Source organism: Flavihumibacter profundi (assembly GCF_020076305.1).
Classification (GTDB): Bacteria; Bacteroidota; Bacteroidia; order Chitinophagales; family Chitinophagaceae; genus Flavihumibacter; species Flavihumibacter profundi.
On the sequence record NZ_JAIQXE010000001.1, the window covers coordinates 575,650 to 633,320 of the forward strand.

The following is a 57,671-nucleotide window of genomic DNA, read 5'->3' on the forward strand; positions in this document are numbered from 1 at the left end:
ATCAATCCCGTTTTTATATTGAAATGTCTGATGTATCCTGCATCAGGCATTTTTTTATATAACTATTTGATCAATTACTTGTTACATTTAAAAAAAGGGTTTGAAAAGTTACCGTCTTATCATATTGCTTGCTATATCGGCCATCATATTCCCTGGCTGTGAAAAGACAGTACATTTTACCATTGATGAACAGGCGCCAAAATTAGTGGTAGAAGGGACTATCGAAACGGGTAAAGCACCTGTTTTTATCCTTTCCAATAGTCTCGATTATTTCAGTGAAATCACTCCCCAGTTACTGGATTCTTCTTTTGTAAGGAACGCTGATATCAGGATTTCAAATGGAACCCTTACTCACCGGTTAAAAGAATACGCTGTATCTAACCAGGTGGCTACACTTTATTATTATTCTGTAGATTCCAGTGACCTGGCAACCGCATTCGTTGGTGAGATGGGTAAAACATATTCAGCCGATATACTGGTGGAAGGAAAGCATTACCTGGCTAATACTACCATACCCGTTTTGGCCAAAAAAGTGGATTCCTTGTGGTGGAAGCCTTCCCCTAATAATCCCGATACCACCAAGTCGGTTCTGATGGCCAGGGTAACTGACCCACCCGGATTTGGAAACTATATAAGGTATTTCACTTCTACCAATGGGGGCAGTTTTTTCCCGGGATTAAACTCTGTTTTTGATGACCAGATTGTTGATGGCACTACCTATGATATTGAAGTGGAAAAAGGTGTTGACCGCAATGCAACAATTGACTTCAATGAATATTCGTTTTTTACCCGGGGGGATACTGTAGTCTTAAAATTCACCAACATTGATAAGGTAACTTTTGATTTCTGGCGGACAATGGAATATAATTATGGCAGCATTGGTAGCCCTTTTTCATCACCAACAAAAGTATTGGGAAATATTTCTAATGGCGCTCTAGGCTATTTTGGCGGTTATTCGGCTCAATACAAATCACTGGTTATCCCCAGATAATCCCGATATTAACAACAGGGCGTTGTACGAACCTAAATCTAATTATTTTTGTAAGATGGAAAATAAAGCAGTAGAGCATGTACATTGTTTAATTATTGGCTCTGGTCCGGCAGGTTATACAGCCGCAATTTATGCAGCACGCGCAGCCCTAAAACCGGTTTTGTACCAGGGCATACAACCTGGCGGTCAATTAACGATTACAACCGAAGTGGAAAATTACCCCGGTTATCCGGAGGGAATCCAGGGCCCTGAAATGATGGTGGATTTTGAAAAGCAGGCGGTCCGTATGGGAGCTGATATCCGCTTTGGATTGGCGACAAAAGTAGATTTTTCACAACGACCCTTTAAAGTTTGGATAGATGAAGAAAAAGAAATGTCGGCAGATGCTGTTATCATAGCTACAGGGGCTTCTGCAAAGTGGCTGAACCTGGAAAGTGAGCAAAGGCTGAATGGTTTTGGGGTAAGCGCCTGTGCAGTTTGTGATGGATTCTTTTTCAGGGGAAAAGAAGTGGCTATTGTAGGGGCAGGCGATACCGCCTGCGAAGAAGCTCTTTACCTTTCAAAACTGGCTTCCAATGTACATATGATCGTACGAAAGGGTGAAGACGGTATGAAAGCGTCAAAAGTGATGCAGGACCGTGTAAAAGCAACCCCCAATATAAAAGTTTACTGGAACAGTGAAACTGCTGATATAGCAGGCGAAAATAGAGTTACGGCTGTGCATATACGCAATAACCAATCCGGTACTATCACGGAAATTCCCATCAGTGGTTTTTTTGTGGCTATCGGTCACCAACCAAACTCCGATATTTTCAAAGACTTCCTTACTATGGATGAAGCAGGCTATATCCAGACTATACCCGGCAGTTCACGCACGAATATAGAAGGGGTTTTTGCTGCTGGTGATGTTCAGGATAAAATTTATCGCCAGGCTGTTACAGCTGCCGGAAGCGGTTGCATGGCAGCTTTGGATGCAGAAAGATTCCTTTCAGCATTAGCGCATGCTTAATTGTTTTCCAGGTTTGATTTGGAAAAATTAATAGGCTTATCCCTTATAAATTTATAATTTGGCGGCTCATCCAGCCGCTAAATTTTTTATGCTCACCGTTCATCTGCACAATCTCCACTTCTATGCTTTCCATGGATTATATGAAGGCGAAGAAACTGCCGGAAATAATTTTGAGGTAAACCTGGATGTGACTTACCATGTCAGAAAAGGGGAAATGGATGACCTGAAAAACCTGATCAATTACGAGGACATTTATAAAATAGTCCAGCAGAGAATGAGTTTTGCTACACCACTCCTGGAAGAACTGGCTTCCGGCATATTGTATAAAATAAAACATGAATATGCCCAGGTTTCAGCTATAAGTATCAGTATTTTCAAATTGCAGGCACCAATTGAGAATTTCCAGGGAAAGGTTGGTATCACTTTTTTCAAGAATTTTGAAGTCTGAATGAAGTCTTTTTTCTTTATTATATTGATTTGCCTGCTGGCTCCTTTTGCAAGCTGGTCGCAGGATTTACAGATTCTGCTTAAAGAAGCAGCTGTTGCCGAAGCAAATATGCAGGATGACCTGGCTTACCAGAAATACCAGCAGGTTTTAAAAGTCCAGCCCACCAATATAACGGCTTTATGTAAGTGCAGTGAACTGGCCAGCAAAATAGGTCACCGGCAAGCCTCAAAGGAAAGCCAGGTCCTGTTTTATGAGACCGCCCGTCGGTATGCGGAAATTGGCCTGAAAGTGAATCCTTCCAGTGCTGATGCCAATTTTGCGATGTCATTGGCCATGGGAAGGTTGGCGATGGTCTCTTCGGGCAGGAAACTGGTAGAATCAGTTAAGGGAATAAAATACTATGCCGACAAGACCGTGCAACTAAACCCGGCTGATTTCAGGGGGTTTCATGTTTTGGGAAAATGGTATTATGAAATCAGTAACCTGGGTAGCTTCAAGCGTACTGCTGTTAGTGTATTTTATGGCGCTTTTCCGGATGCTTCTTTTGAAGATTCCAGAAGATGCTACGAAAAAAGCCTGCAACTTAATCCTGCTTTTAACCTCAATTACCTGGAATTGGCCAAAGTTTATGTGAAGCTGGAAAAACCGGCAGAAGCCATTTCCTTATTGAAGAAACTGGATACTTTAGCCTTAAAAATGGAAGATGACCAGCGGATCCGGGAGGAGGGCAGGCACATGCTGGAAGAGCTGAAAAATGATGATTAAATTTCCTTCCCTTTCCATCGCCCGCTTTGCATATACCCAAAGGATAGACTAAATAATATTGCCCAGTACAACCATTCCGACATCCAGCCAATGGCAATAGGTAATTTATAGACTTTCAATACGAAATAGACATAAATGCTATATGCCGAAATTGCAAGCAGTTCTATGGCCAGGTTAACCCTTGAATTCCCTGTTCCTGTTACCGAATTTAACCAAACGGTAGAGAAAGACATCATCAGTAAGGCAAAAGAAACGACACGCATAACAGGAATAGCTAATCGAACAAATTCATCCCCCTGTCCAAATAAGGATAAAATTTGCCCCGGGAAAATATTCAGGAGCAGGCAAATTATGGCTGAAAACCCCATACTTAGCTTTACGATACGGCGGATCAGGGCGGGTACCTGGTCTGAAAAACCCTGGCCAATGATATTACTGACCATGGTGGTACTTGTTGCAGCAAACGCCCAGGTAAACACCCCGAACATGCCCAAAATATTCCGCATTGTATTGGATATAGCCAGGTCACGAGAGCCATTATGTTCTATGAGGATATAGAAGAATTCCCAGCTCATGATGCTGATTACGTACTGGAAAATCAGTGGGGAAGATTGGTCAAGCAGCAACCGGATATCAGTTTTGTTAAAACTCAGGTCTTTGTAAAGCGATAGTTGCCGGCTTATTCCCTTCCATTCGATAACTGCAAAAACGATAAACATTCCCATAAATTCTGCGATAATGGAGGCGAGGGCAGCACCATTAAAGCCCAAGGCAGGAAGGCCGAAATGCCCATAAATCAATCCATAATCCAGCAGGATGTTGGTACAGGTTTCTGCAAGGGTTCCCCAAACCAGCAGTTTGCTTTGGTTAGTGCCTACCAGCAGGGCATTCCTCATCTGGTAGATATAAAGGAAGGGCAACCCCCAGATGCGTATCTGCAGGAATTGAAGTGACTGGTTGCTTATGGCTGTTGAACTTAAAGCCGTTTTCAGCAGGGCAGGTGCCAAAAGATAGGTCACCAGAATACCCAGGGCAGCAAATCCCAGGGATATATATATCCCTTGTGCAAAGAGTTTCCCGATTTCACCCACCCGGTCTTGTCCGGCACGCCTTGAAATCAGGGCCTGGAGGCCATTATTTAAGCCAAACCCAACAACTGCGAAGATCAGGTAATAAACCCCGGTAATACCGGCAGCGGCCAACGATTGCTCCCCTAATTGGCCCAGGAAAATATTATTAGTGATAAAGTTGACCTGGGGTACAAAAATGGAAAAGCTGATCGGCAAAGCAATTGACAGTATCTGCCGGTTGCTGGTAGAAACGTGCAGATCAGTAACTGGACTTGTGGTTGACATAAAGACCGAAAATAGTGTATTATTGCAGCCATCGATATGTCTTATTCAACAAGATTTGACCTGGCCCTGGGCGATTATTCTGACCCGTCTCAGCACCTGTTATTACTGCAGGTATCTGATAATGCCATTCAGTTGCTGGCAACCGACCAGCAAAGACAGCCTTTATTGTATCAACTTGTACAATTCCACGAGGGAACCGGTGAACCCGGAAAGGCACTGGCAGATTGGTTACGTGACCAGGCCATCTGGTTGCAGAAATGGTCGCAGATTATTGTTGTACACCAGTGCATACAGGCTGCAATTGTACCAGCTGCCTTTTTCAATGTTGACAATGGTAAGGAATTGTTGGACCTTCAATTTGGAGATCTTTTCAAGGGTACGCTGCTAACAGAGCAGATAACAAGCCGGCAGGACTATTCTGTGTACCGTATACCAACAGAAGATTACCTGGCTTTGATGGCCGCCCATAGCGATATTCAGCACCGGCATATTTTTTCCTTATGGATAAACTGGCTCGACCGGTTGCCCGTAGATCCTAGCGGACAGGCGTACCTGCTTTTTGAAACGAACAGGGTTTTGATGGCAATCAGGCAGGATGACTGGTTATTAATACACCAGTATGAATACCAGGCTCCTGAGGATATCAGCTATTACCTGCTGGCTGCTTGTAAACAATACAATCTTTCGCCTGAATCTTTACGGCTATCCCTGGATGGCTGGATTGATACCCATTCATCCATGTACCTTGAGTTATCAAAATATTTCCGGTACCCCGAAATTGTTTCATTGCCCAAGGGCATAAAATTAGATACTTCTTTATTGCAGGATCAGCCTGTACATTTTTTCACACCTTTAATACAAATGGCGCAATGCGTATAATAAGCGGAAAAATGGGAGGTAGAAAAGTGCATCCGCCTGCAAAAATGCCCCATACACGTCCAACAACTGATATTGCCAAGGAAGGGTTATTCAATATTTTACAGAATAACCTTGATTTCGAAAGCCTTAAAACGCTTGACCTTTTTGGTGGTACAGGTAGTATTAGTTATGAACTGGCTTCCCGCGGGGCAACCGATCAAACCATAGTGGAAAAGGACCCGGCCATGTTTGCATTCATTCAGAAGACAGTTGAATCTTTTGGATTGCAACATGTAAAAGTGATTAAGATGGATGTTTTTAAATACCTGGAATCCTGCCAGGATAAGTTTGATTTTATATTTGCCGGTCCACCATACGCACTAGAAACTATTGATGAATTACCCCGTATAATTATTGAAAGGGGCCTTTTAAAACCCGGCGGCATGTTTGTGCTGGAACACACGCCGCGAAATAATTACGAAGGGTTTGAGAAATTTGTTTCGGAAAGGAATTATGGTACAACCTTGTTCTCTTTTTTTATAAACCGCTGATTCCTTCTCATGCCTGCACCTATTTTTATAACTGGAATCGGTACCGGAATAGGAAAGACACTGGTTGCGGCCATTGTAACCGAAGCTCTCCAGGCAGATTATTGGAAGCCTGTACAGGCGGGCTTTGCAGAGGGTACCGACAGTGAATGGGTAAAGGAAAAAATATCCAACAAGTATACAATAGTACACCCGGAATTGTATCGGTTAAAACTGCCTGCTTCCCCGCATATTGCTGCCCGTGAGGAAGGGATTGAAATAAACGTGAGCCATATTGCAGCTGCAATTCCATCTGCTTCCAGGCAACTGGTGATTGAAGGTGCTGGTGGTTTAATGGTTCCTTTAAACAAACAGGAATTCGTGGCTGACCTTATCAGGGAAATGGGTGCAAAGGTTGTCTTAGTGAGCAGGAACTACCTTGGAAGTATCAACCATTCCTTATTAACCGCTGCAGTCTGTAACAGCATGGGGCTTAATGTTGCCGGTTGGGTGTTTAATGACAATTACGGTAGTTATCAAGAGGAGATAGCGCACTGGACCAACCTGCCTGTACTTGGATCCATTCCTTTTTCAGCATCTTGTGACCGAACATTCGTGGAACAACAGGCAATGCTTTTGGGTCCTAACCTAAAAAAGTGGATATGAACAAAACTGAACTCCGGGAATATTCACTGGAAAAGCGGCTGGCAATCACCGATAGCCAGAGAAGCCGGCTTGATGATTTATTACTGATCCGGTTTCAGCAATGGGTTATTCCGGATATTGTAGAAACAATATTGTCTTACTGGCCAATGAAAGAAAAGGGGGAAGTAAATACTTTTTTAATTACCGATTTTATGGCTTTCAGGATTCCCGGAATGCAATTGGCTTATCCTGTATGTGATTTTAAAAGTAATTCTTTAATTGCTGTTGGTGTTACCAATGAAACAGCTTTCCGGCAAAACAAATTTGGTATTGGTGAACCGGTTGACGGCGTTCTGTTTCCGGCAGAATATATTGACCTTGTTATTGTTCCCCTTTTGGCATTTGACTATAAGGGATACCGGCTGGGTTATGGCAAGGGATTTTATGACCGCTATTTATCAGGTTGCAGGCCGGATACCATAAAACTTGGATTTAGTTATTTCGGGCCTGTGGATCAGCTGCCGGGCCTAGACCAATATGACATACCTTTAACAGCATGCATAACCCCAGAAAGGATTTATGAATTTTAATATCCCATTACTTAAGCCTATCAGGATAATTCTCTTTCCCTTTTCTCTTATTTATTATGCTGTCATTTATATTCGAAACCGGCTTTTCGATAATAAAATATTATCGACATCATCGTTTGGGCTTCCGATCATTTGTGTGGGCAATATTGCGGTCGGTGGTACAGGTAAATCGCCCATGGTAGAATTCCTTTTACGTAACCTGGGCAACAAATATAACCTGGCTACACTGAGCCGGGGATATAAAAGAAAAACCAAGGGCTATGTATTGGCCGATGCCAATACCAACGCTTTAGACATTGGAGATGAACCAATGCAATTTCACCTTAAGTTTCCAGGTGTAGCTGTTGCAGTAGGGGAAGAAAGGATTCTTGCCATACCTCAGTTGTTGCATGACCGGAAAGACACACGGGCCATTATTTTGGACGACGCTTTTCAACACAGGGCAATACAGGCAGGTTATAATATCCTATTAACTGAATATGCTAACCTTTATACACGCGACTGGTACCTGCCAACCGGCGATTTGCGTGATGAGAAATCAAGCGTAAAAAGGGCCGACCTTATAATTGTTACAAAATGTCCTGCTGACTTGTCTCAGTCAGAAGCGGAAGCTATCCGGAAAGAGTTAAATCCATTACCTGAACAGCAAGTGTTTTTTGCAGGAATCCGTTATGGTAATTTATACCATATCATTCACCACCTGCCTTACCAGGTAACAGGGGATATTGAAGTTTTACTGGTAAGCGGAATTGCCAATCCAAGGCCCCTGAAGAAATTATTGGCTGATCAAAGCCAAACATATGAGGAGATGGCGTACAGCGATCACCATATTTTTACCATTGATGACATGAAAGAAATTTCCAGGCGATTTGAACAGATGACCGGTAAATTGAAGATCATTCTGACTACAGAAAAAGATGCTGTAAGGCTAGTGAAATTTGAGCAGGAGCTAAAAGATATTCCTCTTTATGTTATCCCTATTGAAATGGAGTTTTTGTTTGGCGATACTGATCGCTTTTGCCGTTTAATCGGTACATTTATTGAGCAGTTTTCAGCAGCTGCAAAACCCACAGATGAGTAAGAAAAATACTGGTAAAAAGAAAGCAAAAAACAAATCCGATTCTGGTAATACTTTAAAGGGGCGCCTTGAAATTACCAGAAGTGGAATGGGATTTGTTATAATAGAAAAGCAGGAGCAGGATGTACTTGTGCGGCCAAATGATTTCAATACGGCAATGCATGGTGATACAGTCAATGTTCGCGTTACCAAAGATGCCGGCCGCAGCGGACGTATGCAGGGCGTAATAACCGAAGTGCTGGAAAGGAAGCAAAAAGTTTTCATGGGCAAGGTGGAAATCAGCAGGAATTTTGCATTCTTCATATCCGATGGGGATAAGCCCATGCCCGATATTTATATTCCCTTAAACAATCTGAATGGCGCCGAAAATGGCGCCAGGGTTGTAGCCAGGATTTTAGAATGGGAATCCGGGAAGAAGCCTGTTGGAGAAGTGGTGGAAGTTCTTGAATCGCATGCAGAAAATGATTTGGCCATGAAGGAAATCATTTTGCAAAGTGGGTTTTCAATGACGTTTTCAGAAGATGTGATTGAAGAAACTGTCCGTATTCCCGAAATTCTTCCGGCCAGGGAAGTTGAAAAAAGGCGCGATTGCAGGGAAATACTTACGTTCACTATTGACCCGGCTGATGCGAAAGATTTTGATGATGCATTATCAATCAGGAAAACAAAAAACGGGTTTGAGATTGGTGTTCATATCGCCGATGTGAGTTATTATGTGGAGCCCGGGACCGAGCTCGATAAAGAAGCTTACCATCGTGGTACTTCAGTCTATTTGCCAGACCGTGTAAATCCGATGTTGCCGGAAAGAATTTCCAATGAATTATGTTCCCTGCGGCCCCTTGAAGATAAATTCACTTTCTCTGCTATTTTTCAGTTGTCTTCAAAAGGGGATGTTAAGGATTACTGGCTTGGCAGGACAGTGATTAATTCCAATCACCGGTTTACTTATGAAGAGGTTCAGGAAATTATTGAAAATGAAGACGGCTTATACAAGGATGAAATTTTATTGTTGAATAGTTTTGCGCAAAGGTTCAGGAAGCAAAGGTTTAAAAAGGGGGCGATCAATTTTTCCTCACAGGAAGTGAGGTTTAAACTTGATGAAAACCGCAAGCCGATTGGCATCATGATCAAGCAAAGTAAGGATGCACACAAACTGATAGAGGAATTCATGCTGCTGGCTAACCGTACTGTTGCTGAACATATTTTTAAAATTGAGGTCGATAAAAAGAAACTGCCTTTTCCTTACCGAGTGCATGATCAGCCGGATGAAGAAAAATTAACACCATTTGCTGCTTTTGCCAGGAAATTCGGGCATAGTTTTGATACAAAATCACCCGAACGTATAGCCGAATCGTTTAACCAGTTGCTGCAAGATGTACAGGGTTTACCCGAGCAGCATGTACTTGAACAACTGGGCATCAGGACCATGGCTAAAGCAGTGTATACCACAAAGAATATCGGCCATTACGGATTAGGTTTTGAACACTATTGTCATTTCACATCGCCTATTCGGCGGTATCCCGACGTATTAGTACACAGGGTGCTGCAGGAAGTCCTGGATGGCAAATTCCTTTTTGACAAAAAGATGGAAGAGAAGTGCAAGCACAGCAGCGAAAGGGAACGAGCTGCCATGGAAGCGGAAAGGGCTGGTAACAAATACAAACAGGTGGAATACCTGATGAACTTTTTGGGAGAGGAATTTGACGGGGTTATCAGCGGCGTTTCTTCATTTGGATTCTGGGCTGAAACTGTTGAGCATAAATGTGAGGGATTGGTCAATATTTCAAGCCTGGCAGAATATGATGATTTCAGGCATGTTGAAGCTGATTACATGCTGGCAGGCCGCAGGAGCGGCAGAACCTTCAGGATGGGCGATAAGGTCAGGATCAGGGTCGTTGCGGCAAACCTTGAAAAGCGCCAGCTAGATTATGAATGGGTTATTACTGCTGCTTTAAAAGAAGATGCGGGTGATGGGGCGGGACGGCAACGAATAGCCAGGAAGTCGAGGAAGAAAAAATAAGCAACCGGCAGGATGCCGGTATCTTTGCATATGGACCAGTCTACAAGTTTAAATAAATTCATTAGCGATACCGGTTATTGTTCCCGCAGGGAGGCTGATGCGCTGATCAAAGCAGGGAGGGTATTACTAAATAACAAGGTTGCCCAATTGGGTAATCGCTATAGCAAGGGTGACCAGGTAGAAGTAGACGGCAGCCTTGTAACAATGGATAATAAGGAAAAACCTGTCTATTTGGCCTTTAACAAACCCATTGGCATTACTACAACTACTGAAGAGGGTGTTAAAGCAAATATTATCAGCTTTATCAATTTCCCGAAAAGGATTTTCCCTATCGGGCGCCTTGATAAAGATTCAGAGGGCCTGATATTTTTGACCAATGATGGCGATATTGTTAACAAACTTCTCAGGGCAGGTAATGAGCATGAGAAGGAATATGTGGTAAGGGTCAATAAACCACTGGCGCCTGGATTTGCTGAAAAAATGGCTGGGGGTATCCCTATACTTGGCACAGTTACGCTGCCTTGCAAGGTTAATATAACCGGCAGGCAAACATTTTCCATCATACTAACGCAGGGGCTAAACCGACAAATCAGGAGGATGTGTGAATACCTTGGGTATTCTGTAATAGGATTGCAGCGGGTTAGGATTATGAAAGTGAAATTAGACAAACTGGCTTCGGGAAAATGGCGCTACCTGAGTGATGCAGAAGTGCACCAATTGAAAGAATCAGTAAAGGACTCTTCCGGGACTGCTCCTAAAAGCCGGAAGCCTCCACTGAAAAAGGAAACCGCCCCAAGGGATAAATATGATCCTGAAACAAAGCCAAAACGATATTCTTCTTCCACGAGCCGGTCATCTGCCAGGCAGCCGGTAAAAGGTGAAAAAAGATTGGGGAATAAAAAAGCGGAAAAAGCACTGGCTCATAAAAAAGCTGCTTCAGCGCCTGTTAAAAAAGCAAGGCCGTCCACTCCCAAGAAATCAGCCGCGAAAGAGCAAAAAGTTGTGGGAAAATACAAAGCATTCCGCGATAAAGGTCGCAACCGGGGGTGAGTATTTTACAATAAACTAGTTTAGAGGAATGAAGGAATATTCATTTTATCCTGTTTTTTCTGCGATTCAGCAATAAAAAACTGAAAAATGCATACCGAAAGCTTTTTTTTGTCAAAAATCAGGCAATGGCTGGGCAAAAACTCAATGATAAATGGTTTCGGTTTCTTGGGATTCCATTTTTTGCACTGATGGGTCATATCATATTTTACAACCGAAATGATACCGGGGAGGAACGGTTTGGTTTTTGGGGCATTTACCTTTTATCGTTAATTGAGACGATGATTTTATGGGAGGCTAACCGTTTTGCAATTCTATACTTTCGAAGGAAATACCCTGCACTTGATCAAACAACAAAGCGGATGCTGATGATTCTGCTGGCTTGCACAGTTATTACCATTTTCCTAAGGACTTTGAATATTTATGTTTATGATAAGACGCTTTTCTGGGGTTACCAATTTCCCCTGGAAGGTTACCTGCACAGTATATTTGTGTCTTTATTGTTTGTAATCATACTTGGCTGCATTTATGAGGCGATTTATTATTTCAGGAAATGGAAGGACCTTGCAGTAGAATCCGAAACATTAAAGAAAGAAAACCTGCAAACCCAACTGGATTCTTTGAAAAGGCAATTAAGTCCGCATTTTTTATTTAATAGCCTGGGTTCACTTTCCTCTTTAATTGAAGAAGATCCCCGGAAAGCACAGGAATTTGTAAATGAAATGTCTTGTGTTTACAGGTATCTGCTGCAAAGCAATGAATCCAACCTTACGACCCTGAGAACAGAGATGGAATTTATCAGGGCTTACAGCAATATGCTGCAAACGAGGTTCCCCGACGGCTTGCAATTGCAAACTGACATAAAAGAAATATACCTGGACTACCATATTCCTCCGTTAACAGTTCAGATTTTGCTTGAAAATGCTGTTAAACATAATGCTGTATTACCGGGTAATCCGTTGATCGTAAAAATTTATACAGATGGTTCCGATAACCTTATTGTAGTGAATAATCTGCATAGGAAGACTTCTGCTGTTCCAAGTAATAAAATGGGGCTCAGCAATATCATGTCAAAATATAAATTATTAAATCAGCGCGAAATACAGATAACTGAAACCGAAAATGATTTCCTGGTGAAAGTACCACTTATTAAAAATATTGGCTATGCAGGTATTGATAGTTGAGGACGAATTATTGCTTGCAAAACAGTTAAAAAAATTACTTTCAGCATCAGAACCAGCGGCTGATGTTGTTGCAATTACCAATAGCGTTCTGGAAACTGTTTCATGGCTGCAGAATAATCCTGCACCGGATCTGGTTTTAATGGATATTGAGCTGGCAGACGGGCAGAGTTTTGATATCTTTCAAAAGGTTTCGATCCCTTCACCAATAATATTCACCACCGCATATGATGAATATGCTTTAAGGGCATTTAAAGTGAATAGTATTGATTATCTCCTAAAACCCATTAAAGAGGAGGAATTAAAGGCTGCTTTGCAGAAATTCAGAAATGCTGTTAAACCTCAACCTGGTAAGGAACACCTCGAAGCATTACTTACTGAAATGCAGAAATTGCAACAGTCTTCGGAATATCGTACCCGCTTTTTAGTTAAGCAGGGACAGAAAATGATCAGTATTGATATCAAAGACATTGCATATATTTTTTCGCAGAACAAGTTTAGTTATTTGCGGACTTTTAATAACCAGAAGTATATTCTTGATTATGCTTTGGACGAACTGGAACAATCGCTTTCTCCAAAGCTTTTTTTCAGAGTCAACAGGCAATATATTCTTAATTCCGGTTCTGTTGCAGCAATTCATTCCTGGTTTAACCAGAAATTAAAAGTGGAAGTTGAACCTGCCACTGATGAGCATATTGTTATCAGCAGGGATAAGGCCAATGCATTTAAAGCATGGATGGGAGAATAATGCTGCGATTGAGTTTGTAAATTCTACTATTCGGAATTGTTCAGATTGCCGGAGCAACTGGTTTATTGCAACTTCATTTTTTAAAAAATGAAGTATGAAAATTAAACCTTTCCTTATCCTGATTCCGCTTCTCGTAGTGTGGGGAAGCAAAGCGCAAAACAATAAATTCCAGGTTGGTATTGGATACCAGCGAACCTGGTTACTGGATAACCAGGCATCTCCATTAAAGTACCAAAGTAGTGAAAAGACCTTTTTACTGGGGTATACACACACAGGGAATACCGGAAAATTTGATGCCCGTTTAAATGGTGCGTGGGGTAATTTTTTTCCAACTGGATTTTATAACCGTAAAATGTATGATCCTGGTTATAATCCTGATGGTACACCGAAGTCAGATTCCGGATTGATTTTGGGTACATTGTACAATGCCAGGATTGATATAGGTTATGCCTGGAAAGTCAATTCCGGGTATTCTGTAATTGACAACAAAAAACTTGAAAGCAGGAATTATGCAGGCGCATCATTAAGTAACCAGTTGTTTTATTCCGACAATATAGTCAGGAATGCCTGGATGAATTCAAGTTCTCTTAATGCAGAATTCCAGCATGATGCTCAATATAATGCACGGCATACCATTAATATCAAAATCTCGATCCCGATTTTCGCCCGCAATACAAGATTGCCTTATCATAATTCTGTCAGTTCACCGGATGGCAGCAGTCATATCCAAACTATTTTTAAGCAAGGTTCCCGAATGGCCTGGTTTGGCAATTTTCAGAGCATCCGGCTGGAAGCAGGTTACGATTATGCAGTCAACAAAATGTTCGGAATTGGCATTCACTATTTCGGTCAATGGCTGCACTATAACTACGAAAAACCAATCAGCTTATTCCAGAATAATATAGGAATAACAGCCTCTATAAAGTAAGAAAATCATCATCTAAAAAATGACTCCATGAAAAGAAGTATAACACTTCTGGCATTATTGGCGATATTGGCACAGCCATTTTTTTCCTGCCAGAAATTATTAATTGGCAATACAGTTAAAAATACTCCTACTGCTAATTTTGACGAAATGTGGAAAGGGTATCATCAATGGTATGGAATGTTTTCTGTAAGGCAGGTGAATTGGGATTCCTTGTATATTGTTTACCGGCCGATGGTAAATGACCAGATGAGTAATACGGAATTGTACGGCATTTTGTGCAGGTTGATTACTCCTTTAAATGATATCCATGCATTTCTTCAGCCTACCAGCGACGGTCTTCCACGCTTTGAAAGCAGTGATTTTTTCCGTATCAATAGAATACAACGCGATTTCTCAATAGACCTGGTCAGGAGTAAATATATCCCTTCTTTAGTGACGGTGGACAGCAGCTTTCATTATGGTATTACACCGGATAATATCGGGTATATCCATTTTGGGGAATTTGGGTTACCGCTGTCGTTTTATAAGCAGCAACTCAACGTGATAATGGAAAGTTTAAAAGATACGAAGGGAATTATCATTGACATTCGTAATCATGCCGGGGGGGATGATGAAGTCAGCCGGTATATTGCGGGTCTGTTTGCTGTAGAAGAAAAACTTTATATGACAGTCAGGAAGCGCAATGGTGTTGATCCGGGATGTTTTACATCACCTGAGAGCTGGTTTGTTAAACCTTCAGGAAACAGCTCATATGTTAAACCGGTGGTTTTACTGACCACCCGGTGGACCTCTAGTGCCGGGGAAACATTTACCTGGGCTATGAATACGCAAAGCCAGGTTACACAAATGGGTGATACTACTGCCGGCGGATTTACTGATGTCATTTCGAGGGAGTTACCAAATGGGTGGTTATATTTTGTTGGAGTGGGTGATTATAGGAATGCCCTGGGTAATAGCGAAGAAGGCATTGGCGTTTCGCCAAAAAAATACATTATCAATACCCGGGAAGATATTGAGGAAGGAAACGATAAAGTACTGGAAGCGGCTATGGCAAGTTTCTGATGTTGAAATCTGCAATTTTCAGCAACATCTTAAGTACCGGATAGGACTGGTTTTCCAGTATCATATCCGGTATTTTTTCTTCAGAAAAGATAAATCCTATCTTTTTATACAGGCTAATGGCACTTTGGTTTTCTTCCAGGACAAACAGGCAGATATTATCAATCTGGTTAAGCCGTACACATTCTGCAATAAGTTCCCGGATAAATTTTTCTCCGATTCCCTTGCCTCTTAAAGCAGGATCGCCAACCAATAACCTGCCTAGCCTGGGTGAGTGGGGTTCATCTGTAATTATTTCCCCGATGGCTATTGGATCACCCAGGTCGTTTAACCCAATGTATAATTGTTTATTGGGAAACTTTTCCTGGTGCGCTGCAACCTGTTGCTGAGTAATCGGAAAACTCCAGGAAGGGCCTGCGAAAGTGAATAACAATTTTGGATCCTGTACCCATTTTTCCAGGATATGAAAATCGTCAGGTTGATATTTCCGGATCATGTTTTATTTTTTTTCCGGGAGATCCATTTTACTATTTCAAACCATATAACCGAAAGGAAGCCAATCGCAAGGCTAAAGAACAAATCTTTGAACGGTAATTGACTGAACTTAAAAAAAACGGTGAGGAATGGGATCAACAAAAGGCAGGCCACAAGGCTGATGGTTATCCCAATGATTAAACGAACCAGGTAGTTTGCATATCCAGCGGTGGTGAAAACAGAATAATAAAAAGACCGGTTAACCAGGGTAAGAAAAATATTTGCGGATATCAAAACCAGAAAAACCATTGTACGGGTGGTATTTTCATCTTTTCCATAGATAACCGCATATTGATAGGTGAGGAGAGCTGCCGCTGTAATCACGAGGCCTTGCAGAATACTTACAGAAATTTCATGCCAGTTAAAAAATGTAGTGCTCATGGGTCTTGGCGGTTGTTGCATTACATTGCTTTCCATAGGGTCATTTTCATAAATAATGGAACAGGTTGGGCCCATGATTAGTTCCAGGAATATGATGTGGACAGGTGTGAATATATTCGGATAGACCCAACCTAAAGCCAATGGTATAAAAACCGTAAGTATGATTGGAATATGAATGGAAATAATATACCGGATAGCTTTTTTCAGGTTGGTATAAATTCTTCTGCCCATGGCAATTGCAGTTGCCATTTTTTCCAGGTCGTCATCAGTGAGAACCAGGGAAGCAGCGCGTTTGGCTATTTCTGATCCTTTGTCTCCCATGGCAATGCCAATATGGGCAGCTTTCAGGGCCGGTCCATCATTTACACCATCACCAGTCATGGCAACGATTTTCCCGATTTCTTTCAAAGCGTTTACGATGGTTAGTTTCGCCTCAGGGAACATCCTGGTGAAAATGTTTGTAGCAGCTATCGTTTTATTTAATTCCCGGGGTGGTATATTCATCAGCGCAACTCCATCAAGAGATTTATCCGCGCCCCTGAAGCCAATCTGCCTGGCAATTGTGGCAGTAGTTAAGGCATTATCGCCGGTAATAATTTTTACATCTATGCCTGCTTCATAAAATGATTGCAGCACCCTGCTAAAGTTTTTCCTGGGCGGGTCATAAAAAGCGATGAGCCCTTGTAGCCCGAATTTGAATTCCTGCTGTGTGGCAGGAAACTGGTCACCTTCATATACAGCAGTGGCAACAGCCAGTACCCTGTATCCTTTTTGAGACAGGGCATTCAGGGCAGCACTTGCTTTTAAATGTTCTTCAGCAGACAGTACACAAACCTCCATAATTGCTTCGGGTGCACCTTTTGCTGCCAAAATTCGTTTTCCTTCCCCATTTTCAAATATATGTGTCATCATGGGCGGCACGCCACTTAGAGGGTATTCATGCACCATTTTAAATGAAGGCCGTTCGTCAACCTCGGTAATTTTTCCGTATGATTCATGGAGCGCGAGTTCCATCGGATCGAAAGGAATAGGTTCACTGGCCCACATGCCGGTTTTAATGATATGTTTCATGTTGGCGGATAAATCCTGCTCAGTATGGGTCAATTGATCATTATCCAGGCTATAGATTTCTGCCAGGCTCATCCTGTTTTCGGTTATGGTCCCTGTTTTATCAATGCAAATTACTGAAGCTGATCCCAGGGTCTCCACAGTGGTCGTTTGCTTAACAATGATGCCCATTTTCATGAGTCGCCAGGCACCTAAAGCCATAAAGGTGGTAAACGCCACTGGGATTTCTTCAGGTAAGATACTCATGGCCAGAGTAAGCGCTTTTAAAAGGCTGTCCAGGATATTTCGGGACGAACTATAATTTAAAGCCCAAACAATGAAGAATACGATAATCCCGATAGCAGCCATTTTTTTAACAAAATTGCTAATCTGCTGCTGTAGTGGTGTTTTTTCCACTTTTATGGTTTCCATTTGCTTACCAATCTGCGCCAATTTGGTCATATTGCCAATGGCCTGCACCCGGGCAAGCGCAAGTCCGCCGCTTACGGTGGTGCCTTGGAAGACCAGGTTATTACCTGCAGTTTCATTTTTTATTACCGGGAAGGATTCGCCTGTCAATATTGATTCGTTTACAGCAAAATCATTGGATTGGATGATGGTTCCATCTGCAGGTATAGAGCTCCCTTCTTCCACAATCATGATATCTCCCATTACAATATCTTCTAATGGAATGCCCATTTTTTCTCCTTCCCTGATAACATAAGCATTGGGTTTGGTTAGTTTTTTCAGGGCATCAAGTGCATTCCGGCTCCTGGCATCCTGGTAAATCGAAATTGTTGCAACCAGTACAATGGAAATTCCCATGAAAATTCCTTCCGGGGCCTGCCCACTTATAAAATAAATAATTGCGGCAGCCAGCAATAGCAAAAACATCGGTTCCTTACCGAGGTCGCGGATAATCCTGAAAAAGGCATTCTCCTTTTTCTGTGCAATCCTGTTTTGGCCGTATTTCAGCCGTGCTGATAAGACTTCCTGAGGGTTTAATCCATTAATTTTTTCCATTTATTCAATACTGTGTTTAAAAGCAGGCATTGGCCTTTTCCCGAATGCCTGTTCGAAGGAATAAGCAAGACTGATTAATTGTGGCTCAGTGTATGCACCTGAGAAAAAAGATAAACCTACCGGCAGGTCATATACCAATCCGCAGGGTACAGTAATATGCGGGTATCCGGAGGTTGCCGCTGGTGTTGTAAGTGATACATCCCCCCAGCGGTCCCCATACCATAAATCAATACTGCAAGCCGGGCCCATTGTTAACCCGCTAATGGCATCTAATTGATGTTTTTTGATTACCTCGTCAATGATATTACGTGAACCTATATGCGATTTTGCCAGCGACTGGAGATACTCTTTTGTTTCCAATCCGCTTAGCTTATCGGAACTTTCCAGGATGTCCTGTGTGAAATAGGGCATGGCCTTTTCTGCATTAGCATTGTTATAGGCTATAACTTCATGAAGGGATTTTATTTTGGCACCGGATGAAGCGAGGTATTTATTAAGTCCGTGCTTAAATTCATATTTCAACACTATCAGCTCATTTTGGGCCAGTGCATTTATTTTGTCGAGGTATTCAATTTCTATAATTTCAGCACCTTGTTTAATCAGCAGGGCTTTGGCTTTATTCCAGCATTCTATCATATGCAGATTGTCGCCCTGGAATTTTTTTTCAACACCAATCCTTTTCCCTTTTAGCGCGTTGGCATCCAGGAATTTGGTATAGTCTGAGGGGATTTTGCCTGCATTTTCTGCAGTTTTTTCATCTGTCGGATCGGCACCTGCCAAAACTCCCAATAATATGGCTGCATCCTTAACGGTTCTTGCCATCGGGCCTGCTGTATCCTGGGTATGTGAAATTGGAATAATGCCCGACCTGCTGAGCAAGCCTACTGTTGGTTTTAGTCCCACAATACCATTTACGGAAGACGGACAAGTTATCGAGCCATCTGTTTCAGTACCTACAGCAACAGTGCAAAGGTTGGCTGCTGTAGCTACTCCAGAACCTGCACTTGATCCACAAGGATTGTGGGTAAGCAGGTAAGGATTCCTTGTTTGCCCACCCCGGCTACTCCATCCGGAAGATGAATGCGAACTGCGGAAATTCGCCCATTCCGATAAATTAGTTTTGCCCAGCAGGACTGCACCTGCCTGCCTGAGTTGTCTGACAATGAATGCATCTTTAGGTGCAATATGCCCTGCCAGTGCCAGGGAGCCTGCAGTAGTCTGCATTTTATCATTGGTACCTATATTATCCTTAATAAGCACTGGTATGCCATGAAGTTGTCCCCGGACTTTTCCATTTTTTCTTTCTGCATCCATTGCTGCAGCAATGGAAAGGGCATCTGGATTTACTTCAATTACAGAATTAAGTTTTGGTCCTGCTGCATCAATTGCTTTAATTCGGTCAAGGTATAATTGGGTAATGGTTACAGCGGTTAAAGCACCGGAACCCATCATCTGTTGCAGTTCGCTGATGCTGGCTTCTTCCAGTTTAAAATTTTCAATTTGGGAACCTGCCTGGCCCGCTTCATTTTTTACTTCCGGCCCGCTTTTACACATTGACAGGGTGGCCAGTGAAAGTCCGGCTAAAGATCCGTTCCTGAGAAAATTACGTCTGTTCATAATAATTATATTAAACTAGCAGCCTTCTTTTTCTATGTAATTATGTAAACCCTGCATAGCATTCTTCTGTACTTTATTTTGGAGGAAGCGTGTCCATCCCCATAGCCAGCCCGGCAAGCCTAAAGCCTGCCGGCTCCATAAATAAAAATCAAATTGGTCATTATGGGCGATGATTTTTCCATCGCTGAAACGGAACTTCGACTGTATATGGTTTTCTACCTGCCTTCCGCTTGCTGAAAAGGTATACTTAGCTATCCACTTTGCTGAGCCTTCAAGGTCATTCGCCTTAACATTGCTGAATTTAAGGCGAAGGTCTTTGCCTCTCTTCAACAACATTTCCCACATGGCGCATACTTCGGAAGCATCCAGGTTTTTGAAGACGGGGTCATTAAAGACAGCATTCCCTGCATAGCATTCCTGCATGCCTTTATAATCCTTATTTTGGAAGCAGGTATAAAATTTAATGAGCAATTCTTCATTGGGATGTATTTGCCTGCCACTAAGAAAATTGCCCATGATCATGCAGTTATTTTTTAAGAAATTCAATTTCGCTAAGGGTAATTACAATTTAAGGTATTTATAAATTAAATAAAAAAGCCCCCAGCAGTAAGGCTGAGGGCTTTCTGTAAAAATAAATCTTAGAAATATTTAGTAACTCCCGGTACGGCAATAGGGTAAAATCCATCGCTATTGGGCACAATTGGTGGAGTGGCATCCCATGCATATACTTTCGGGTGGATATCGAGGCCGCTATTGATCGCTTTATCCCATTCAATGATCTGGCCACTATATGTTGCTAATCTTCCAAGGATGGAAGTCATAGTACTTCTTGCGCCATTTTCCGCGTCAGCAAATTTATATTCCCCTTTTGCAATTGCAGCAAAAAGTTCTTCATGCTCTGTCTGGTAAGGGTTATTCTCTTTTGTTGAATCGAATTTGTATAATGAATTTCCTTTTAAATCAACAATGCTTCCCGCACCGCATAGGATTTTTCCTTTTGTGCCGACTAAAAGTTCATCAACCCGGCTCATAGTACCTGGTATATGGCGGCACTGGCTATTCAGGATTGAGCCGTCGGCATAAGTAAATTCAACATAATGGTGATCAAAAATTTCACCATGGTCTTTGCCTTTCCGGACCTGGCGGCCTCCCATGCCCTGGGCCTTAACAGGATGGGCATTCTTGAACCAGTTGATCACATCAATATTGTGAATATGCTGTTCATTGATATGGTCACCACAAAGCCAGTTAAAATAATACCAGTTGCGCATCTGGTATTCCATTTCTGTTTGTCCCGCTTGCCTTGGCCTCACCCAAACACCATCATTGTTCCACCAGGCCTGTGCGGACGTGATGTCGCCAATTAAGTCTTTTCGCTTGAACAATTCGCGGTAGGAATTCTGGTAGTGCCTTTGCAAGCCAACCACAACGTTCAATTTCTTTTGCTTGGCAATAGCTGCTGCAGCAATTACACGCTGGATGCCTGCAGGATCAGTTGCAACAGGCTTTTCCATGAAAATTTGCTTACCCTGTTTTACAGCTTCCTCAAAATGGATGGGTCGGAATCCCGGAGGCGTGGTCAGGAGTACAACATCGGCTAAAGCAATTGCTTTCTGGTAGGCATCAAAGCCTACAAACTTCCTTTCTTCCGGTACATCAACCTGGGCTTTAAGATTCTTTACTGTAGAAGAATAATCTGAAATATCATCGGCGGTAAGGGTTTTATAACAATCGTCCAGGCGGTCACGGAATGCGTCTGCCATGGCAACCAGTTTAACCTTCTGCTTGGATAATAAGGCCTGCAAAGCAGCACCGGTTCCCCGGCCTCCACAGCCAATCAGGGCTATTTTAATGGTATCATCAGAACCTGAAAAAAAGTTAGCCTTGGACATCAGTGGCGCAGCGATCAATCCACCGGCAAGGATGCCTGTTTGTTTAACAAATACCCGGCGGGTAGCGGCATTTTTTGAAGAATCTTCGTTAGTCATATTTATTTTTTGGGTTTTCTAAATTATTTCATTTAAAGGGAAATAGGGTTACTGATTTTTCACCATTACTTACCTAAATATTGCTCAAAGAATTTTTTTGCGGCTTCCGGGCCAGGTTGCTGGAGGGGACGAACAACCCTGAAACCCACACCAGCTGCCTCTGTCAGCCACCATTTACTTTTTGGGTTTTGGGGGTCCCGGCGGTTCCAGCTTGGGTCAGATTTAATACGGTTGGCGCTGCGTAAAGCCTGTGGCTCATCATTAAAAGCACCGCCACGCAGGGTTTTGGGGTATCGGGAAGCATTAAATGGGGCTACTGGGTCGGTACTTTTATCTGCCAGATCTTTTAAGGCATCGGCGTTATAGTGATCAAGTGTCCACTCTGTTACATTACCAATAATGTCATATAATCCCCATGGATTGGGTTTTTTCTGGCCCGACCGCTGGTATTTGTTACTGCTGTTTTTCTTGTACCAGGCATACTGGTCCAATAGCTTTTCATCATTACCGAAGAAATAAGCTGTTTTAGTTCCAGCCCGGCACGCATATTCCCATTCCGCTTCGGTGGGAAGCCGGTAAAAAATACCGGTTTTATCATAAAGCCACCTGCAATACATTAATGCAGCATATTGTGAAAGGCTGTTTACCGGGAACCCGCCTTCCTTGCCCATTCCCCAGGTAAGGTCAACATACTGCGGACTAGGCCTGGTAATGGCATCTACAGCTGAGTTCTGGGAAGTATTTTCATCGTGGTAAAACACATCAAAAGCATCGCGGCTGACTTCCAGGGAAGCCATCCAGAAAGCAGATATATTTACAGTACGCTGTGGGCCTTCATCCTCTTTCCGGTTTTTTTCATTGCTGTTACTGCCCATTACAAATTGACCAGCCGGAATAGGTACCATCGAAAAACTGATAGCTGAGCCCGGAATAGACTGATTATAAGTCTTGAAATTGTCTCCTTGCGACTGGGCCGAAAGCCTGGAAAAAGAAGTCACTAAAAAAAAGATGCCAAAAATTCTGGTCACTGTTAAGTTTATTTTATAGTTATCTAAAATAGGTGATTATTGCACGTTATATCATTTTATTGGCTGTTGCTCCAATAGGTATTGAAATATTTACTTTTCTGTAATACCAATTTCCCGTTTTTTATAGTTGCAATTATGAACTCAGCCTGTAACTGCCGGGCGAGTTTTTTTGCTTTTCTTACGGGTAGCAGGCTACAGGCTTTCGTGAGCCAGTCTGCGGTTGTTCCGTCATTGGCAATTACAGTAACATTTTTCTGGCTTGTAATACCGTAGCCGGTCCTGGGGTCAATTACATGCGAATATTTTTTTCCGTCATGAAAAATAAACTGATAGGCATCGCCGGAAGTGGTAACTGCCTTATTGCTAATTAGCAAATATTGCGGTAATAATTCATCCGTTTGTTCCGGGATATTTACCCCGATTTTCCAGCCTTTAGAACCAGGTGGGGCACCTATCGCAACTATATCGCCACTAACATCAACCAGGGCAGTACTGATTCCCTTCGATTGTATACGATCCATTACCCGCTGGGCAATATAACCCTGGGCAATGCCGCCCAGATCAAGTTGCATGCCCGTTTTTTGCAGGGTTACAGTATGGCTCATTGAATCCAGGCTGACCTTATCAAAACCTGTCAGGGCGAGTTTCTCAGCAACGGATTCCTGCGTAGGCCAGGATTTTTCTTTCCTTGCTTTTCGCCAAAGCCTTGTAACCGGCCCAAGTGTGATATCAAAATTGCCATTACTTTTTTCATAAGCGATTTTGGATATCCATAAAATTTCGAACAGGGCAGGGGAAGCATAAAATGGCTTTTTGCCTGGTCCTCCTTGCGCACACAAGCGGTTCAATTCACTGCTGTCGATATAATCACTGTAAATATTAACCAGACTATCTACCAGTTGAAAGCAATTGCTGGCCAGCATTTCAGCCTGCAGGCTATCATGGGCATATATCTGGATATTAAATGGTGATCCCATTTTATTTTGGGTGAATACCCATTTCTTCGGTTGAGCATAACTGTTAACTAAAAAAAACAGGAGGCAACAAAAACAGCAAAGGGCTTTCAAATCATTTAGTTTGCGATGTATTGCCGAAATTATGCGAATATTCACGCAACATGCCACCAGAACAGCCTGTATATTAATATTGAATAAGATTAGGGTAAAATTAGACCAGAAATAGATATTTCTTTATTGGCGGAAGACTGTAATTTTAAAGGATAACATTATAATTGCCATGCAAAGAAGAGATTTTGTTCAACAATCCGTATTAGCGGGCGGCGCCCTGCTTACTTCAGCAATTGCCTCAGCCCAAAAATCAAAATCACCTGAATTAACTCCTGCCGAGAAGCCCTTTAACCTGAATTATGCTTTTCACGACGGGACCTTTGAAAATCTGGCCGGGAAAGATTTTATTGAACAAATCAAATATGGCCACAGTATGGGTTTCAGGGCAATTGAAGATAATGGTATGATGGGTCGCCCGGTTGCGGAGCAAAAGAAAATAGGTGAGACCCTTGCTAAATTGGGCATGTCGATGGGCGTTTTTGTAGTAAGCTCGAACGGTTGGCATTGGAAAACCTCGCTGACAACAGGAAAGCAGGAATATATTGACCTTATGATCAAGGATTGCAAGGAAGCTGTTGAGGTTGCTAAGCGATGTGGTGCAAAATGGATGACAGTTGTTCCGGGTAACTATGAAAGAAGCCTTTCACAGGAATTCCAGACAGCCAATGTGATCAATGCTTTGCGCAAGGGCGCAGATATTCTTGCACCGCATGGATTGGTGATGGTACTGGAAGCCCTGAGTGATAACCCAGATCTTTTCCTGCGCCATACAGACCAGGCTTATATGATCTGCCAGGCAGTCGGCAGCCCTGCCTGCAAATTCCTCTTTGACATGTACCATATGCAAAGGAATGAGGGAGATATTATAAGTAATATCGATTTGGTATGGAACGAAACCGGTTATTTCCAGATAGGTGATAACCCGGGTCGGAATGAACCAGGAACCGGGGAAATGAATTATAAAAATATTTTCAAGCATATTAAGAGTAAGGGATATAAAGGTATCCTTGGCATGGAGCACGGTAATAGTATTGATGGAAAAGATGGTGAAATTGCCCTTATTAAAGCCTACAGGGAAGCAGACAGTTTCATGTAGAGTATTATTTGTAAATTGTTAATGCAGTACCATATAATTACACCAGCTAATGATACCAGGTAATTTTTTGCACAATCGCCGTATCTGGCTAGTAATAGCTTTACTTGTTTTTGCTACAGGTGGATTTGTATTCCTTACAAGGGATAAGCCTGTAGACTTTAGTGCCGATGTAAAACCCATCCTCAACAAGAAATGCATAACCTGTCATGGTGGCGTAAAAGCCAAGGCTGGTTTTAGCGTATTGTTCCGGGAAGAAGCCATGGCTCCGACAGAATCGGGAAAGCCGGCAATTCTTCCGGGTGATCCCGACCATAGCGAACTGATACGCCGTATTACGAATAAAGACCCTGAAGAAAGAATGCCTTACCAGCATGAACCCCTGAGTAAAGATGAGATTGATATTTTTCGACGGTGGATCAAGCAGGGTGCAAAATGGGGCGATCACTGGGCCTATCTTCCTGTAAAACAAGAGCCTGTTCCCGAATTGCAGGATGCATGGTGTAAAAATGATATTGATAAATACATATTGCGGAAACTGAAGGAACAGGAATTGCAGCCATCTGCCAGGGCAGATAAAGCTACATTGCTAAGAAGGGTCAGCCTTGACCTCATCGGCATGTATCCCAAAGACGAAATCGCCCGGAAGTTTATGAATTCCAACGACAGTAATGCCTATGAGGTGCTGGTAGATTCCTTATTGGCTTCACCACATTACGGCGAGCGTTGGGCCGCGATGTGGCTTGACCTTGCCCGGTATGCAGATACTAAAGGTTATGAGGCGGACGGGGGCAGAACTATCTGGCCTTATCGTGATTGGGTGATTAAAGCTTATAATGAAGACAAGCCTTATGACCAGTTTATAAAGGAACAAATTGCTGGCGACCTTTTTCCTTATCCGACAGATGACAATTATATCGCCACAGCATTTAGCCGCAACAGCATGACCAATGATGAAGGGGGTACAAACAATGAAGAGTTCAGGACATCAGCGGTTGTAGACCGGGTGAATACAACCTGGGAATCTATGATGGGTACCACTTTTGCCTGTGTGCAATGCCATAGCCATCCGTATGATCCGTTTCACCATGATGAGTACTATAAGTTCCTGGCATATTTTAACAATACCCGCGATGAGGATGTGCCAGGTGAATACCCCCTGCTGCGCCAGCTGACCGATTCGATGAAAAATGAAGTTGTCAGGGTGATTAATTGGGTTAAGAAAAATGCAGGTGACGAAGAAGCAAAGCGGGTGGATCTTTTCCTTCGCACTTACCAGCCCGCAATCAATTCAACTACAGCCGACTCAATAGAAAAAGCCACCATATATGGCAACAATAGTGACCTGGGACTGATGAAGAATGGCAGCGCAAGGCTTAGAAATGTAAACCTTCAAAATTCAAACCAGTTGGTTTGGCACTATCATTCCAGTAAAAAGGGCGGGGTTGTGAAATTCAGGCTGGATGGCCGGCAGGGACCAGTATTTGCAACAACCAACATATTGCCAGGCGATCATTCCACCTTCGGCGCTGTATCCTATCCTTTGCAATCAGGAACACATGATATTTATATCGAGTACCAAAATCCATCGATCCCGGATAAGTCGCAGGATTTTGCTTTGGATTTTGACTGGATATCCTTTAACCGTGAATTTCCGGGAAAAGGATTACCTGGTTATGAAGAACAGCAAAATCGCTATTGGAGCCTGGTTACAGCTAATGTTGCTGGAATTCCGGTAATGATTGAAAACCCGGCCAGCATGCGCCGGACCACCCATGTTTTTACCCGGGGAAACTGGCGGTCAAAAGGAAAGGAAGTTGAACCTGCAGTTCCGGCTGCATTGGGATTCGCAATGCCCAAAGACGCCCCAAAAAACCGTTTGGGTCTTGCGATGTGGCTAACTGATGAAAGGCATCCCCTTGTTTCGCGTACCATGGTGAACCGCCTCTGGGAACAGGTCTTTGGCACTGGTATCGTTGAAACCCTGGAAGATATGGGTACCCAGGGTATACCTCCAACACACAGGGAATTACTCGATCACCTGGCGTATACTTTTGTCCACGATAAAAAATGGAGTGTCAAAAAAATGCTGAAGGAGATGGTGATGAGTGCAACTTACCAGCAGGATTCAAAACTAACAGAAGAGCTTAAACGAAAAGACTTTTTCAATAAATTTTATGCCAGGGGCCCGAGGGTAAGGTTAAGTTCCGAGCAACTGCGTGACCAGGCGCTTTGCATCAGCGGAGCATTAAGTAACAAGATGTATGGCGAAGGAGTGATGCCCTGGCAGCCGGAAGGTATTTGGCTTTCGCCATACAACGGCGCGAAATGGGTATCCAGTAAAGGGGAGGACCAATACCGCAGGGCGGTTTATACTTACTGGAAACGAACAGCAGCTTATCCTTCATTGATCAGTTTTGATGGTGCCCTGAGAGTAGTTTGCACTGCGAGGCGGATACGCACCAATACACCCTTGCAGGCATTGGTTACACTGAATGATTCAGCCTTTGTAGACCTGGCTGGTCATTTTGCCCGTCGTATGATGCAGGATTCAACACAGGGGCCGGCAATACAAATTGCTAAAGGCTATGAACTGATGCTGTACAAACCAATGCCAAAAGCCAGGTTGCCCATATTCCTGGATTTATATAACAAGGCACTGGAAGAATATAAAGGAAGGAAAGACAGAACATCGGCGGCTATGTTCGTGGTAGCCAACGCGCTCCTGAACCTGGATGAAGTGGTTACAAAAAATTGATCATTCAATGTATTATCCATGACACAAAAAGAACTGCATGATCAGCGATTGTTGAAAGAAGCTGAGGCGGCGATCTTACGAATGCATACCCGGAGGCATTTCCTGAAAGAAAGTGCCATGGGCCTTGGTGCATTGGCAATCGGTTCCCTTTTCGGTAACTGCGGCCTGAATAGCGCTAATACCGCTAAATCGGCATCTACCTCAATTGCTTTTGATCCTGCCCATCCCTTGCTGCCCAAAGCCCCACAGTTTCCGGGTAAGGCAAAAAGTGTCATTTACCTGCATATGGCCGGCGCCCCTTCGCAATTGGAATTATTCGATTATAAACCAGAACTGATGAAGATGAATGGGCAGGATTGTCCGCCTTCTTTACTGGCCGGGAAACAATTTGCATTCATAACCGGGGTCCCTAAAATGCTTGGACCCCAGGCAAAGTTTGCCCAGCATGGGGAAAGTCGTGCATGGATTAGTGATAACCTGCCCCACCTTAGTACAGTGGCTGATGAAATAAGTTTTTTAAAGGCAGTTTCAACAGACCAGTTCAACCATGCACCGGCACAATTACTAATGCATACCGGCAGTGCACGTTTGGGCCGCCCGAGCATGGGAAGCTGGGTTACTTATGGACTTGGAACTGAAAACCAGAACCTGCCGGGTTTTGTAGTGTTGACCAGCGGTGGTAGTTTTCCTGATGCAGGTAAAAGTGTATGGGGGAGTGGTTTCTTACCGTCAGTTTACCAGGGGGTACAATGTCGTAGTGAGGGCGACCCTGTACTGTTCATAAAAGACCCCGATGGCATGAGCCGTAATTTGCGGAAAGCTTCCATTGATGCCATAAATGCAGCTAACCAGCAGGAATATGAAGAATACAATGATCCTGAAATCTTATCGCGCATTTCCCAGTATGAAATGGCTTACCGGATGCAGATCACAGCTCCTGAAGTGATGAACATAAATGATGAGCCGGACTATATCCATGAAATGTATGGCACAAAACCAGGGAAAGCCTGTTTTGCCAATAATGTGCTATTGGCCAGGAAACTGGTGGAAAAAGGCGTTAGATATGTACAGCTATTTGACTGGGGTTGGGATGCCCATGGTGATAACCCCAACAACTCCCTGAACATAGGTATCGTCAATAAATGCCGCTCTATTGATAAAGCCATCACCGCTTTATTACTTGACCTGAAACAAAGGGGATTACTGGAAGAAACCCTTGTGGTTTGGGGCGGTGAATTTGGCCGTACCCCTATGATGGAGAACCGGAATGGTATCGATGCTCCTTATAAAGGTCGTGACCACCATACAGAAGCATTTACGATATGGATGGCAGGCGGCGGTATTAAGAAAGGCTATAGTCATGGTGAAACAGATGAGATAGGTTATAGTAGTATCAGCGGCAAAGTTCAGGCCTACGATATCCAGGCTACTATACTAAACCAACTTGGGTTTAACCACGAAGAATTTACATACCCCTTCCAGGGAAGGCCTTTCCGCCTGACCGATGTTGGTGGAAAAGTCATAAATGAAATATTAGCATGAGTATTCACCGCAGGGCTTTCCTGCAAAATACGGCAACAGCAACGGCAGCCATGGTTTTGGCTTCACTTGATAGTTTGTCTGCACCGATATGGCCTGGCGAAAAAGGCAATGGATTTGAATTAATTATTCTAGCCACAAGCTGGGGTTATGAAGGCAGCATTGATGCTTTTTGCGCGGCGGCAAAAAAAGAAGGTTATGACGGAATTGAAGTTTGGTGGCCAACTGAAAAAAAAGCCCAGGACGAATTATTCGCAGCATTGAAAAAACACCATTTATCAGTTGGTTTTTTATGCGGCGGCCACCAGGCGGAGCAACCTGCCCACCTGAAGACATTTGTAGAAATGGTTGAAGCGGCTACCACGCAAACCATCCAGAAACCGTTATACATCAATTGCCATTCGGGAAGGGATTATTTTTCTTTTGACCAAAACAAAGCTTTCATAGATTTTACCAACAAGCAATCAAAACAAACCGGAATATTGATCTGCCACGAAACACATCGCAGCAGGATGCTGTTTGCTGCACATGTTGCTAGGAATTTTATTGAAAAATACCCGGACCTGCGACTCACCTTCGATGTATCGCACTGGTGCAATGTACACGAAAGCATGTTAGCCGACCAGGCTGAAACTGTTACCCTGGCCCTAGAAAGGGTTTCGCATATTCATGCCCGTATTGGTCATCCCGAAGGCCCGCAGGTAAATGATCCGCGTGCACCGGAATGGGAGGCAATTGTGAAACAGCATGTGGAATGGTGGGACAAAGTTGTGGCGCGCAAAAAGAAGAACGGAGAAAGAATGACTATACTAACTGAATTCGGTCCGCCAGACTATATGCCAACCTTACCCTATACCCGGCAACCCCTGGCAGATCAATGGGCTGTTAATGTTTACATGATGCAGTTACTTCGCAAACGCTACCAATAATTCCACCTTATGATGTTATTGTCAGTTGCTGATCTGATAGGCCGTTTTCATCCAATATTGGTTCATCTGCCAATTGGTATTTTGTTACTCGCCTGTATTTTAAATTGGCTTTCCGGAAATGAAAAATATGCAGGTATAAAACCGGCCATATCGTTAGCTATTCTGTTGGGCATGATTGGTGCCATCTTCTCATGCATCAGTGGATACTTTTTATCGCAATCTGCCGACTATTCTGAAGACCTGGTTTGGAACCACCAATGGCTCGGGATAATAACGGCTATAGTGTCCATTACATGGTATTACCTGTACCATAATTCAGCCAGTAAGCCCATTCTTAAATGGTCTTCAGTTGCCATTTTTATTTTGGTAACTATAACTGGTCACCTTGGCGGATCATTAACCCATGGCGAAGATTACCTGACCGAAATGCTAAGCAGTCCTTCCAAGGCCGGACCGGTTCTGGCTGCAATGCCGAATGCACCCGACGCTATCCTTTATAAAGATGTAATCAACCCGATTTTTGAAGCAAGGTGCTATAGTTGCCATGGAGCAAATAAGCAGAAAGGGAAACTTCGGCTCGATAGTCCGGCGTTTATAAAAAGAGGTGGCGAAGATGGTGAAGTAGTTGTAGCAGGAAAGCCGGAAGAAAGTGAGCTCATCAAAAGATTGCTGTTATCACTGGATGCGAAAAAGCATATGCCGCCCAGGAATAAATCGCAGCTTACTGAAAAGGAAATCAGTCTTTTGCATTGGTGGATCAGCACTGGTATGGATGTTACAAAAAAGATAAAGGAAATTGACCAGCCTGAGAATATCAAACCAGTATTGGCTGCATTACAAAAAGGTACATTGGATGAGAAAACAATTCCAGTTACTGATTTGCCGGCAGAAACCGTGAAACCCGCCGATATGGCGGTGATCGGGCAATTACAAAAAGCGGGGATAGTGGTCATTCCGGTGGCAAGGGAAAGCAATTACCTGTCGGTAAATTTTGTTTCAGCATTATCGGTAAATGATTCCTTGTTTGGTTTACTGGCTTCCATAAAAGATCAATTGGCCTGGCTGAAAATGGATGGGGTACCGCTAAGTGATGCTGCCATATCAAGCTTAACATCCTGCACAAAACAGACCAGGTTGCAAATCAGTAATACATCGTTGAATGATGCGCAATTAGCCAGATTCAGTAAATTATTGAACCTGCAATCCTTGAACCTTGTAGGAACAAAAATAACTACAAAGGGGTTATTGCAGTTAAAAGGACTTGCCCATTTAAAAAATGTTTATGTATACAAAACCGGGATTACAAGTGCTGACTGGCTGGTCATTAAACAAAACCTGAAGGGGGTAAGCATCGATTCCGGAAATTACAGCGTGCCTATGCTGGTGGGAGATACTACCCTGGTGAAGGCACCCAAATAACGAAGCAATAAATGAGGGGCTTCTCACTAAATCCATTATTTTAGCCGTTCGCAATAAACCCCGATTTGTATGTATTCGTTTGAAGAATTGTCGAAAGAATTTGCCATATATTTCCAACAGTCACATTTTCCCGCGGAGCCAAAGACCCTGTATGAACCCGCGACTTATTTTCTGGGTCTGGGAGGCAAAAGGGTGAGGCCTGTTTGTTGCCTTATGGGAAATGAACTATTTGATACCATCAGTCCTAATACCTGGCATGTTGCCACAGCAATAGAACTCTTCCACAATTTCACGCTGATACATGACGATATAATGGACAAAGCGCCTTTGCGCAGGGGTATGAAAACCGTGCATACAAAATATGGTGAACCGACCGCATTGTTGGCAGGCGATGTAATGCTGATTGTGGCTTATGATTACCTTAATAAAATAAAATCGGACCAGTTACACCGTATTATTTATTTGTTCAATAAAACCGCGAAGGAAGTTTGCGAAGGACAGCAGATCGATATGGACTTCGAAAAAAGTGACCTCGTTTCGATGGATGCCTACCTGCATATGATTGAATTAAAAACATCTGTATTGCTGGCTGCCAGCCTGAAACTGGGTGCGATATTAGGTGGTGCGGGAGAAGGCAACCAGCAACATATTTACCAGTTTGGGCGCAACCTGGGGATTGCATTCCAGGTGCAGGATGATTTCCTGGATGCATTCGGCGATCCTGAAAAATTTGGTAAACAGGTTGGGGGAGATATACTGGCCAATAAAAAAACCTTTTTACAGATAAAAGCTTTGGAAGCCGCCAATATGCAGCAGCGAGAAGAGTTGTACCAACTTATGCAATCGAATCCCACGGATAAAGTTCAACGTGTGTTGGCTATTTTCCGCCAGTGTGGCGTAGATGACTGGGCCCGGGAATTAAAGGAAAAATATATCAATGCAGCCTTCAGGAACCTGGAAGATATTGCGGTAGTGAGCAAAAGGAAAGAACCCTTGCGTGAACTGGCAGAGTTCCTGGTGAAACGCGACTACTGACCATATTTTCCTATCTTGACCCCATAAACCAACTGCATGTCGACTTCTTTATTCAGAAAAAAATCGATAGATAAGATAATCCGCGACCATGAACAGGGGTTATCTGATGGCCATGAAAGTGGAATGAGAAAAGTGCTGAATGTGCGAGACCTTACTTTTATGGGTATTGCCGCGGTGATTGGAGCAGGCATATTTTCCACCATTGGTTCTGCAGCATTTAATGGTGGACCAGGGGTTATTTTTCTTTTCCTTATCACAGCAGTGACCTGCGGATTTACCGCGCTTTGCTATGCTGAATTCGCTTCCCGGGTACCCGTTTCCGGTAGTGCCTATACCTATTCATATGTAACTTTTGGTGAATTGATCGCCTGGATATTAGGCTGGGCGCTGATCCTCGAATATAGTATTGGTAATATCGTAGTTGCCATCAGCTGGAGCAGTTATTTTAATAATATCCTGCACAATGTGTTTCATATTTCACTGCCAGATTTCCTGACAACCGGTTATGCAACGGCCAAACATGTATATGACACAGCAATTGCTGCAGGGGAGCCTGCCGATGCTTTATTATATGCCACTGCTCCAAAATTTCTGGGATTTCCATTTATCATAAACCTGCCGGCTTTTTTTATTGTTTGTGTAATTACATTGCTTGCTTATATCGGTATAAAGGAGAGTAAGAATACAGCCAATTTTATGGTGGCGCTGAAAATTTGTGTTTTGATTTTTATTGCAATAGTTGGTACCTGGATAATTTTTTCGGAGGATACAACTGGTAACTGGACACCTTTTTTGCCCAACGGCATGACCGGTGTTTTAAAAGGAGTGTCGGCCGTTTTCTTTGCCTATATCGGATTTGATGCAATCTCAACAACAGCTGAGGAATGTGCCAACCCACAGCGCGACATGCCCCGCGGTATGATCAATTCACTGGTATTGTGTACTATTATTTATGTAGTCACCACATTGGTTATAACCGGCCTGGTAAATTACAAGGAATTCGAAGGGGTAACCGATCCATTAGCCTTTGTTTTTGAAAAAATCAATATGCAGAAAGTGGGCACTTTTATCTCTATAAGTGCGGTAGTGGCAGCAACCAGTGTGATGCTGGTTTTCCAGATTGGCCAGCCCCGAATCTGGATGAGCATGAGCAGGGGCGGACTTTTGCCAAAATCATTTTCAAGAATACACCGTAAATACCAGACACCCTGGTTTGCCACACTGATAACTGGTTTGGTAGTAGGTATCCCGGTCCTGGTTGCTGACGATAAGCTTATGACTGACCTCACCAGTATCGGGACATTATTTGCCTTTGTATTAGTATGCGGTGGTGTACTGGTGTTGCCCAGGCTAGCCAATAAACCAGGCAAATTCAACCTGCCGTATATTAATGGAAAGATCATTGTTCCCCTGATTATTCTTGCCTTTACCTATTTGTTCAAGGATCGTATTACTGAAGCCATAGGAAATATCGGCTCAGAAGGCTACCAGGAAGTGCTTTTTTTGGTGTTTATGGTCGCAGCCTGGGCAATCGGGCTCTTTTCTTTCCTGCGGAATTACTCTCTTATCCCTGTTTTAGGCATGCTTTGCTGTCTTTACCTCATGATAGAAATTCCAGCAAAAAGCTGGATGGTTTTTTTCGGGTGGATGGCCCTTGGGTTGGGCGTTTATTTCCTCTATGGTTACCGGAAAAGCAAGCTGGCAGCCGGGGCGCCTAATTAAGGTCAACTTCCATAAACAGAGTATCTTTGTGACATGAAATTTGAAGTTGGCGATAAAGTGGTGGTAAAGATCACCAATGAAGATGGTATTGTTGCGGAAATCCTTGATGACAAGATGGTTGTGGTAGATGTCCGTGGGGTTAAGTTCCCGGCGTATACCGACCAGTTGGATTTTCCTTATTTCAAAATGTTTTCCAAGCAAAAGGTTGTGCCTGAAAAAAAACCGGTGGCAAAAACTTTCATTGACCAAGTTCCCAAAGAGAAGATCATACAATTACCCAGGCGGGAGCCCAATGGTGTTTGGATTACCTTTATACCAAAGTTTGAACAGGATGATTTTGGGGATGATGTGGTGACATTGTTGAAGATACATTTGCATAACCAGAATGAAACCGGTTATGATTTTAATTACCAGGTAAAATATTTCGGGGAAACGGATTTTGAATTGAAGAACCAGGTATTGGCGTTCCAGGATTTTTACCTGCATGATATCCCCTTTGCCAATTTAAATGACAGTCCATCTTTTAATTTCGATTTCTCCTTACTAAATCCCGATAAAAAGAAAGCACCGCATTTTGAAGCTTCCCTGAAGTTAAAGCCCAAGCAGATTTTTATGAAAATCCAGGATATCCAGGAAAAAGGAGAACCAACTTTTTCGTATCAACTTTTTAAGGATTATCCCGATAAAGTGGAAGAGGATAAAATGGAATTGGGGAAACTGGCAGCAGCCGGATATAAATTGTATGAAGCATCAAAAGCCCGGCAGCACCTTCCGCCTGCGCGTACAGTTGTTGATCTGCATATAGAAAAACTCACCGATGGCTGGAAGACAATGAGTAACCACGAGATACTAACGCTGCAGGTTAATGAGTTTGAAAAATATTATGATCTGGCACTGGCGCATTACCAGCCTATGCTGACCATCATACATGGTGTGGGGAGTGGCAGGTTACGTGATGAGATTCATGATATGCTGCGCCACCGGAAAAATGTAAAGTTTTTTGTAAACCAATACCATCCCAGCTATGGGTATGGCGCTACTGAGATTCATTTTCAATATTAGTGAAAGAAAGGTACGGCCATCCATTTTCACTATCTTTGAATTCTTCTCTCCGCGCTATCGCGGCACGTGAGTGTCGAGGAAAGTCCGGACAGCAAAGGGCGATACACCGGCTAACGGCCGGGAAGCGGGCAACCGCTTACAGACAGTGCCACAGAAAATAACTACCCGGCGAAAGCCGGGAAAAGGTGAAAACGTAGGGTAAGAGCCTACGGCATTGTATAGCAATGTACAATGGGGGTAAACCTTGTATGCTGAAATGCCATGTATACCGGTGGTTGAGGACGGCTCGTCCAATGGTTCCGCAAGGGGCCAACGCCGGAGGGTAGGCAGATAGACCACGTTAGTAATGACGCGGCCAGATAAATGATAGCGGCCATCTTAGGTTGGAACAGAATCCGGCTTACAGGAGAGAAGATTTTTAACGACCATTGCTGGTCGTTTTTTTTGCCATTCAATAATCAATTCTTTTGCGTCCCTGCTTGATTTCTGCACGTTGTTTTTTATGCCCGATCCTTTTCTCTTTAGCGGCTTTGGAAGGCTTGGTAGCAATACGCGATTTCTTTTTCTGTAAAGCGGATTTTACCAGCGCATTCATTTTTTGAATGACGAGGGCCTTATTGCCCAATTGGTTTCGCTCGGTTTGTGATTTTACCAAAAGGTCACCCTGGGCCGTTATTTTATTGCCCAGTTTAGACAGCAGGGTGTTTTTTTGTTCTTCGCTGATCAGCAAAGAACTTGCGATATTCCAACGGCCTTCCACCATGGTTTCTACCTTGTTAACATTCTGCCCGCCACTACCACCGCTACGTGCAGTCTGGAAAAAGATCTCTTTGGTAATATCAGGAATCATGTGATAAAAATAACGATTTTAATCCCCCCCCTTACCATGCAGTGTGTAGCCAGGTTTGCCGCCAGTTCCATCATCCAGGCCAATCCAAGGTGCACGGCGATACCACCGGGTGTGGGTTGTGAATAACACGCAATGATTCCCGGGATGATTCCGCCGAAATAAGAGGAAATACATTCCAGCATTGGTTTTCCGAAATGAATGGAACATAAAATGCCGCCATGGGTAAAATAGCGGCCGGACCAGCATACCTGGCAAAAAGCAAAACTAAAAATCCCTGGAAAATATTTCAATGGTTAAAAAATCAGAACCATAGGACAATTCGTGCAAAACCGTTTACATTGCTGAAGGCCCTTCTTGAGCTAGTAAATCCAGTGCCTTAAATTTCGGTTAGGCATGCAGGAAAGCCGGCTGGCTGGCCGCAATTCCAACTAAAGGAATTATGGCTGCCAGTAATAGGAGGTACGGAGCCCATTTGAATTTTTGGGTATTAAGAGCAAGAAAATTTGCTTCACTATTGAAAGTTGTTTTTACAAAAGAATAAACAATGGTCAAAAGCCCATTTATAATTTGCTACGACCAACACGGCTGAAAGTAATGTTCAGAAAACAAGGAAGGTTTTATTTGTTTGTTGGAAGAAATCCAAGAATTAGGTTAAGATGGCCTGCATAAAAGGTTTAATTCCTGAATGCCGCTGCCATTTGCTGGAACAATTCACTTTTTATCATCTTGGCGCTAAGCCTGAGCATATTTTTAAAAGCTTTGGCATGTGAAATGCCATGACCAATGATCACAGGTTTGTTTACGCCAAGCACTGGTGTGCCACCGTAATTTTCAAAATTGAACCGCTCGAAGTATTCGTGCTGGATGGATTTCCGGTGGGTGATTTCGTGTAAAGATTCAGCAAGTTTCAGGATGATGTTGCCTGTAAATCCTTCGCAAACCATAACATCGGCTTTATCAATCAGTACATCACGTCCTTCTATATTGCCCACGAAGTTTATGTGCGCATTTTCTTTCAGAAGGGGATATGTTGCCTGGGCGAGGATATTACCTTTCCCTTCTTCTTCCCCGATATTAAGAAGGCCTACACGGGGATTCTCTATTCCTAAAATATGCCTGGCATAAAGGGCGCCTAGAATGGCAAACTGGTTCAGGTTTTCCGGCTTGCAGTCTGCATTCAATCCAACATCGAGCAAAACCCCGGTTTTACCATCTTCTTTAGGAATGATGGTTGAAATGGTTGGCCTTAAAACACCTTCAATACTTTTTAGGCTGTATAATGCACCAACCAGCATAGCCCCGGTATTTCCCGCACTAATGAAGGCATCAATCTCTCCTTTCGCCAGGAAGTAAAATCCAACTGCGATCGAAGATTGCTTTTTTTCCTTAAGGGCTTTGGTGGGATGTTCGTGCATGCCGATAATTTCAGGGGCATGCACCATAGTAATCCGGTCTGCGGGAATAGCGTATTCGTCAAGGAGCGGACGCACCAAAGACTCGTCGCCAAACAAAAAAATATTTGCCGGAGCATCGTCCTCAGACAACAATAGTTGCAGACCCTTCACCGCTTCGAGCGGTGCAAAATCTCCACCCATCATGTCCAGACCGATTTTCATCTCCGGCAAACTATAAAATTGTGTACAGGTTAATTACTTCTTGATGGGTGCTTTCTCAGCAACCAACTTTCCCTTGTAGAACAATTTACCCTCGCTCACGTGTGCGCGGTGACGTACGTGCAATTCACCAGTTGTGCTGTCAGTACTCAGGGTAGCTGCTGCTGCTTTGTAGTGCGTCCTTCTTTTAGCACTACGCTGCTGTGAATGTCTGCGTTTCGGATTTGGCATATCTCAACAGTTTATAAATACAAAAAATCAATTATCCAGGTCTTTAAACTTCTCGAGCCCTTTCCATAATGGGTTGCCTTTGTCGTCTTTTGATTCTTCCGGCCCCATTTTCTTCAGCATCTCCAGCGCTTCCATATTACAGTAAGGCTGGCCAATCTCTTCTTCTGCACACATTTTCTGCATGGGCAGGCTCAAAACAATGAATTCATAGATCCAATCTGCAACATGCAGGTGGCTCTCTCCCCTTGATATATAATATACATCAGGATCTTCTTCCTGCTCATTCATTTCCTCGGGATTATCCACCAGTTTAACCACGATGTTGAATTCATCCCAGAGGTTCCAGGGTAAAGTAGTGCTTCCGCAACGGTCACAAACCACTTCAACTTTTCCGCCAATTTCAAATTTCAATAGGATAAACCCAGTCTTTTTGTCCAGCGACAATTTCACCTGCGCTACACAATTATGGAAATCCTGCTCTTTATACGGCTCAAAAAAACGGTCCGTAATGGTATACTCAAACTCATGAATACCAGGCTTTAATCCTACAAAAGCAATATCAAATTCCCGTCTGCTGCTCATGAGTACCTTTTTAAAAGGTTGGCAAAGGTAGTAAAATATTATTCAATTACAGGCTTTTTTGTTCTAAAACCGTAATTTTGGTGCCGTATTCAAAAGTACACATTTCACAGGCATGAATGATGTAGTTAACATATTTGGAGCTTTCCTGTCCTTTCTGCGGTCATCCTGTGCCAACATTCCCTGACCTTTTCCATATAGCTGTACCCTTCTTATTGATTATTTTTCTGTAATTCATTTATTTACAAATTAAACTTCATAATAATGAAGAAAGTTGCTGTAATTGGACTTGGCAAAGTTGGTTCTTTAGTAGGAACCTTGCTGAGTGATCTTTTTACCGTTACCGGTTTTGACCAGAATAAACCTGCTACTGATGTGCCATTCCAGGTTGTGCCGGGATCAATTAAGGAAACCGCACAATTGGAGAATTTCCTGTCAGGGCAAGATGCGGTCGTATCCTGCCTTCCCTATAACCTGAACCTGCCGGTAGCCCAGGCTGCCTACAAACTGGGCATCCATTATTTTGACCTGACTGAAGATGTGTCCACAACCGCTGCCATCCGGGAAATGGCCAAAACCTCAAAAGGGGTGATGGCGCCCCAGTGCGGATTGGCACCAGGCTTTATTGGTATTGTTGGCGCTGATTTATATGGCCGCTTTACAAAATTGCGCGATGTAGAATTGCGTGTTGGTGCTTTGCCGCGTTATCCGAATGGTTTGATGGGGTATTCCTTCACCTGGTCTCCTGCAGGGGTAATTAATGAATACATTAATGATGCAGAAGTGATCCACAATGGGGAGCGCAAAATGGTGCCTTCTTTGGAAGGCGTAGAAATGATCAACATTGAAGGACAGGAATTTGAGGCATTTACTACCAGCGGTGGTTTGGGCACAATGTGTGAAACCCTTTCCGGCAAGGTTGATACCCTGAATTACAAAACAATGCGATACCCGGGCCATGCTAAGCTGATGCGTTTCCTGTTATATGAATTGATATTGAAGGAAAAGCGGGAACTGGTTGAGCAAATCCTTACAGAGGCAAAGCCACCTGTACGCGAGGATGTAGTATACGTATATGCAGTGGTTGAAGGGTGGAAGGGCGACCAATTGGCCCGTGAAGAGTTTTACCATGCCTACCATCCCATTTTGATCAATGGCAAGGAATGGCGCGCCATAAGCTGGACGACTGCTGCATCTGTTGCCGCTGTAGTGGAGATGGTGGCTAACGGAACCCTGGCGAATAAAGGATTTATCAAACAGGAAGAAATTTCCTACCAGGCGTTTATTAAAACCAAAAATGGCAGCTTATACGAGAGCCAGCATTAATAAAATAGGAATGATGAACGTAAATACGAATAATTTGAAAATTGTCCTCGATGGCCTGATGCGGCGATACCAGGAAAGGGTCCCAGATGTTCAGGGAGTAATTCAGGCAATGATTGCAGAAGGATTGATCAGCTCGGCTGCTGATATCGAAAATGACCATATTGCCTTTCGCACTATGGGCGTACCTAACCTGGGCATCCGGTCACTGGAAAAGATTTTCCTTCATTTTGGTTACCAGCGTCGCGAGCCTTATTATTTCCCTGAAAAGAAATTGGATGCCTTTTGGTACGCACCACCTTCGCCCGAATTTCCGCGCATTTTTATCAGCGAATTGCGGGTTAAAGAGTTGTCGGGCCGGGCACAGGAAATAATTTATTCGTATACCAGCGAAGTGACCAGTGATCCTGTAGATGCCATCAACCTTGATGACGCAGCAGCAGTTGACCGGTTTTTGCACAGCGGACTTTGGAAAACGCCTGGCTGGAGCGATTTCCAGGAGTTAACAGCAGAAAGTGAATACGCGGCCTGGGTTATATATAACCGCTATTACCTGAACCATTTTACCGTTAGTGTGCACAACCTGAAACCAGGTTATGATACCATGGAAGGTTTCAATGCATTCCTGGAGCGAAATGGTTTTGTTTTGAATGATGCCGGTGGAAAAATTAAAACCAGTCCGGATGGAAAACTTGCCCAATCTTCTACCATTGCCCGCATGGTAAATGCACATTTTGCAGATGGGGTAGAACATGCAATTGCAGGATCATACGTTGAATTTGCTGAAAGGAAACTGCTTGATCCTTTTCTACACCTGGGTAAAAATGAGATCAGGCGCGAACACAGGCGTGAAGGCTTTGAAGCCGGGAATGCAGACAAAATATTCGAAAGTACCTATAGTACACAAACAAAGAAGTTGAACCAGTAATTCAACATGCTACCTGGTAGCTACACACACGAAGGGAATGGTCTGGAAGCCATTCCCTTATTTTTTGCCTATTTCACCCGGCGGGTAATACCCGCCGGGTAATTTTTTTCAAGTCTGTTTACATATGTGAAGCCAGTATAGGAGAAGGCACTACATTTTTAACCGGTTTTGTAGATTTCAGGTAATTGAAAATTGCACTGATATCCTCATCAGTTAATTTGGCAAAATTATACCAGGGCATTGGCGGCAATAAAGGCCGGCTATTATCGAGTCCCTTGTATTTTCCTTCACGGATGGCTTTAAAAAATTGTGCTTCGGTCCAGTTACCGATACCAGTTGAATCACTGGTAATATTAGCTGCGTAGGAAGTGCCCCAGGGCCCAACAGCAACAGTAAGTTCAGGGCCGAATAATGCCCATCCTTTTTTTAGTGCATTGCTGTCTGCCGGCGGTGTTGGATGGTCTTGCAAAAATCCTGCAAAACGGTGTTCCAGGTCAACTTCCGGGCCTTTTGGTCCCATTATTTTTGGAGAATGGCAATCATCGCAGCCAATTGTGTTAACCAGGTATTCACCCTTTTTAACCAATTCTTCCTTAGAGAGTTTTGGGGTTACGTTGGTAACTTCTTTTGCCTGATTGCTCTGGCAGGCTGTAATCCCGATGGCCAGCAATGCCGCAATCCCACCCAATGAGAGCATGATTTTTTTCATGGAGGTTTAATTTTTAATGATTTTGATAAATTAAAATGCCAAGTTAAAAATCATTGAAATATTTGCGATTTACATATTGTATGAGTGGTGGTTTTTTAAGGATGAATTGTTCACCCGCCGGGTATTTCCCGGCGGGTGAACAGGAACTCACGGGTATTGTTGTAGCAGATATTTTCAATTACCTGGCCGATCCAGGTCAGGTCATTGGGCAATTCCCCTTTTTCCATTTCTTCACCGAATGTATTGCAAAGGATCCGCCGGAAATATTCATGGCGGGGAAATGAAAGAAAACTGCGGCTATCGGTAAGCATGCCTACAAAACGGCTCACAAGCGAAGCATTGGACAAGGCATCGAGGTGGCGCTTTATACCGTCTTTTTGGTCCAGGAACCACCAGGCTGCACCCCATTGGATTTTACCAGCGATGGAACCATCGTTGAAGTTGCCGGTCATGGTGGCAAAAACTTCATTATCAGCCGGGTTAAGGTTATATAGTATAGTTTTAGTAAGGTGGTTAGTTTTATCAAGACGATCGAGGAAAGCAGCCAGGGGCTTAGCATGCCGCGCATCACCGATACTATCCCATCCGGTATCCGGTCCAAGTTTAGCCAGCATCCGGCTATTGTTGTTGCGTATTGCCCCAAGGTGGAATTGCTGGGTCCAGCCTTTTTCATGGTGCCATTCAGCTAGCTGCAGCAGCATTGCAAGTTTAAATTGCTGATATTCAATTGGAGAAACTTTCAGACCATTCCGGACCTTGTTAAAAGATTTGCTGACTTCCCTTTCCGTGAAGTCAACAGCATAAATTTCTTCCAGGCCATGATCTGCCACAACACAACCATTTGCTGCAAAAAAATCGTGCCGCTGTTTTATAGCATCAAGGTAATCAGAAAACCGGTTTATGGAAATCCCGGAAGCCGATTCCAACTGGCTGAGGTAGGCGTTGAATATTTCCGGGTTTGTGATTTCAATGGCTTTATCGGGACGAAACCCGGGCAACACCGGAATGTCAAACTGGTCTGCCTTTAACTTTTGGTGAAAGTTTAAGGAATCAACCGGATCATCAGTTGTACATAATAACCGCACGTTCATTTTTCGTAGCAGGTTTTTCACACTAAAGGCAGGCGTTTGTAATTGATGAGAACAACTATCAAAAACCTGCATAGCATTGGCAGGAGATAAGAATTCGTTTACACCGAAATATCGTTGTAATTCCAGGTGGGTCCAGTGATAAAGCGGATTTCGCAGGGTATAAGGTACTGTTTCTGCCCAGGCTTTGAACTTATCGCGATCGCTCGTATCTCCTGTGCAGTATTTCTCTGGTACACCGTTGGTACGCATGGCCCGCCACTTATAGTGATCGCCATACAACCAGGCCTGGGTAATATTTTCAAACTGAATGTCACCTGCAATCTGGTTAACCGGTAAGTGGTTGTGATAATCAATTATCGGCATTTTCGAAGCATACTCATTGTATAACCGGATTGCCGTTGCATTATATAATAAAAAATTCTCAGTCATTTGCTTTTATTAACTCCAGAAAGATAAGATTTTGTATAAATATAGATTCAGCAGTAAATTGATCCAAAATTCCTAAAATGCCTGATAAATATTATATGCAACAGAGCATGCGATGGTATGGTCCAGATGATACAGTGAGCCTTTCAGATATCCGGCAGTCAGGTTGCGAAGCAGTAGTTACCGCTTTACATCATATTCCTATCGGTGAGGTATGGCCGAAAAATGATATAATTGAGCGAAAAGACCTGATTGAAGCAGCCGGTATGCGTTGGACTGTTATAGAAAGTTTGCCGGTTCATGATGAAATCAAGAAGAAATCGGGTGATTATTCCAACTGGATCAGCAATTACAAAGAAAGCCTGCGCAATGTTGCTGCCTGCGGACTTGAAGTGGTGACTTATAATTTTATGCCGGTCCTTGATTGGCTCAGGACCGATATATCCTACTCAATGCCCGACGGGGGAAAAGCATTGTATTTCAACCGGATTGATTTCATTGTATTTGACCTTTTTTTACTGCAAAGGCCTGATGCTGCAAAGGATTATACGATGACAGAAATTGCTGCAGCCAGGGTCAGGTTTGAACAGATGGATACCTCTAAGCGGACGCAATTATTTGATAATTGTATGTTGGGTCTACCCGGAAGCAAAATACCGTTTACCCGGGAGCAGATTTTAGAGGCCTTGCAATCCTATCATCATATTAACGCCACAAAATTAAAACAGCACTTGTTTGAATTCCTCCGGGAAATCATTCCGGTTGCTGAAGAGCATGGGTTGAAAATGGCCATCCATCCTGACGATCCGCCATATTCAATTCTTGGCCTTCCACGGATTATGAGTACCGCAAAAGATGTAGCTGACCTTGTAGCAGCAGTTCCTTCAACTAGTAATGGACTTTGTTTTTGTACCGGTTCATATGGGGCAAGAGCGGATAATGATCTTGTGGCCATGTTGCATCAACATGCCGATAGGGTCCATTTCCTTCACCTCCGCAATACCGCACGTGATAACGCTGGAAATTTTTATGAAGCTGATCACCTTGGCGGGGATACTGATATGTTCGACATCATGTCGGAAGTATGGAAAATAATGCAGCAGCGAAAGATATCAATTCCTATGCGACCGGATCATGGACACCAGATATTGGATGATCTTAATAAAACAACTTACCCCGGATATTCCGCTATAGGGAGGTTGAAAGGCCTTGCAGAATTACGTGGAATGGAATACGCTATAAGTAAATCCTGATACAGGTTTTAACTAAATAACCTCATTAAAATATACATTATTTTTTGTATATTTAGAGGAGACATTTTCTTATTCACCTAAAACTTAGCCATATGAACCTTCTTCATCGTATTGAGCTATGGGGTGACAGGCATCACCCTCGCTGGATGGACATTGTGCGCATCGCATTAGGGTTATTCCTTTGTATTAAGGGCGTTGAGTTTGTTTATAACATGAGTTCCCTTCTGGGTGCGGTGAACTCCAAACTACCACTTCCTGCATTTGCAATGGTGCTGCTTGGGCATTATGTTTTTGTTGCCCATCTTCTTGGTGGTATTTTACTGATACTTGGTGCTTATACCAGGATTGCCAGCCTGATCCAGGTTCCTATTTTGCTGGGTGCTGTTTTCTTCGTTAATGCATCAAGGGAACTCTGGAGGCCATTCCCCGAACTGATCGTTTCACTGATTGTGCTGTTCTTACTTGTCTATTTCGTTATTGCAGGCGATGGTCATTGGTCAATCGAAGCAGATCAGCCAGTGAAATAGGTTAGTCTTTCCAGCGCCATTCACCGGCAATCTGTAATGGTGTTTTGAGATTGCTTTTAAGGAGCAGTTCTTTTGTAGCGGCATCATCCAGACGCTTTGCTGCAATGGTATCGGTGTCTGCCAGGCCGTACAGTAACATGGTATTGAAGCGCACCGTATTTTGCATTCCCTTTTCATCTACCAATGAAAAATCATCGCAGTCTGCATGATAGCAAATTCCTGAGTTATTCGGCAAACTGCCACCACCAGCGCCTCCCGTTGGGATTCCCATTAGCATAAACGGCTGGTGGTCACTGTGCAGGTCGGCACCGCTTTGAAAACTATTTTTAAAACTTGTGTCTATGGATTGTGCGAGAGTACCAATTGATTGAAATAAAGCTTTACAATCATCTGTTAACGCAGCATAGCCTTTGGGATCGTTGGTCATGTCGTAATTAAGCATAAAACGGACCTTGTCAATGGAATTATTGCTGATTGCTTCCCTGACATAGGCTTTTGAACCGAGAAGGCCTTCCTCTTCGCCCATGAACATCACAAATTCCAGGGTTCTTTTCGGTTCCAGGTTCAGGGCTTTTACTGTCCTTGCCATGTCGAGTACGGCAAATGAACCAATACCATTATCAATGGCGCCCGTTGCCAGATCCCAGCTATCGAGATGGCCTCCAATAACAATTTTTTCATCCGGAATAGTCTTACCCGGCAGGGTGGCGATAACATTCCTGGCATTTATTTTTCCTGAAAAATTGGTCATGCTTATATGCGCATATTGCTTTCCGGCAGTTAATGCTTTTTTTAGATCCAGTCCATCTTCTTTTCCAATGCAAATGGCCGGTATTGGGATGAGTTTACCCGTAACCGAAGCTGTCCCTGTTAACAAAACCCCATGATCCGGTGTATTCACCATAATAATCCCCTTTGCTCCATATTTAATGGCCAGGGCTGTTTTTTCAGAGCGATGCAGGTTTTTTGCCGTTGCGGGACTGCCAGGCAAAATGCCCAGGTTCACAAGGGCAATTTTATTATTCACTTTTCCGGCATCTGCGATATAATCTGATTCCAGTCCATTGCCGAGATCAATAATTTCTGCTGTTATGTCTGCTTTAACCGGTGAATGTGCTAGTGAAACCGATTTCACTGACACCAGGTGCTTCTTCGATCCGCCAATCTCCACAGCAATTGATTTGCGGCTCCAGCTTTCAACTTCAAAAGGTTGAAACCGTACATCACTGAACCCGTAGGATTTAAGCAGGTCATAAGCGAATTGTTCTGCTTTTTGGCCATTGGGTGAACCTGTTAGCCGGTGACCGATAGTAGAAGTAGCATCATGCAGGCTGGAATAGGCTTTTGAATGGGTAAGTACCTCTTCATTGATAAGGGAAAAAATTGCTTTCCAGTTTTGGTTATCCTGGGCCTGGGTGGTTGTTACTGACAAGAAAACCATCCCGAAAAAAAAGGAGAAAATGTGTTTGTTCATGTGTTGTGCTGTCTAAATTTCGAATGTACAGGTTTATTGGTATTGATTGCTGCTTGGCTTACCTTCAAAAGATAAATTATTGCAAATATGGATAGGAGAAAATTCATTCGGCAATCCGGTTTGGCTACTGCCGCCCTGGTAATTGGCGCCAAAGCAAGGGCTGCGGGTCCCGGTAACAATTTTCCTGATGTTCGGGTTCCACTGGCATCCCGTAAGTTTTCCAGTAAAGCTGTTGAGCAACTTATTTCAGATATAAGGAAGAAACTGGGCAATAAAGAAATGGGCTGGTTATTCGAAAACTGCTTTCCCAATACCCTCGATACTACCGTTGAATTTACCATGACAGATGGCAAACCTGATACATATGTAATAACCGGGGATATTGATGCTATGTGGCTGCGGGACAGCTCTGCACAGGTTTGGCCATATATCCCCTTGTGTCACCAGGACAAAGATTTGCAGCAGTTGATCAGGGGCGTGATCAACAGGCAAGTGAAATGTATTTTGAAAGACCCTTATGCCAACGCTTTTTATAAGGATGAAAACAAAATAAGCGAATGGAAACAGTCAGATATCACTGATATGAAACCCGGTATCCATGAGCGGAAATGGGAAGTGGATTCATTGTGTTACCCTATCAGGCTAGCCCATGGTTACCTTGCTGAAACCGGCGATATGTCAGTATTTGATGAACAATGGGTGGAGGCCATGCGTTTGGTGGTAGCTACCTTTAAAACACAGCAAAGATTTGAAGGTGCGGGTCCATATACTTTCCAGCGAAATACAGCCTGGGCCACTGATGGCGTACCTATGGGCGGCTACGGTTACCCTGCGCACCCGAATGGGTTAATCTGTTCCATGTTCAGGCCAAGTGATGATGCCACTATTTTTCCATACCTGGTTCCAAGTAATTTTTTCGCGGTTCAATCGCTATTGCAACTTGAAGAAATACTAACCAGGAAAGGGAAGCTTCAACAGGATGCCGGGGCCGCAAAAGCACTAGCCATGCAGGTTTCCGCTGCATTAAAAAGGAATGCAATTACCCGGCATCCAAAATATGGTGAACTTTATGCTTATGAAGTAAACGGCTTTGGCAGTTTTAACCTGATGGATGACGCAAATATCCCTTCTTTACTTTCCCTGCCATACCTGGGTGCAGTGAAAGCCAGCGATCCTTTGTACAAACAAACCCGCAATTATGTGCTCTCGACTGACAATCCTTTCTTTTTCAAAGGAAAGAAACTGGCAGGCACTGGAGGACCGCATGTTGGTCTTGATATGGTTTGGCCAATGAGCATCGTTATGCGGGGCCTTACTTCTACAGATGATAAAGAAATAAAATATTGCCTTGATACATTGCAGCATTGCCATGCCGGAACCGGGTTTATGCATGAATCAGCGCACAAGGATGATCCTTCCAAATTTACCCGGAAATGGTTCGCCTGGGCTAATACTATTTTCGGTGAGTTTATATGGAAAACCTACCGGGAAAAACCATCCCTGCTTGGGTAAATGGATAAACATTTTAACTTCTTAAAACGCGGATTTACTATTATGAAAAAAGCCTGTTTTTTGCTGACCTTTGCTGTTCTATACAATGCGTTTGGATATTCACAATTAGTCGGCAATATTAATGACCCGGTGGAATGGGTAAATCCTTTGATGGGGACCGATTCAAAACCAGGTCTTTCTAATGGTAATACATATCCAAGTATTTGCCTTCCATGGGGAATGAATTATTGGACACCCCAGACCAACAGGATGGGTGATGGATGGACCTACCAGTACAATGCTGACAAAATAAGGGGCTTTAAGCAAACGCACCAGCCATCGCCCTGGATGAATGATTACGGGCAGTTTTCAATTATGCCGGTGACCAATAAAATGGTATTTGACCAGGATGACAGGGCGAGCTGGTTTTCGCATAAGGCTGAAATTGCAAAGCCCTATTATTATAGCGTTTACCTTGCCGATCACAACGTTACTGCCGAAATTACCCCAACAGAAAGGACTGCCCAGTTCAGGTTTACATATCCAAAAACGGATAGTGCTTTCCTGGTGGTAGATGCGTTTGACAATGGTTCATATATCAAAATCATTCCTTCAGAGCATAAGATAATTGGTTACACAACCAAAAACAGTGGCGGCGTACCTGCTGGGTTTAAGAATTATTTTGTTGTTTATATTGATAAGCCATTTTCGGTTGCTCGTACCTGGCATGAAAAAACAATGGGGAAAGACAACCTTGAAATTGAATCCATCCACGCAGGTGCCATTATTGGATTTTCCACTTCAGGAGGTGAGCAGGTGAATTGCAGGGTTGCCTCTTCTTTTATATCCTTTGAACAGGCGGAATTTAACCTGAAAAGCGAGCTGGGCAAAGATGATTTTGACCAAACCTGCAGGAAAGCAAAGTTAGCCTGGAACAAACAACTGGGCAAGTTATTGGTAGAAGGTGGTTCAGTAGACCAGACCCGCACATTTTATTCCTGCCTGTACAGGACCTTGCAGTTTCCGCAAAAGCTGTATGAGGTTGATGATAAAGGAAGTGTGCAGCATTATAGTCCATATAATGGAAAAGTATTACCTGGTGAACTTTTCGCCGGAACGGGTTTTTGGGATACCTTCCGCGCCTTATATCCTTTCCTTAATCTGATGTATCCGTCAATTAATATTGAAATGCAGAAGGGTTTGGTAAATGCGTATAAGGAAGGGGGTTACCTTCCGGAATGGTCAGGCCCTGGTTACAGGAATGTAATGGTCGGTAACAATTCAGCTGCAATAGTTGCCGATGCCTATATTAAGGGGTTAAGGGGTTATGATATTAATACCTTGTATGAAGCGGTATTGAAAGACGCTGATACAGAAGGTCCGATTGATGCGGTGGGCAGGAGAGGTGTAAATTATTATAATGAATTGGGTTATGTTCCTTATGATGTAAAAATTAATGAAAATGCTGCAAGGACATTGGAATATGCTTTTGATGATTTTACCATTTACCAGCTCGGAAAGGCTTTGAACCGTCCAAAAGCAGAGTTGGAGAGATTTGCCAACCATGCTATGAATTATAAAAAACTGTTTGACCCGCAAACCAGATTGATGCGTGGCAGGAACAGAGATGGCAGTTTCCAGAATCCGTTCAACCCTTTCAAATGGGGAGATACATTCACCGAAGGCAATAGCTGGCACTACTCATGGAGCGTCTTTCATGATATTGCCGGCCTGGCCAGGCTGATGGGTGGGCGGAATGAATTTGCCAAAAAACTGGACTCTGTTTTTATATTACCGCCTGTTTTTGATGATAGTTATTATGGTACGGTGATCCATGAAATACGGGAAATGCAGATTATGAATATGGGACAATATGCGCATGGCAACCAACCCATTCAGCATATGATTTATCTCTATAATTATGCCGGTCAGCCATGGAAAACACAATATTGGATCAGGGAAGTCATGGACAAATTATATAAGGCAACGCCAGATGGTTATTGTGGTGATGAAGACAATGGGCAAACATCGGCATGGTATATTTTTTCCGCAATGGGATTCTACCCGGTTTGTTCGGCAACAGACCAGTACGTTATAGGAACCCCTTTATTTTCCAGGATGACATTAAAGCTGGATAATGGAAAAACGCTTCGCATAAATGCTGCGGGTAATTCCGGTATTAATAAATATGTACAGCGTGTACAATTAAACGGGAAAGTTATTCCTTACAACTGGCTGAAACATTCTGCATTGCAAATGGGTGGAAACCTTGAATTTATTATGGGGGAAAACCCTGAAAAAAACCGCGGAACAAAACCGGAACATGAACCCTATTCCTTGTCCACTGATCAACGCCTGGGTGGATTATTCTCGGAGAAAGTGATCTATTGAATCAGGATTGCCAACAGTTTAGTATATTCCTTGCATGTTAAAACCGGAACGGAGAGATCATTATGATGTAGTTGTTATTGGTGCCGGCGTTGGTGGCCTGACAGCAGCAGCCTTACTCAGTAAAGCCGGACTTTCGGTTTGTGTGCTGGAGAAAGAACCTCACGCTGGTGGATACCTTGCAGGATTCCAACGAAAACATTTTGTTTTTGATACTGCCATTCACTGGTTAAACCAGTATGGACCAGAAGGGATGGTGACCCGCTTATTTGATGCTATCGGGAAAGACCATCCGGTAGCTGTAACCCAACAAAGGATAAGGCGGTATAAGGGACGGGGTTTTGATTATTTACTGACCAATAATCCCGATGATTTGCGCGATCAGCTAATAGCTGAATTTCCGCAGGAAAGAGAAGGTATTATACGTTTTTTTGCCAGTGCGAAAAAAATCGGTAAATCGCTGATGCGGTTTAACGGTATCTTCCTTTCTGATGAAATAAAAACAACGTTTGAAAAATTGCGTGGTAAACTGAAGTTGCTACAATTCGTCTTTCCATTTATTCCATATGTTACATATCGCGGTGAAAAAGGTATTAAAAGAGGCTTAAACCGTTTTTTTAAAGATCCCCGTTTGCACCACCTGTTTACTTCAGAGACAGAATTGATAGGTTGTATGGTACCCATTGGATGGGCCTACTACAGCGATTTCCAGAGCCCGCCTAAAGGTGGTGGACAGGTTATACCCCAATGGTTGCAGCATGTGACTAATTATTATGGGAACCCGGTTTTTTTCCAGAGCATGGTAACCGAAATTATTTTGGAAGGCAGGGAATGTAAAGGTGTTAAGTATTCCCATGGAGGGCAACATTATGTTGTAAAAAGTAAGTATGTTATTGCAGCCTGTGACATTGAAGCTTTGTATGAGCGGATGTTACCGGCCGCTGCAGTTCCAGAAAGACTCAAACAAAAATTAAAAGCCGCTGAATTGTATAGCTCTTCGGTAACAATTTCAGTTGCCCTCGATTGTCCTGCTGAAGACCTGGGCTTCAATGAAGAACTGATACACCTGGCAGATGAGGGATTACCATTCTCAGCCTATACAAGTGGTGATCCTACACAAACTGAAATCAGTATACTGGCACCATCCGTTCGCGATAAAACTTTGACTGACCCGGGCAAAGGCACCCTTACCATTTTTATGCCGGCAAGCATGGACTACCAGCAAAACTGGAAAACTACACGAGACCGGCACGGGAATTATGTAAGGGGTGAAGACTACCGGCAGCTAAAACAGGAAATTGCTAAAACTATAATCGAGCGGGTGGAGGACAGGGTAGCCCCCGGACTACGCTCGCATATCCTCTTTTATGAAGTGGCAACTCCAGTTACACATTACCGGTATACAGGTAATAAGGAGGGAACAATGATGGGTGCGAGGCCCGGACGCGCCAATATGCAGAATAAAATTGCGCATTACCATACACCGGTAAAAAACTTGCTGTTGGGTGGCCATTGGGCCGAGTTGGGCGGTGGTGTGCCAATAGCTACCAAAGCTGGTGCAAATGCGGCATTACTGGTAATGAAACATGAAAATATGGCCGCATTTAAAGCACTTTCTGCTTATATGGAAGGGCGAATAGACCTGGACGGATTGGCTGCAATGAATTGTTTTAAGCAATATGATGGTTCCTGGGTGCAACCATTAACCCCGGCAGAAAAACTGGCATCATCAACAGTGCAATAGTATTATTTAGTTATATTGACCATTCATCTGAAAAGTTCTCAATGAAAAAAACAGTCATCTATGTTTTAGTAATTGCTGCAATAGTTGCGTCATGTGGTAAAGAGAATTCAACAGAACTGGACACTAATTATCACCTGAATTGCAATATTGAAGGGGTACCTGTGAATTTTAATTTTAATGCTTACGGTGCAGTATTAAATGATAGTGGAACAATGGCCCTCGGAGTAATCGGGCAAACTGGTGATTCGGTTAATGCATCAATTTTCAGGTTTGCTATTTTTTCCCTTGAAGATAGCGTTAAGGTTCCTTTAGGTACCTACACAGATAATGAAACAAGGTTTGAAACAGAGAGTGTTTATAATGATATGTACAATGTCATTGATTATTCTGCAGGCCAGGAAATGTATGATAAGTCCGTTGCTGCAGGAGTAAACATTCAAAATCATTTAATAATAAATATTACTGAGCTTACTGATAAAATTGTCAGGGGCACATTTAGTGGAGATTATTACGCAAATAGTGAAATTAGCGGTGCTATAAAAAAAATAACTAACGGCGATTTTTACCTTAAACTGCAACAATAAATAAGGATGAGTACCCGAACAACAACGATCCCTGCCAATCCTGCCATTGGTAAATACAGGTGGACTATCTGTGCCCTGGTTTTTTTTGCAACTACAATCAATTATCTCGACCGGCAGGTTATCAGTTTACTTAAAACCACACTTGATGCTGAGTTTGGATGGAGCAAAACTGATTATGCCAATATAACTGTTGCCTTCCAGGTAACTTATGCATTGGCTATGTTCGGTGCAGGCCGTTTGATTGACAGGCTTGGTACAAAACTTGGATATGCTGTATCGTTAGTATTATGGAGTTTTGCAGCAATGGGGCATGCCCTGGTAAGATCAACCGGTGGATTTATTATTGCCCGTGCCTCCCTTGGAATTGCTGAATCCGGTAATTTTCCTGCAGCTATTAAAACTATGGCCGAATGGTTTCCTAAGAAAGAAAGGGCCCTTGCCACAGGAATCTTTAATGCCGGTACTAATTTCGGTGCCATTATTGCGCCGCTTACCGTTCCTTTCATTGCCTTGCAATGGGGGTGGAGATGGGCGTTCATAATTACCGGTGCTGTTGGTTTTGTTTGGCTGATTTTTTGGTATTTGATTTATGAAAGACCCGGGAAAACGAAACGCCTGAGTGCAGGCGAACTGGCTTACATTAATTCTGATAAAGAAGATTTTTTGGCTGAGGAGACGGGTCTTGCTGATAAAAAAATCGGTTGGGCGGAACTATTTAATTTTAAACAAACCTGGGCCTTCGCTATTGGTAAATTTATGACTGATGGGGTTTGGTGGTTCTATTTATTCTGGTTACCCGATTTCCTCAAAGAACAGTACGGCCTGGTTAGTACCAATATTTCAATACCGGTTGCACTTATCTATGTCATTGCTGCCGCGGGCAGTATTTTTGGCGGCTGGTTGCCAATCTACTTTATACGCAAGGGAGATTCTGTTTTTAAAGCGCGCCGTAAGGCAATGCTGATTTATGCTTTATGTGCCATACCGGTAATTGCCGCTCAATCACTTGGTGTTTACAGTCTTTGGTTAGCACTGCTGATTATTGGATTTGCTGCAGCGGCCCACCAGGCCTGGAGTGCCAATATTTATACAACGGTCTCGGATATGTTTCCTAAACCGACTATCGGGACAGTTACCGGAATCGGTGGAATGGCAGGCGGACTCGGCGGGATTTTTATTTCCAAAGCTGCCGGCTATTTGTTTGATTGGTACAAGTCTATAGGGAAAATTGAAACTGGCTACCAATTGCTATTTATCTATTGCGGAATAGCCTATATCAGTGCTTGGTTTATTATGCGTTGGCTGGTGCCTCAATTCAGGATGGTTCATCCCAAATGATAGAATTATTTAAGAAAATTGATTAATGTAGCTGTTCCGCCTTCGTGTAAAAGTCCTATTAAATTTTCCAGTACTTTTTTTTCAAATCCTTGAATTGTTGAAAGGTCATGCCCGAACAGATTCTTGTTTTGTAAAGCTGTTTTAACAAGTTCATTTGTTGGTGTATTTTGCCATAAGGAATAATAATAGGCAGCGTAATCATCTTTTATCGGGTATTCTTTTCCCTGGAGGCTGCCAAAGTATTGCCCGTTTTCATTTTTCACCCCCTTCATAAATAAAAGGTAGGCAGCAAATCCCAATGCGATATGGTTAGGTATTTTATTATACCTGGTATGGTATTCCAATAATACAGGAACACATCGCATGGCTATCTTGGAACTATATTGCAGTGTAATATTGATCCATTGATGCGCGATTCCAGGATTCCTGAACCGGTCCAGCACCTGATGTGAAAAATCAATCGCCTCCTGGAGTGGCAGGTCAATTGGTATTGCGGGTGCGATTTCTTCCAGCATAGTCTGGCTGATATAAGCAGACATGGCCTGGTTGTCCATTGCTTCTTTAACTGTCTGGATGCCCGACAGGAAGGCCAGTCCGCAGCTTAGTGTATGCGTACCATTCAGTAAGCGGAGTTTAAGTTCTTTAAACTTTTGGATATCAGGTGCTATAACAATTCCGTTGTCCAGTGACGCGAATGGAAGTTTTTCTTTAAGTTCTTCATTCCCTTCAATGGCCCATAACCTATACACCTCGCTAACAGTCAGTAGCTGGTCAGTATAACCGAATTGCTGTTCAAATTGCTTACGGAAAGATGCATCCGGATAGCCTGGAACGATGCAATCAACCAGTGTATTGCAAAAAGTATTCTTGTTGTTTAGCCAGTTGATGAAATTCTCTTCGAGTTTGTTGTACTCCGCCAGTTTATTTAAAATGGTTTTCAGGGTTTCGCCGTTATTGGAAATTAATTCAGTAGGCAGGATTACCATTCCGGCTTCGGTTTTATTTTCAAAGGATTCATATCGTGTATGCAGGCAGGCTAAAAGTTTTGCTGGAAATGAAACGGGTGGTGCCTGGAAAATGGATTCTTCATGGTATTGAATACCTACTTCAGTTGTGTTGGAAATAATGGTTTTTATGCACGGATCCTTTGCTGCATCAAGGACATCAGCCCATTGAATTGTTGCTGATAATACTCGGCTGATTGCTGAACAGACTATGTTCCTGTTAATTTGCCGCCCCTGTTGAATTCCCCTGATGCATAAGGTATACAATCCGTTTTGCTGGTCGAACTCATTTGATTTTCCTGATCCGGTAGATTTTACAATAACAATTCGGCCATTAAAAATACAATTGCGGTTGGCTTCATCGATAAAATAATCGGGTAAACCACGCAGCAAAACTCCTGTTCCGAATTGCAAAACTTTTTCCTGGAGTTTGAATAAAGCCGGCGAAGGCTTTACTAGTTCTGCTGAATCTATTAGTGAAAGGTTATCCTTCGAAAGTGGTATTGTATTATCTGTTTCCATTCGTTCGTTTTAATAAAAATAGGATAAATATTTTCGGAAATATTGTGCAAATCCGGATCATTTCATTTGCAGACTTATACCTGTTATTTAAAGATGAATAATAATATTTCCTAATTTTAATGTAGGACTCATTAATAAAAATGTATGAAACAACTTAAATGGACTTTGTTTGTAATAGTTTTATTTTGTTTGTATTCTATTGAAACCTTAGCCCAGCAGGAACCAGGGGGGAAAGAGGAGTTTATTCCGCACCACGCAGTTGGTCTTGTTATTGGTCACTCCTTTGTGTTTCAGGAAAATAGTGAGAACGGTAATAAGGAAGCATTGATTATGCCTTCATGGGGAGTAGATTACTCGTATTATTTTCATCCGAAATGGGGTATTGGTTTGCATACGGATATAATCCTCGAAAAATTTGTAGTAGAAAAAAAACTGGAATCGGGTGGTGCCACGCAAACCATTGAAAGGAGCAATCCTGTTGCACCAGCACTAATGGGTATTTACAAACCTTCCAAACATTGGGGCTTGCAATTAGGCGCCGGAGTTGAGTTTGCAAAGGAAGAGAATCTCTTCCTCAACCGGGCGGGTGTTGAGTATAGTGCAGAATTGCCAAAAGGGTGGGAAGTCATGGGTGCTTTTACCTATGATATAAAATGGAATGCATATGATACCTGGGTATTGGGTTTGGGTATTTCAAGATCTTTTGGGGGACATAAAAAGTAGAAGCTCACGCGCATCGGTTACCTTGTGTATTCACACAATAAAGGAATTTTAAATGATGAAATTTGCCTCAGGGAAACGCATCATAAACTTAGCCGGATTCAACCGGTTGACTGTATTACTTTTATTAATGCTTCCCTTTTATTATCCGGCCTTTTCGCAGGAACCTGGCACAACCGGAAAAAAGAAATTAAAAGAGCTTATTAAGGATACCCTGGATAACAAGCTGGACCTGAGTGAATACGTAATCAAAGCCCATGGTTTCGTACCGGTTATGATGATCATAACAGAACCTGCGCTGGGTGGGTTTGGCATTGCCGCCGCCCCACTTTTTATATCACCCCGGAAGGAAGTACCCAATAAAAAAGGGTATATACCCCCGGATATTACTGCTGGTGTTGGTTTAGTGACTGCCAACGGGAGTTGGGCTGCTGGTGGGGGTAGGATAGGCTCTTTTCCAAAGGCTGGTATCAAATACCGGATAGGAGCTGCATATGCTGATATCAACCTTGATTTCTATCGTACTATTGCTAATGGGAGCGAAAAGAAATATTCATTCAACTTTGAGATGTTACCGGTATTCGTTTCCTTCAGTAAACAGATCCCGAAGACGGACCTTTATGCCGGCCTGCAATACATGTTTGCCAGTTCTATTGTGAAACCTAAATTCAGCGGTGACCTGCCTGAGTCTATCACTTCAAAGGAAATGGATGCTAATCTTGGATCCCTGGGTATGTTCCTCGACTGGGATAAACGTAATAGCATTTTTACCCCCGACAAAGGACTAAGGGTTAACCTGCTTTATACCATGGATGATAATTGGACCGGAAGTGATTTCAACTACCAAAAAATGAATGAGCTTGTGAACTGGTTCTTTCCCATTCGTGATAACTGGATAAGCGGATTAAGGTTTGAAGGGCATCACGCTTTACAGGATCCGCCTTTCTACCTTTTGCCTTCGATCACTTTACGTGGAATCCCGGCAATGCGGTACCAGGGCCAGACAACCCTGGTTGCTGAAACAGAGCAAAGATTTGACCTTACCAGGAGATGGAGCCTCCTGGGTTTTATAGGATATGGAAAAACAATTGTTAAAAATGATAGTTATATAGAAGGATCAAATGTTTACAATTTTGGGGGCGGATTCAGGTACCTGGTCGCGCGTGCATTTCGTGCACGGGCAGGTATCGATATAGCTAAAGGACCTGATAGCTGGGGATGGTATATAGTATTCGGGCACAACTGGAACAGGTAAAGTATTTTGTCGTTTTACATTGTGATCGCCAGTTTTATCATGTCATCCGGTGCTGTAGCCCATTCGCTAAATGCTGATTTAGCCTGCTCAAATCCCACTGTCATAGAAATATAATCTGAAGGATTGACCA

The 57,671-nt window shown here is 43.1% G+C and carries 53 protein-coding genes and 1 other RNA gene (2 of these 54 only partly in view); 36 read left to right on the top strand and 18 right to left on the bottom strand.

Annotated elements, in window-relative coordinates; genetic code table 11:
• From LAQ65_RS02395 to LAQ65_RS02415, 5 genes are all read left to right on the top strand, one after another.
• On the top strand, nucleotide 1 holds a 1-nt sliver of the coding sequence (locus LAQ65_RS02395; protein WP_039132713.1) for a sigma-70 family RNA polymerase sigma factor. The gene continues 857 nt to the left of window position 1, outside the view; a 1-nt sliver of its 858-nt coding sequence is all that appears in the window; its start codon lies beyond the left edge, outside the window; only part of the stop codon is in view: it crosses the left edge, with 1 base visible at nucleotide 1.
• A 99-nt stretch (nucleotides 2-100) separates the two neighbouring features.
• Nucleotides 101-991 (top strand): DUF4249 domain-containing protein, encoded by an 891-nt coding sequence (locus LAQ65_RS02400; RefSeq protein WP_224115334.1) that lies wholly within the window; start codon nucleotides 101-103, stop codon nucleotides 989-991.
• A 55-nt stretch (nucleotides 992-1,046) separates the two neighbouring features.
• Nucleotides 1,047-2,000: a thioredoxin-disulfide reductase gene (gene trxB / locus LAQ65_RS02405; RefSeq protein ID WP_224115335.1), complete on the top strand. Its 954-nt coding sequence runs from the start codon at nucleotides 1,047-1,049 to the stop codon at nucleotides 1,998-2,000.
• 88 nt (nucleotides 2,001-2,088) lie between these two features.
• Nucleotides 2,089-2,448: a dihydroneopterin aldolase gene (locus LAQ65_RS02410; RefSeq protein WP_224115336.1), complete on the top strand. Its 360-nt coding sequence runs from the start codon at nucleotides 2,089-2,091 to the stop codon at nucleotides 2,446-2,448.
• On the top strand, nucleotides 2,449-3,213 hold the full coding sequence (locus tag LAQ65_RS02415; protein ID WP_224115337.1) for a tetratricopeptide repeat protein: 765 nt from the start codon (nucleotides 2,449-2,451) through the stop codon (nucleotides 3,211-3,213).
• Here LAQ65_RS02415 and LAQ65_RS02420 read toward each other — a convergent pair.
• Nucleotides 3,210-4,568, bottom strand: coding sequence for an MATE family efflux transporter (locus LAQ65_RS02420; RefSeq protein WP_224115338.1), 1,359 nt, complete (start codon nucleotides 4,566-4,568; stop codon nucleotides 3,210-3,212). The two genes, LAQ65_RS02415 and LAQ65_RS02420, sit on opposite strands and share 4 nt — an antisense overlap.
• Nucleotides 4,569-4,604: 36 nt before the next feature.
• On the opposite strand from LAQ65_RS02420, the gene LAQ65_RS02425 reads away from it, so the two are divergent.
• From LAQ65_RS02425 to LAQ65_RS02475, 11 genes are all read left to right on the top strand, one after another.
• Nucleotides 4,605-5,447, top strand: coding sequence for a DUF3822 family protein (locus LAQ65_RS02425; protein ID WP_224115339.1), 843 nt, complete (start codon nucleotides 4,605-4,607; stop codon nucleotides 5,445-5,447).
• 11 nt (nucleotides 5,448-5,458) lie between these two features.
• Nucleotides 5,459-5,977: an RsmD family RNA methyltransferase gene (locus tag LAQ65_RS02430; RefSeq protein WP_262901397.1), complete on the top strand. Its 519-nt coding sequence runs from the start codon at nucleotides 5,459-5,461 to the stop codon at nucleotides 5,975-5,977.
• A 9-nt stretch (nucleotides 5,978-5,986) separates the two neighbouring features.
• The gene (bioD, locus tag LAQ65_RS02435; RefSeq protein ID WP_224115341.1) at nucleotides 5,987-6,619 is read left to right on the top strand and encodes a dethiobiotin synthase; all 633 of its coding nucleotides are present in this window, start codon (nucleotides 5,987-5,989) and stop codon (nucleotides 6,617-6,619) included.
• Nucleotides 6,616-7,188, top strand: a complete 573-nt coding sequence (locus tag LAQ65_RS02440; RefSeq protein ID WP_224115342.1) for a 5-formyltetrahydrofolate cyclo-ligase — start codon at nucleotides 6,616-6,618, stop codon at nucleotides 7,186-7,188. Before bioD ends, LAQ65_RS02440 begins: the two co-directional genes overlap by 4 nt.
• Entirely contained in the window at nucleotides 7,178-8,269 is a 1,092-nt protein-coding gene (gene lpxK, locus LAQ65_RS02445; RefSeq protein ID WP_224115343.1) for a tetraacyldisaccharide 4'-kinase, read from the top strand. Before LAQ65_RS02440 ends, lpxK begins: the two co-directional genes overlap by 11 nt.
• Nucleotides 8,262-10,286, top strand: coding sequence for a ribonuclease R (rnr, locus tag LAQ65_RS02450; RefSeq protein ID WP_262901398.1), 2,025 nt, complete (start codon nucleotides 8,262-8,264; stop codon nucleotides 10,284-10,286). The genes lpxK and rnr overlap by 8 nt, the downstream gene beginning before the upstream one ends.
• Nucleotides 10,287-10,298: 12 nt before the next feature.
• Complete coding sequence (gene rluF / locus LAQ65_RS02455) at nucleotides 10,299-11,336, top strand: 23S rRNA pseudouridine(2604) synthase RluF (RefSeq protein ID WP_224115345.1); 1,038 nt, start codon at nucleotides 10,299-10,301, stop codon at nucleotides 11,334-11,336.
• A gap of 125 nt (nucleotides 11,337-11,461) precedes the next feature.
• On the top strand, nucleotides 11,462-12,517 hold the full coding sequence (locus LAQ65_RS02460; protein WP_224115346.1) for a sensor histidine kinase: 1,056 nt from the start codon (nucleotides 11,462-11,464) through the stop codon (nucleotides 12,515-12,517).
• Complete coding sequence (locus tag LAQ65_RS02465) at nucleotides 12,498-13,262, top strand: LytR/AlgR family response regulator transcription factor (RefSeq protein ID WP_224115347.1); 765 nt, start codon at nucleotides 12,498-12,500, stop codon at nucleotides 13,260-13,262. Before LAQ65_RS02460 ends, LAQ65_RS02465 begins: the two co-directional genes overlap by 20 nt.
• 94 nt (nucleotides 13,263-13,356) lie before the next feature.
• Nucleotides 13,357-14,190, top strand: a complete 834-nt coding sequence (locus tag LAQ65_RS02470; protein WP_224115348.1) for a hypothetical protein — start codon at nucleotides 13,357-13,359, stop codon at nucleotides 14,188-14,190.
• 27 nt (nucleotides 14,191-14,217) lie between these two features.
• Entirely contained in the window at nucleotides 14,218-15,252 is a 1,035-nt protein-coding gene (locus LAQ65_RS02475) for a S41 family peptidase (protein ID WP_224115349.1), read from the top strand.
• Here the strand turns inward: LAQ65_RS02475 and LAQ65_RS02480 are convergent.
• The 7 genes from LAQ65_RS02480 to LAQ65_RS02510 all read right to left on the bottom strand — a co-directional run bounded on the left by LAQ65_RS02480 (nucleotide 15,236) and on the right by LAQ65_RS02510 (nucleotide 23,844).
• Complete coding sequence (locus LAQ65_RS02480; protein ID WP_224115350.1) at nucleotides 15,236-15,745, bottom strand: GNAT family N-acetyltransferase; 510 nt, start codon at nucleotides 15,743-15,745, stop codon at nucleotides 15,236-15,238. The two genes, LAQ65_RS02475 and LAQ65_RS02480, sit on opposite strands and share 17 nt — an antisense overlap.
• Nucleotides 15,742-18,234: a cation-translocating P-type ATPase gene (locus LAQ65_RS02485; protein WP_224115351.1), complete on the bottom strand. Its 2,493-nt coding sequence runs from the start codon at nucleotides 18,232-18,234 to the stop codon at nucleotides 15,742-15,744. Before LAQ65_RS02485 ends, LAQ65_RS02480 begins: the two co-directional genes overlap by 4 nt.
• A complete protein-coding gene (locus LAQ65_RS02490; RefSeq protein ID WP_224115352.1) occupies nucleotides 18,235-19,851 on the bottom strand; it encodes an amidase in 1,617 nt (538 codons plus the stop codon).
• A 15-nt stretch (nucleotides 19,852-19,866) separates the two neighbouring features.
• On the bottom strand, nucleotides 19,867-20,367 hold the full coding sequence (locus tag LAQ65_RS02495; protein ID WP_224115353.1) for a nuclear transport factor 2 family protein: 501 nt from the start codon (nucleotides 20,365-20,367) through the stop codon (nucleotides 19,867-19,869).
• A 122-nt stretch (nucleotides 20,368-20,489) separates the two neighbouring features.
• Complete coding sequence (locus LAQ65_RS02500; protein ID WP_224115354.1) at nucleotides 20,490-21,839, bottom strand: Gfo/Idh/MocA family protein; 1,350 nt, start codon at nucleotides 21,837-21,839, stop codon at nucleotides 20,490-20,492.
• A 65-nt stretch (nucleotides 21,840-21,904) separates the two neighbouring features.
• Nucleotides 21,905-22,867, bottom strand: a complete 963-nt coding sequence (locus LAQ65_RS02505) for a formylglycine-generating enzyme family protein (RefSeq protein ID WP_224115355.1) — start codon at nucleotides 22,865-22,867, stop codon at nucleotides 21,905-21,907.
• A 56-nt stretch (nucleotides 22,868-22,923) separates the two neighbouring features.
• A complete protein-coding gene (locus LAQ65_RS02510; protein ID WP_224115356.1) occupies nucleotides 22,924-23,844 on the bottom strand; it encodes an FAD:protein FMN transferase in 921 nt (306 codons plus the stop codon).
• Between the two features lie 259 nt (nucleotides 23,845-24,103).
• Between LAQ65_RS02510 and LAQ65_RS02515 the strand changes: the two genes are divergently transcribed.
• The 9 genes from LAQ65_RS02515 (at nucleotide 24,104) to rnpB (ending at nucleotide 35,910) form a co-directional block, all read left to right on the top strand.
• Nucleotides 24,104-25,030: a hydroxypyruvate isomerase family protein gene (locus LAQ65_RS02515; RefSeq protein ID WP_224115357.1), complete on the top strand. Its 927-nt coding sequence runs from the start codon at nucleotides 24,104-24,106 to the stop codon at nucleotides 25,028-25,030.
• Between the two features lie 49 nt (nucleotides 25,031-25,079).
• Nucleotides 25,080-27,785, top strand: a complete 2,706-nt coding sequence (locus tag LAQ65_RS02520; RefSeq protein WP_224115358.1) for a DUF1553 domain-containing protein — start codon at nucleotides 25,080-25,082, stop codon at nucleotides 27,783-27,785.
• Nucleotides 27,786-27,803: 18 nt separating this feature from the next.
• Complete coding sequence (locus LAQ65_RS02525) at nucleotides 27,804-29,327, top strand: DUF1501 domain-containing protein (RefSeq protein ID WP_224115359.1); 1,524 nt, start codon at nucleotides 27,804-27,806, stop codon at nucleotides 29,325-29,327.
• Entirely contained in the window at nucleotides 29,324-30,253 is a 930-nt protein-coding gene (locus LAQ65_RS02530; RefSeq protein WP_224115360.1) for a sugar phosphate isomerase/epimerase family protein, read from the top strand. The genes LAQ65_RS02525 and LAQ65_RS02530 overlap by 4 nt, the downstream gene beginning before the upstream one ends.
• Nucleotides 30,254-30,262: 9 nt before the next feature.
• Nucleotides 30,263-31,672, top strand: a complete 1,410-nt coding sequence (locus tag LAQ65_RS02535; protein ID WP_224115361.1) for a c-type cytochrome domain-containing protein — start codon at nucleotides 30,263-30,265, stop codon at nucleotides 31,670-31,672.
• Between the two features lie 69 nt (nucleotides 31,673-31,741).
• Nucleotides 31,742-32,707, top strand: coding sequence for a polyprenyl synthetase family protein (locus LAQ65_RS02540; RefSeq protein ID WP_224115362.1), 966 nt, complete (start codon nucleotides 31,742-31,744; stop codon nucleotides 32,705-32,707).
• A 36-nt stretch (nucleotides 32,708-32,743) separates the two neighbouring features.
• Nucleotides 32,744-34,429, top strand: coding sequence for an amino acid permease (locus tag LAQ65_RS02545; protein ID WP_224115363.1), 1,686 nt, complete (start codon nucleotides 32,744-32,746; stop codon nucleotides 34,427-34,429).
• Nucleotides 34,430-34,462: 33 nt separating this feature from the next.
• The gene (locus LAQ65_RS02550) at nucleotides 34,463-35,491 is read left to right on the top strand and encodes a Smr/MutS family protein (protein WP_224115364.1); all 1,029 of its coding nucleotides are present in this window, start codon (nucleotides 34,463-34,465) and stop codon (nucleotides 35,489-35,491) included.
• A 41-nt stretch (nucleotides 35,492-35,532) separates the two neighbouring features.
• Nucleotides 35,533-35,910: RNase P RNA component class A (gene rnpB, locus LAQ65_RS02555), an RNA gene on the top strand.
• Nucleotides 35,911-35,942: 32 nt separating this feature from the next.
• On the opposite strand, the gene arfB is transcribed toward rnpB, so the two are convergent.
• The 5 genes from arfB to LAQ65_RS02580 form a co-directional block, all read right to left on the bottom strand.
• The gene (gene arfB, locus LAQ65_RS02560; RefSeq protein ID WP_224115365.1) at nucleotides 35,943-36,341 is read right to left on the bottom strand and encodes an alternative ribosome rescue aminoacyl-tRNA hydrolase ArfB; all 399 of its coding nucleotides are present in this window, start codon (nucleotides 36,339-36,341) and stop codon (nucleotides 35,943-35,945) included.
• Entirely contained in the window at nucleotides 36,338-36,631 is a 294-nt protein-coding gene (locus tag LAQ65_RS02565) for a hypothetical protein (RefSeq protein WP_224115366.1), read from the bottom strand. Before LAQ65_RS02565 ends, arfB begins: the two co-directional genes overlap by 4 nt.
• A 384-nt stretch (nucleotides 36,632-37,015) precedes the next feature.
• Nucleotides 37,016-37,957, bottom strand: coding sequence for a phosphate acyltransferase PlsX (gene plsX, locus LAQ65_RS02570; protein WP_224115367.1), 942 nt, complete (start codon nucleotides 37,955-37,957; stop codon nucleotides 37,016-37,018).
• A 33-nt stretch (nucleotides 37,958-37,990) separates the two neighbouring features.
• Nucleotides 37,991-38,185: a 50S ribosomal protein L32 gene (rpmF, locus tag LAQ65_RS02575; RefSeq protein WP_224115368.1), complete on the bottom strand. Its 195-nt coding sequence runs from the start codon at nucleotides 38,183-38,185 to the stop codon at nucleotides 37,991-37,993.
• Between the two features lie 27 nt (nucleotides 38,186-38,212).
• Nucleotides 38,213-38,767 carry a YceD family protein gene (locus LAQ65_RS02580; protein ID WP_224115369.1) on the bottom strand — a complete coding sequence of 185 codons (555 nt, stop codon included), beginning with the start codon at nucleotides 38,765-38,767 and terminating at the stop codon, nucleotides 38,213-38,215.
• A 261-nt stretch (nucleotides 38,768-39,028) separates the two neighbouring features.
• On the opposite strand from LAQ65_RS02580, the gene LAQ65_RS02585 reads away from it, so the two are divergent.
• Together LAQ65_RS02585 and LAQ65_RS02590 are read left to right on the top strand one after the other, a co-directional pair.
• A complete protein-coding gene (locus LAQ65_RS02585; RefSeq protein WP_224115370.1) occupies nucleotides 39,029-40,090 on the top strand; it encodes a saccharopine dehydrogenase family protein in 1,062 nt (353 codons plus the stop codon).
• 13 nt (nucleotides 40,091-40,103) lie between these two features.
• The gene (locus tag LAQ65_RS02590) at nucleotides 40,104-41,015 is read left to right on the top strand and encodes a DUF1338 domain-containing protein (protein WP_224115371.1); all 912 of its coding nucleotides are present in this window, start codon (nucleotides 40,104-40,106) and stop codon (nucleotides 41,013-41,015) included.
• Between the two features lie 118 nt (nucleotides 41,016-41,133).
• Here LAQ65_RS02590 and LAQ65_RS02595 read toward each other — a convergent pair whose 3' ends face one another.
• Both LAQ65_RS02595 and uxaC read right to left on the bottom strand, forming a co-directional pair.
• The gene (locus LAQ65_RS02595; RefSeq protein WP_224115372.1) at nucleotides 41,134-41,724 is read right to left on the bottom strand and encodes a c-type cytochrome; all 591 of its coding nucleotides are present in this window, start codon (nucleotides 41,722-41,724) and stop codon (nucleotides 41,134-41,136) included.
• 110 nt (nucleotides 41,725-41,834) lie between these two features.
• Complete coding sequence (gene uxaC, locus LAQ65_RS02600) at nucleotides 41,835-43,244, bottom strand: glucuronate isomerase (protein WP_224115373.1); 1,410 nt, start codon at nucleotides 43,242-43,244, stop codon at nucleotides 41,835-41,837.
• A gap of 77 nt (nucleotides 43,245-43,321) precedes the next feature.
• Here uxaC and uxuA point away from each other — a divergent pair, with 77 nt between their 5' ends.
• A complete protein-coding gene (uxuA, locus tag LAQ65_RS02605; RefSeq protein WP_224115374.1) occupies nucleotides 43,322-44,494 on the top strand; it encodes a mannonate dehydratase in 1,173 nt (390 codons plus the stop codon).
• 92 nt (nucleotides 44,495-44,586) lie between these two features.
• On the top strand, nucleotides 44,587-45,021 hold the full coding sequence (locus LAQ65_RS02610; protein ID WP_224115375.1) for a DoxX family membrane protein: 435 nt from the start codon (nucleotides 44,587-44,589) through the stop codon (nucleotides 45,019-45,021).
• A 1-nt stretch (nucleotide 45,022) separates the two neighbouring features.
• On the opposite strand, the gene LAQ65_RS02615 is transcribed toward LAQ65_RS02610, so the two are convergent.
• Nucleotides 45,023-46,495, bottom strand: coding sequence for a M28 family peptidase (locus LAQ65_RS02615; RefSeq protein ID WP_224115376.1), 1,473 nt, complete (start codon nucleotides 46,493-46,495; stop codon nucleotides 45,023-45,025).
• Between the two features lie 87 nt (nucleotides 46,496-46,582).
• On the opposite strand from LAQ65_RS02615, the gene LAQ65_RS02620 reads away from it, so the two are divergent.
• Genes LAQ65_RS02620 through LAQ65_RS02640 form a run of 5 tightly spaced genes read left to right on the top strand, consistent with a single transcriptional unit; the run spans nucleotide 46,583 to nucleotide 54,040 of the window.
• Nucleotides 46,583-48,007, top strand: a complete 1,425-nt coding sequence (locus LAQ65_RS02620) for a glycoside hydrolase family 125 protein (RefSeq protein WP_224115377.1) — start codon at nucleotides 46,583-46,585, stop codon at nucleotides 48,005-48,007.
• Between the two features lie 42 nt (nucleotides 48,008-48,049).
• Complete coding sequence (locus LAQ65_RS02625) at nucleotides 48,050-50,377, top strand: GH92 family glycosyl hydrolase (RefSeq protein ID WP_224115378.1); 2,328 nt, start codon at nucleotides 48,050-48,052, stop codon at nucleotides 50,375-50,377.
• Between the two features lie 34 nt (nucleotides 50,378-50,411).
• A complete protein-coding gene (locus LAQ65_RS02630) occupies nucleotides 50,412-52,118 on the top strand; it encodes a phytoene desaturase family protein (RefSeq protein ID WP_224115379.1) in 1,707 nt (568 codons plus the stop codon).
• A gap of 41 nt (nucleotides 52,119-52,159) precedes the next feature.
• A complete protein-coding gene (locus LAQ65_RS02635; protein WP_224115380.1) occupies nucleotides 52,160-52,702 on the top strand; it encodes a hypothetical protein in 543 nt (180 codons plus the stop codon).
• 6 nt (nucleotides 52,703-52,708) lie between these two features.
• Nucleotides 52,709-54,040: an MFS transporter gene (locus LAQ65_RS02640; RefSeq protein ID WP_224115381.1), complete on the top strand. Its 1,332-nt coding sequence runs from the start codon at nucleotides 52,709-52,711 to the stop codon at nucleotides 54,038-54,040.
• A gap of 5 nt (nucleotides 54,041-54,045) precedes the next feature.
• On the opposite strand, the gene LAQ65_RS02645 is transcribed toward LAQ65_RS02640, so the two are convergent.
• A complete protein-coding gene (locus LAQ65_RS02645; protein ID WP_224115382.1) occupies nucleotides 54,046-55,566 on the bottom strand; it encodes a tagaturonate reductase in 1,521 nt (506 codons plus the stop codon).
• A gap of 144 nt (nucleotides 55,567-55,710) precedes the next feature.
• Between LAQ65_RS02645 and LAQ65_RS02650 the strand changes: the two genes are divergently transcribed.
• Together LAQ65_RS02650 and LAQ65_RS02655 are read left to right on the top strand one after the other, a co-directional pair.
• Nucleotides 55,711-56,289: a hypothetical protein gene (locus tag LAQ65_RS02650; protein ID WP_224115383.1), complete on the top strand. Its 579-nt coding sequence runs from the start codon at nucleotides 55,711-55,713 to the stop codon at nucleotides 56,287-56,289.
• 52 nt (nucleotides 56,290-56,341) lie between these two features.
• Entirely contained in the window at nucleotides 56,342-57,541 is a 1,200-nt protein-coding gene (locus LAQ65_RS02655) for a BamA/TamA family outer membrane protein (RefSeq protein ID WP_224115384.1), read from the top strand.
• A 14-nt stretch (nucleotides 57,542-57,555) separates the two neighbouring features.
• Here LAQ65_RS02655 and LAQ65_RS02660 read toward each other — a convergent pair whose 3' ends face one another.
• Nucleotides 57,556-57,671: the end of a zinc-binding alcohol dehydrogenase family protein gene (locus tag LAQ65_RS02660; RefSeq protein WP_224115385.1), read on the bottom strand. The gene runs 898 nt beyond the window's last position; the window shows 116 of its 1,014 coding nt (coding positions 899-1,014); the start codon falls outside the window, past its right edge; its stop codon occupies nucleotides 57,556-57,558.

Bases quoted from the DNA above. Each gene is read 5' to 3' on its own strand.
- trxB (WP_224115335.1), top strand. From the start codon at position 1,047: ATGGAAAATAAAGCAGTAGAGCATGTACATTGTTTAATTATTGGCTCT.
- LAQ65_RS02410 (WP_224115336.1), top strand. From the start codon at position 2,089: ATGCTCACCGTTCATCTGCACAATCTCCACTTCTATGCTTTCCATGGA.
- LAQ65_RS02415 (WP_224115337.1), top strand. From the start codon at position 2,449: ATGAAGTCTTTTTTCTTTATTATATTGATTTGCCTGCTGGCTCCTTTT.
- LAQ65_RS02420 (WP_224115338.1), bottom strand. From the start codon at position 4,568: ATGTCAACCACAAGTCCAGTTACTGATCTGCACGTTTCTACCAGCAAC.
- LAQ65_RS02425 (WP_224115339.1), top strand. From the start codon at position 4,605: ATGTCTTATTCAACAAGATTTGACCTGGCCCTGGGCGATTATTCTGAC.
- LAQ65_RS02430 (WP_262901397.1), top strand. From the start codon at position 5,459: ATGGGAGGTAGAAAAGTGCATCCGCCTGCAAAAATGCCCCATACACGT.
- bioD (WP_224115341.1), top strand. From the start codon at position 5,987: ATGCCTGCACCTATTTTTATAACTGGAATCGGTACCGGAATAGGAAAG.
- LAQ65_RS02440 (WP_224115342.1), top strand. From the start codon at position 6,616: ATGAACAAAACTGAACTCCGGGAATATTCACTGGAAAAGCGGCTGGCA.
- lpxK (WP_224115343.1), top strand. From the start codon at position 7,178: ATGAATTTTAATATCCCATTACTTAAGCCTATCAGGATAATTCTCTTT.
- rnr (WP_262901398.1), top strand. From the start codon at position 8,262: ATGAGTAAGAAAAATACTGGTAAAAAGAAAGCAAAAAACAAATCCGAT.
- rluF (WP_224115345.1), top strand. From the start codon at position 10,299: ATGCCGGTATCTTTGCATATGGACCAGTCTACAAGTTTAAATAAATTC.
- LAQ65_RS02460 (WP_224115346.1), top strand. From the start codon at position 11,462: ATGGCTGGGCAAAAACTCAATGATAAATGGTTTCGGTTTCTTGGGATT.
- LAQ65_RS02465 (WP_224115347.1), top strand. From the start codon at position 12,498: ATGCAGGTATTGATAGTTGAGGACGAATTATTGCTTGCAAAACAGTTA.
- LAQ65_RS02470 (WP_224115348.1), top strand. From the start codon at position 13,357: ATGAAAATTAAACCTTTCCTTATCCTGATTCCGCTTCTCGTAGTGTGG.
- LAQ65_RS02475 (WP_224115349.1), top strand. From the start codon at position 14,218: ATGAAAAGAAGTATAACACTTCTGGCATTATTGGCGATATTGGCACAG.
- LAQ65_RS02480 (WP_224115350.1), bottom strand. From the start codon at position 15,745: ATGATCCGGAAATATCAACCTGACGATTTTCATATCCTGGAAAAATGG.
- LAQ65_RS02485 (WP_224115351.1), bottom strand. From the start codon at position 18,234: ATGGAAAAAATTAATGGATTAAACCCTCAGGAAGTCTTATCAGCACGG.
- LAQ65_RS02490 (WP_224115352.1), bottom strand. From the start codon at position 19,851: ATGAACAGACGTAATTTTCTCAGGAACGGATCTTTAGCCGGACTTTCA.
- LAQ65_RS02495 (WP_224115353.1), bottom strand. From the start codon at position 20,367: ATGGGCAATTTTCTTAGTGGCAGGCAAATACATCCCAATGAAGAATTG.
- LAQ65_RS02500 (WP_224115354.1), bottom strand. From the start codon at position 21,839: ATGACTAACGAAGATTCTTCAAAAAATGCCGCTACCCGCCGGGTATTT.
- LAQ65_RS02510 (WP_224115356.1), bottom strand. From the start codon at position 23,844: ATGGGATCACCATTTAATATCCAGATATATGCCCATGATAGCCTGCAG.
- LAQ65_RS02515 (WP_224115357.1), top strand. From the start codon at position 24,104: ATGCAAAGAAGAGATTTTGTTCAACAATCCGTATTAGCGGGCGGCGCC.
- LAQ65_RS02520 (WP_224115358.1), top strand. From the start codon at position 25,080: ATGATACCAGGTAATTTTTTGCACAATCGCCGTATCTGGCTAGTAATA.
- LAQ65_RS02525 (WP_224115359.1), top strand. From the start codon at position 27,804: ATGACACAAAAAGAACTGCATGATCAGCGATTGTTGAAAGAAGCTGAG.
- LAQ65_RS02530 (WP_224115360.1), top strand. From the start codon at position 29,324: ATGAGTATTCACCGCAGGGCTTTCCTGCAAAATACGGCAACAGCAACG.
- LAQ65_RS02535 (WP_224115361.1), top strand. From the start codon at position 30,263: ATGATGTTATTGTCAGTTGCTGATCTGATAGGCCGTTTTCATCCAATA.
- LAQ65_RS02540 (WP_224115362.1), top strand. From the start codon at position 31,742: ATGTATTCGTTTGAAGAATTGTCGAAAGAATTTGCCATATATTTCCAA.
- LAQ65_RS02545 (WP_224115363.1), top strand. From the start codon at position 32,744: ATGTCGACTTCTTTATTCAGAAAAAAATCGATAGATAAGATAATCCGC.
- LAQ65_RS02550 (WP_224115364.1), top strand. From the start codon at position 34,463: ATGAAATTTGAAGTTGGCGATAAAGTGGTGGTAAAGATCACCAATGAA.
- arfB (WP_224115365.1), bottom strand. From the start codon at position 36,341: ATGATTCCTGATATTACCAAAGAGATCTTTTTCCAGACTGCACGTAGC.
- plsX (WP_224115367.1), bottom strand. From the start codon at position 37,957: ATGAAAATCGGTCTGGACATGATGGGTGGAGATTTTGCACCGCTCGAA.
- rpmF (WP_224115368.1), bottom strand. From the start codon at position 38,185: ATGCCAAATCCGAAACGCAGACATTCACAGCAGCGTAGTGCTAAAAGA.
- LAQ65_RS02580 (WP_224115369.1), bottom strand. From the start codon at position 38,767: ATGAGCAGCAGACGGGAATTTGATATTGCTTTTGTAGGATTAAAGCCT.
- LAQ65_RS02585 (WP_224115370.1), top strand. From the start codon at position 39,029: ATGAAGAAAGTTGCTGTAATTGGACTTGGCAAAGTTGGTTCTTTAGTA.
- LAQ65_RS02590 (WP_224115371.1), top strand. From the start codon at position 40,104: ATGAACGTAAATACGAATAATTTGAAAATTGTCCTCGATGGCCTGATG.
- LAQ65_RS02595 (WP_224115372.1), bottom strand. From the start codon at position 41,724: ATGAAAAAAATCATGCTCTCATTGGGTGGGATTGCGGCATTGCTGGCC.
- uxaC (WP_224115373.1), bottom strand. From the start codon at position 43,244: ATGACTGAGAATTTTTTATTATATAATGCAACGGCAATCCGGTTATAC.
- uxuA (WP_224115374.1), top strand. From the start codon at position 43,322: ATGCCTGATAAATATTATATGCAACAGAGCATGCGATGGTATGGTCCA.
- LAQ65_RS02610 (WP_224115375.1), top strand. From the start codon at position 44,587: ATGAACCTTCTTCATCGTATTGAGCTATGGGGTGACAGGCATCACCCT.
- LAQ65_RS02615 (WP_224115376.1), bottom strand. From the start codon at position 46,495: ATGAACAAACACATTTTCTCCTTTTTTTTCGGGATGGTTTTCTTGTCA.
- LAQ65_RS02620 (WP_224115377.1), top strand. From the start codon at position 46,583: ATGGATAGGAGAAAATTCATTCGGCAATCCGGTTTGGCTACTGCCGCC.
- LAQ65_RS02625 (WP_224115378.1), top strand. From the start codon at position 48,050: ATGAAAAAAGCCTGTTTTTTGCTGACCTTTGCTGTTCTATACAATGCG.
- LAQ65_RS02630 (WP_224115379.1), top strand. From the start codon at position 50,412: ATGTTAAAACCGGAACGGAGAGATCATTATGATGTAGTTGTTATTGGT.
- LAQ65_RS02635 (WP_224115380.1), top strand. From the start codon at position 52,160: ATGAAAAAAACAGTCATCTATGTTTTAGTAATTGCTGCAATAGTTGCG.
- LAQ65_RS02640 (WP_224115381.1), top strand. From the start codon at position 52,709: ATGAGTACCCGAACAACAACGATCCCTGCCAATCCTGCCATTGGTAAA.
- LAQ65_RS02645 (WP_224115382.1), bottom strand. From the start codon at position 55,566: ATGGAAACAGATAATACAATACCACTTTCGAAGGATAACCTTTCACTA.
- LAQ65_RS02650 (WP_224115383.1), top strand. From the start codon at position 55,711: ATGAAACAACTTAAATGGACTTTGTTTGTAATAGTTTTATTTTGTTTG.
- LAQ65_RS02655 (WP_224115384.1), top strand. From the start codon at position 56,342: ATGATGAAATTTGCCTCAGGGAAACGCATCATAAACTTAGCCGGATTC.